We start from the raw sequence: 52,882 nt of genomic DNA on the forward strand, positions 1-52,882 counted from the left end.
TAAAAAACACCGCAGATATCTGGCACTTTAAAATTGTTTCCGAAGGAGCGGTTGCTGCTGGAATTCGAAGAATAGAGGCCATTACCTCCGATGCGGTAAAGGAATTCTACTTCAACAACAACCGCATGCTGTTTGAAATAAAGGATTTGTTGAACAACGCCCAGGATCCAGTTAAGGCGGTCGAAGGTCTTCGTGATGAGAACGCTGCCCTCCGCAAGCAGGTGGAACAGCTTTTGAAAGACAAGGCTAAGGGGCTAAAAAACGAATTGATGGGGGAGATGGAGGAGTTGAATGGCATTCAATTTCTTGCCAAAAAGGTTGATTTAGATGCAGCCGGAATCAAAGACCTTGCCTTTGAAATGGGGGGGCAAATATCCAATTTGTTCTTGCTGTTGGGCGCTGAAAAAGACGAAAAAGCCATCTTGTCCTGTTACATTTCAAAGGATTTGGTGTCCAATAAGGGATTGAATGCTGGCCAGATTGTGCGTGAGTTGGGCAAATTTATCCAAGGTGGAGGCGGTGGACAGCCGTTTTTTGCCACTGCCGGAGGTAAAAATCCGAAAGGGATAGAGGATGCCCTGAAACAAGCACGCGAAATCGTGGTTTCATAAACCTGAACTATGCGATTTTTCAAGAATAGAACCGTTAATTGGAAATATATTTTCGGAGAAGTTTTTTTGATTTTTATCGGTATTAATCTTGCCATTTGGTTCAATGATTGGAATACTTCAAAGACGGTTCAAAAAGACAAGGAAATTGCACTGGTCAAAATCAAGGAGGAAATCAATAACAATCTTCAGGAGCTTGAAAGAACACGAGCCCATAACCAAAAAGTTCCACTTTTTTATAAAGGTTTGGAGGGGATAAAAAATCAAAATGAAGAGGTTAGGGTATCCCCTGAGAAAATGAGAGCCTTTGTTACAGAATACTCGGAGTTCTTTATAAATGTGGATTCCATCCCTTTGGGCAATGGACTTTACGAATACGAAGGAGATACCTTTGTAAATATTGAAATAACAGATCTTAGCAGTATTGCTTGGGAAATTTCCAAGTCAACGGGGATTTTCCATGAGTTTGGATACGATTGTCTGTATGACCTTCAGGGGCTGTATAACCTACAAGATTTAGTTAAAAATGAATTGACCAAGGCAACCGAGGCCCTTAGAGATAATTCCATTGAAGATCTTGTCCGTGTAATGGGTTTTATGGACCAATTGGAAGAACAGCTTATTGCGCAATATACCCGTATGATCGATAACATCGATAATTGTAAGTGAAGGCTCATGGTATTATGAAACTACAGACCTCGGTTCCGATTTTTGAAGCAAACACTCCTATTGACTATAAAGGCCAGGTGATTTTGATAGGTTCATGTTTTGCTGAAAACATCGGGGAAAAGTTTCGGTATTATCAATTTCAATCGCTTCGCAACCCCTTCGGCATACTGTTTCAACCCTTGGCAATCCAAAACTTATTGGAAAGGTCCATTTCGGAAAAAGAATATTCTGGGGATGAGGTGTTTTATCATCAAGAAAGATGGCACTGCTTTGAAGCACATTCTTCTTTGAGTCAAAACACGAAACATGAGTTGATAGCCCAATTGAATTTGGGTTTAAAAGAAACCAAAGACAGCCTTCAAAGTGCTTCGCATGTCGTCATTACTTTGGGAACAGCATGGGTCTATCAGCATAAAGAATTCAACTTTCCTGTGGCAAACTGTCATAAAATTCCTCAACTTGAATTTGATAAAAGGCTGTTGGATGTTGGCACCATTGCAAATAGCCTAAAAAGGATTGTGGAACTGGTTCATACGGTTTCTAGTAAAGCGAAATGTATCTTAACGGTTTCCCCAGTTCGTCATTTAAAGGATGGATTTGTTGAAAATCAAAGAAGCAAAGCATATTTAATAGCTGCGGTACATCAAGTGTTGCATGAAAACCATGTTTCGTACTTTCCTTCCTATGAAATCATGATGGATGAACTGCGGGATTATCGCTATTATGAAAGGGATATGGTGCATCCAAACGCCTTGGCCGTTGATATCATCTGGAATGCCTTCAAAACATCATGGATTTCCAAAGAGGCGCAGTCTGTAATGGAAGAGGTTGAGGCGATTCGAAAAGGCCTGTCCCATCGACCTTTTAATCCTGATTCTGAGGCGAACAAAGCGTTTCAAAAGTCGGTAGATGCCAAAATTTCGTATATAAAAGAACGTTATCCTTTTATGAAATTCGAGTAGATGAAAAAGATAGTTTTCGGTGCTATTATAGCCTTGGCATCCATCTTGATTTATAGATCCTGCAGTGAGGATGTTCAAAATCGAGCGCAGCTCAAGGAAAATTCCATGTTGATTCAGCAAGAGCTAAAAAATGTATCGAAGCTTATTGTAACTGAAGGTCATTTCGCTGAAGTATATAATTACAAGGATTCCCAAGAACTTTTCGGGAATATATTCACGGCAAATAAAAAGGCATTGGTTGTGGTGAATGCAGAAGTCTCTGTCGTTTACGATTTAAGTGAAATCGATTATGTGATTGATGATAGCTCGAGAACAGTAACAATCATGGACATTCCCGAGCCAGAAATCAAGATCAATCCAGATTTTGAATACTACGATGTTACTTCAGATTATTTTAATCCTTTTGAAGCAAAAGATTATAACAACATCAAAAAAAGTGTAAATGCTTCTTTGTTGAAAAAGGTAGAAGCCTCTTCCTTAAAATCCAATGCACAAAACCGATTGGTGAGCGAGCTTTCCAAGATATTGGTATTGACGCACTCCATGGGATGGACCTTGGTCGCAGAAGGAAAAACTACAAATGATCTAAACGGGCTAAACCTTGACCGAGAAACTCTTCTCGACTAAATCGACACCATCATCAATTAAATGGCCCACAGCAGGATTGTTCTGTTTTACAATTTCTAAATGCTCTTGAATTTCCTTGGCAAAGGCAGTATCCCCATTTTTCTTGGCCAATTCAAACAGTTCAACGGAAAGCAGCCAATCGTCTGGATGTTTTTTCTGCAACTCATGAAAGACCTTGTTTCGGGAAATGGTCGTGTTTTTTCCTTCCCTGAAATCACGAATCAACTTGTAATATTCTTCCAATTCCAGGCGTTCAGGACTCTTTTCAACTTTAATGGTTGTCTCTGTGAGTTCATGGCTGATCAAATTGAAACTACCAAGGTCTGCTGGACCATTGTAGGCAGATACCACATTTTGACCTACCGCCATATGGAATAGACCCCAATCTGGCAAGAATAACAGGGTGCCATCATGGGTAACCTTACAGTCCTTAAACGTGATCAAAATAATTTTCCCTTGCAGATTTCGGGTGCCGGTCACAATGGTACCTTCCACGGTAACGCCACCTTCGAATTCAAGGTGCACCTGTTCGCCTTCAAAAATATTGTAAGCCCTAAGGTCTCGCGGCCCCATGTCCTCAATCGCTAAATTGATTCCTTTTAATTTTCCAATTGGAGACCCAAAGCCGTCAGAATGGTGCAGTGTACTATGGCCCACCAATTCCTTTTCGCGATAGGCCAAAGCTGTCGGCCCTACAGTACGAACATAAACGGGCATGCCTTCATGTTCGATGACACTATGAAATTGTCCTGAAATTTGCAGCCCCGTACTAAGTTCAATTGTGCCCAAAGCTTTCGATTCGATAAGTTTGTTTACACCCGACAAGCCTCCTGTTCGCAAGGCCATGGTATTGGCAAAATCTTCCAATACTTGACTTAAATGGGCAAAATTCGGAGTCACAAAAAGCTGTGGTTGGGGTTTTGTAATATCAAATGCCATTTGGGCGGCCTCAATGGTATAAGGTAGTTTCACCACATCTTCTTGAAGGCACCAAGTGCTCTCCCCAATGGATGATAGTAAGCCTGCACCATAAATCTTAGGTTTTTTTAAGGTGCCAATTAGTCCATATTCCACGGTCCACCAGTGCAAGTTTCTGATAAGGGCCATCTCACTGGGCCGACCCATGTTATCCTGTAAATGTTCTATGTGTTGCTCCGCCTCATCAATCTCCTTTTGGGGTGTGCCTGGAGCTTCTTTTATGATAGAAAGATGTCGAACCGCTTCGTAGAGTTCGTAATCCTTGGAACTGGATATTGCTTTGCTCCCTATTTCACCAAAACGTCTCAAGTACTCCGCATATTCGGGATTTGCTATGATGGGCGCATGACCTGCACCTTCGTGAATGATATCTGGAGCAGGGGTGTACTCTATATTCTCCAATTGACGTATATCTGATGCAATGACCAAGACATTATAAGCCTGAAATTCCATGAAAGCGGAAGGTGGAATGAATCCATCCACAGCCACGGCTGCCCATCCGATTTCTTTTAAAATTCGATTCATTCCATACATATTGGGAATGTCATCAATGGAAATCCCCGTTTTGGACAGTCCATCTACGTAAGACGAATGGGCCACTTTGCTGAGGTAATCTACATTTTTACGCATTACATAGCGCCACACCGCTTGATCAATGGCCGAATAATCCTCGTAATTCTGAGGTTTTATGAATTGCTTTAGATGTTCCGGTAACTTGTCCAATATAGGATTAGACTCATACTTCATGGGATGAATTTTAAAGAGGCTTAAAGGTACGAAATCCTGCTTTTTTCTCTGAAATGAAAAACCGCCCTCTAAAGGGCGGTTTCAGTAAATCTTTAATTTGCTGCTATCCTCGCGTCAGGTGGATAAGCCTGCAGGATTTCGGAAACGAACTCTTGAATGCGTTTTTCCTTTTTCTCAATATTCTTGATGTTGTTCAAAGTGCCAACACCTCTACCTTGCCAGACCAATTCCTTGTTTTTGGCATCGATAAAGTCAATGTAGAGTGAACCTTCTGTTCGGGTACTTACATTATTGCCTCCCCAGCCCCAACCGGGTCCCCAAAGCCATGGGTTGTAGAAGCCTCCCCAGCCCCAACCCCAGCCCCAGCCGAAGTTGTTATTGTAAACATCTACCTGTTCACGTTCTTTGGTAAAAATACTTACCAAAATATCAGGCTGTTGGGATTTTACGAAACCGCGGGTGCTCATTTCAGCATCAATGGCACGTAAGATTCGTTTTTTGTCCAAATCTGAAATCTGGGCCTTGTCTATGCCAGTTTTGTAGTAGGCATAGGTTTTATAGGTTTTAAAATCGGCGTCTTTATCGTAGTCGGCAATCACTCTGACCGAGCTACAGGAAACGAGTAAGCCTGCCGCCAAGGCTGCAAGGGTAAAAAGCTTTAATTTTTTCATAGTACAATTTTTTTTGAGTTCGTTGAAATCCTTGTCGAAACCATCACAAATATTATGCCGAACACACTGTTTTCAGCGTCTAGTGTTGGTTTTTTTATCATAGCCATAGGGGCAATGGCGGCATCCGCTCTCACAGCAATATCCGCGTTTTAAATGGTAGCGCTCAGTAAACACTTTGTAGCCTTCTTCAGATAGGTAATAGTCACCTTCCTCCAAGGGAATAAACTCTTTCATAGGCAATTTTGGACCAATCGTCACCTTAAAATTACGGCAATAGCCTGAATTCCCCTAATCTTTAAGACAATGGCCGAATTCAGGTTATACATCGAAATTGTTAATGTAATTCGTCGAGGCCATATACTTTCCTTCTCTTTTAACAGTTATCTTTGTAAGAAACCAACTATAGTTTTACTGTGATTGTAGTTTTTAAACACTTCTTTTACCGAAACTATGTGGGCCTTTCCCTTTGGCCGTTCATAATCCTTAAGGAGGATGGGCTAAAGAAGGATACGGTGCTGATAAACCACGAGCGAATTCACTTAAGACAACAGCGTGAGCTGCTCATTATACCCTTTTATCTGTGGTATATGGCCGAGTGGATTTTACGAACTTTGCTTTATCTTGACAGTTATAGGGCCTACCAGAACATTAGTTTTGAGCGCGAGGCCTATGCGAATGAAAAGGATTCTGAATACCTTTCTAAAAGAAAAACCTTTGGTTTTATGGATTATTTGTTCCGTTAAATCAGAGCGTTGCAGGTTCCCAATCAAGAAATAACGTTACCCCTACTTGCTGAAAATCAGGTCAAACTTTTTGTAAAAAGGGAAGATCTTATCCATCCGATTGTCTCTGGGAACAAGTACCGGAAACTCAAATACAACCTTTTGGAAGCTAAGAAGACAGCCCACTCGACCTTGTTTACCTTTGGAGGGGCCTATTCCAATCATATTGCGGCAGTGGCCTTTGCCGGGAAAAAATCCGGGTTTAAAACAATTGGGGTCATTCGGGGTGAAGAACTTGTGGAGGTATGGGAAGAAAATCCCACTCTTCGTTTTGCCCATGAACAAGGAATGCAGTTTCATTTTGTTTCGCGTGAGCAATATCGACAGAAAAATTCACCGAAATTCATTGAGGAACTTCAAAACCAAAATGGCTTGTTTTATCTACTTCCAGAAGGGGGCACCAACGCATTGGCCGTAAAAGGATGCGAGGAGATTTTAACACCGGAGGATGCTGAATTCGATTATGTGTGTTGCTGTGTAGGTACAGGCGGTACCCTTGCTGGATTGATTAATTCCTCCAACTCCAATCAAACCGTTCTTGGCTTCCCTGCGCTTAAAGGGGACTTCTTAAAAGAAGATATTTATAAATTTGTTACACGGGATAATTGGAATTTAATAACCAATTATCATTTTGGAGGGTATGCAAAAATGGATAGAGCACTAATTGAGTTCATAAACGATTTCAGATTGAAAACAGGAATTCAACTTGACCCCATTTATACCGGAAAGCTGTTTTTTGGAATTATGGATAGGGTTGAAAAAGGTTATTTTGAACGAAACACCCGAATTTTGGCCATTCATACCGGTGGATTACAGGGCATCCAAGGAATGAACATAGTATTGAAACAAAAAAACTTACCTACATTGAACGTATGATAAAGCGAGTTGGATATGTTGTGGTACTGTCTATTTTGATAGCCAGTTGTGGTTCAAAAAAGCGTACGGCTTACAAAAAGAAGGAAGACGTAGTTCAAAATCAGAGTAATCGAAATCCGAATGCCGATTTACCCAAAGATGGGCCCAAGGAAACTGAATTGTACCCCTTACCAGAAAATCCAGGGAAGTTTGTCAAATTTCCTATTGCCAATACCACAGAATACATTGAGACCTTCTCCGAAATTGCAAAGTACGAGATGAAGGCCTTCGGAATTCCAGCAAGTATTACTCTGGCTCAAGGCATATTGGAAAGTGGTTCGGGGAGGGGAGAACTCACCCGAAAAACCAACAATCATTTCGGAATAAAGTGCCATACCGGATGGAACGGAGAGTATGATTTTCATGACGACGATGCCAAGGGCGAGTGCTTCCGCAAGTATAACCATCCCATGTATTCCTTTAGAGATCACAGCATATTTTTATCCTCCCGCTCGAGATACAGTTTTCTCTTCAATTACCGTCGGGATGACTATAAAAAATGGGCTCACGGCCTACGTCAAGCGGGTTATGCCACAGACCGCAAGTATCCTCAAAAACTTATTGCACTTATTGAGAGATATAATTTGGACAAGTACGATGAGGAAGTGGTTCGAAATGGATTGGACCCGGTTCGCCAACCTAGGGAATATGAGGTTTTTACCCATGTCGTGGAAAAAGGGGACACGCTTTATGCCCTATCTAGAAAGTATACCGTTTCGGTGGATGAATTGATGCGAATCAACAATTTGAACTCTACCAACTTGTCCATAGGTCAGAAATTGAATATCCGAAGGGAAAAATCGAAATAGCATTTAGACCATCCTATTTACAAGAATTTTCTTTTGAACGAATGGATAGCTAATTTTGCATCCTAATTTCCACTCATGAGAAGTGGAAACTCATAAAAACCAAATGATTTACCAAAGAAGCAGTGCCTTGTTTGCTGAGGCGAAAAAATATATCCCCGGAGGGGTAAATTCACCCGTAAGAGCCTTTAAAGCTGTTGGGGGAGAACCCATTTTCGTAAAGGAGGCCAAAGGGGCCTATCTTTATGATGAGGATGGTAATCAATTGATTGATTTCATTGCTTCTTGGGGCCCTCTAATTCTTGGCCATGCTTATGAACCGGTAATCAATGCAGTGGTGGAAAAGGCAAAAAAGGGAACTTCTTTTGGAATGCCCACGGAAATTGAGACCGAGCTGGCGAAATTGGCAGTATCCATGGTGCCCAATATTGATAAAATTCGCTTTGTAAATAGTGGTACTGAGGCATGTATGAGTGCCGTACGATTGGCGAGAGGTTATACTGGAAAAGACAAAATCATAAAATTTGCGGGATGTTATCATGGCCACTCTGACGCTTTTTTGATCCAAGCGGGGAGCGGTGCAGTGACTTTTGGAAGCCCCAATAGCCCCGGGGTGACCCAAGGTACGGCTAAAGATACTTTGTTGGCCGACTATAACAATTTGGAAAGTGTAAAAGCCCTTATTGAAGCCAATCGCGGTGAGATTGCCGCCATTATTTTGGAACCTGTAGCAGGAAATATGGGTTGTATCATTCCTTCGGATGAATTTATTCATGGATTACGAACGCTTTGTAACGAAGAAGATATCTTATTGCTTTTTGATGAGGTGATGACCGGTTTCCGTTTGGGAAAAGGAGGAGCACAAGAAGTATTGGGTATCGATGCGGATATCGTCATGTTTGGAAAGGTAATTGGTGGTGGATTACCCGTAGGGGCTTTTGCTGCAAAAGCTGAGATTATGAAGCATTTGGCCCCAGAGGGGCCTGTGTACCAAGCTGGGACCCTCAGTGGGAATCCCTTAGCCATGAGTGCAGGTCTTGCAATGCTAACCGAATTGAATAAAAGGCCAGAGGTTTTTGACAGTCTTGCCCAAAAAACCGAATACTTGCATAGAGGAATTGCTGAGGTATTGACTGAAAAAGGTGTGGCGCATCAGATCAATCGTTATGGGAGCATGATTTCAGTACATTTTTGTGAGGACCCTGTTGTTGATTTTTCTTCTTCGGCCAAAGGCAATAACGATACCTTTAAAAAGTACTTTCACGGTATGTTGGAGCAGGGGGTGTATTTACCGCCTTCGGCTTTTGAGAGTTATTTTTTGAATGATGCCCTTAGTTATTCCGATTTGGACAGGACGGTTGAGGCGGTGAGGAAGGTGTTCTAATTTATTCAGAAGAGAAATTTAAACCTTTAATGAGGTTCGTTTTTTTCTAAATAAACCAATCAACCCCAAGGCTGGCCCGATTGTCAGTACGAGAAAAACAAATTGAGGAGGAATCACCGCAAATAAGGCATTGACGACCTGAAGACTTACTATGGTGATGGCAAAACCAATGCAATTCACGATGGTAAGTGCGGTACCTTTTACATTCGGCGGAGCACTATGCGCGACTAGCGTAGAAAACAAAGGAGAGTCGGCAACAACGACCATGCCCCAAAACAATAAAAACAGAATAAAAACAGGCAAGGGGGCGAAAAGGAGTACAAGGGGTGAAGCCAAACAACAGACTCCAGACAACAATAAAGCTGTACCTGCTGTGGGTTTAACGCCTTTGCGTTGCGAAATATACCCGCCCAGCACACAGGCCATGCCACCGATGGCGATAATCCAAAACGACCAAAACGAAATTCGAAATTCATTGACGCTGTGCCATTCCATGAAAATACCAAGCCAAACGGGAACAAAGGCCCAAAAAGCATATAGTTCCCACATATGCCCAAAATAACCAAAGGCAGCCGCTCTAAAATCTGATTTTGAAAAGACAGCGATACAGGCGGTAAAATCAAGTTTTTGACTTTTCTTTCTATAGGGTCCATCTGGTACCAGAGCAATCATCAACAGCCCTCCAAAAAGAGCCAAGAAGGAGGTGGCCAAAATCACATATTTCCATGGAAAGATATGCGTAAGGTCTTTTAAAAGATGGGGCAGTGCCGTACCTACGACCAAGGCTCCTACCAAATACCCTAAAGATTTTCCTAGACCCTTATCAAAATAATCGGCCGCAATCTTCATTCCCACAGGATAAATACCTGCAAGGAAAAAACCTGTGGCAAAACGAAATACAAGAATGCTGATCAACGTATTGTTATCCCAAAGCACCCCAAGATTTGCCAAGGCACCCAACAGTGCGCTCCAAAAAAACACTTTGGAAGGTGAAAACCGGTCTGCAAAAGTAAAAACGGCAAATAACAGGGTCCCTGCAATGAAACCAAGCTGTACAGCGGAGGTAATATGGCCAACACTGCTTTGGGTCAAGCCAAAACTTGAGATAAGGTCCGTGAGCACCCCATTTCCTGCAAACCACAGCGATGTGCAAAAAAATTGCGCAATTGCAATGATGGGAAGAATATGTTTGGGCGGTTTCACAGAGGTATTTGCATAAAACTGTCGTATGGTCTTGAACAGCTTTGCGAAAATAGCAGAATAATTGTGTCTATTATCCTTTAATCATGTACCTCAAAAAGGTAGCTATCCCCTCCGAACGGCCCAATGGTTCCAAAAAACAAGTATAGATATTCACACCTATGGCCAAATAAGTAGCCGGGTGCTTTAATTTTTGGTACTTCCAAGCCGCCAGTAGTATCAGTGCAATAATTAGGGCTTGGGTGAGATAGACCGGAGCCATGATATCTATATTGGGCCAGTTTTCGAGATGTACCAAAACAAAAATGTTCTGTATCCCGCGCCCCAATGCCGGCATCATAATGATGAACACAGTGGTAATCAACCACCAGGCGTGGTCTTCTAGACTTTTTCGTTTTATGATGCTCATAATGACAGCATAGCCAAAGGCGATGATCATCACAATTTCAACAGCTGCTACGCCCATAAAGAACCACGGTTCAAATGGCCCAAAGGCATCCCGGAGTTCTGCCGACCTGTCCGCGTTCACAATATCGCGATGCAGCATGCTGAAGGCGGTAATCGCTACACCTCCGGCCAAGAACATCCCAATAATGCCATTGGTACGGTGCTTTTCCAACTTTCCGTGGGTAGCATAATATGGTTGTAGAATCAGGTACAGATACCAGAGAGTTCCAGTCCAATAGTGCACATGCACGGACCACGCATTTTCTGTAAAATCGCCCCAATAATCCCTAAAAATCCCAAATTGCATCAACACCATGGGGATAAGCATCCACAGGTGGAGAGTTTTGTATTTGTTCATAATTGTTAGTATGTATTAGGGGGAGCTTTGGTAAAAGCGAGAGGGAATATGCTGAGAACAAGATAGATAAAAGAAGTTAAACTCAAAAAAGAAATGGACGGAGTGCCTATATCTTCTTTGGATTTCTCACTATGTTCGAAATGACGAGGTGTTCTAAAGTGTCATTTCGAAAGAGCTGCGCGACTGAGAAATCTCCACCAGGTTCGCGGAAGGAAAGAGGGTAATAATTCTGTTTTAAGCATTCCATGTTTTCTCTAGCTTTCCCAAGGCATCTAAAATGGCCAAAGGACTTTTACTGAAAATGGAAGCGCCCACTGTAACCACGGAAGCCGCTATATTGATGGCCTTTTGAACATTTTGAAGGCTTTTGTAGGTTTTGGTTATTTCTTCGGTAATCTTGGCTATTCGAGCTAAAGAATCCTCCACATCGTTCATGACCAAAGTGGCAGAGATGGTATAGAAATCATCCGAATAGTTAAGAATTCTTCGGTGCGATTCCCTTAACTTTCGATTTTGGGCCTTGGTCAAGGTATCGAAATTGTTCATGCGATAATCACCAATGGACTGTGCCAAAGTCAGGAATGTATTGGCGAGCTCGTTGATTTGTTTTGAGGTAAGTCTGGCCATTATTCGGTTTTTTTGAATTCGGTGATAATGATATCAATTTCGTTTGCATAGCTGAAAAGCAATTGTTTGATTTCTTCAGCTTTTAGAGTTTCAAGGTGATCAAACAATTCCTGATGACCTTCCGATATTTTTTGAAGCGTTTTTGAATAGATACCAAGTTTGTTTTGCTTCTTTTCGATGTCGCCCTGTCTTTTGTAGTATTCTTGGGTTGTCTGGCGCTTTTCAAACATTGAAAGGGAGTCGCTTTTGGTTAAGTCGAAGAAATAGGCTCGGTTTCTTTCTTTTTCAACTTCAAGTTTACCATACAAATTGGAGGAAAGGTTAAAATCCAAATAGGCCAGTAACTCTTTAATAGGGGCATTTGCCTCAGTGACGTAGGTCTTGATTTTGCTTTTTCTTTTAGAGTCGGCAAATACATTGATGAGAATTCGGGCAACCCGTGAATAGGATGCCACCTGTTCTTTTTCAATTTTAATGGAGCCAAAATCACCTTCGGTCAACGCATTTTCAAGTTCATCCGTTCTGTATGTGGCCAAACCGTTATCAGAAACGAGGCTTAGGCCCTCAAAGTACCCATAAATGGCATTATATATTTTCAAGTTGATACTGTCCGCTTTTTGCTCTGGGGAGCAATTACAAGTTTTGTCTTCAATAAGGAGCATATTGATTTTATCAAACATGCATCGGTCCATACAGCTTTGCGAAAAGCCATAGTGGATTTCTTCGAAAGCCTTGACTCCTTCTAAGGAGGACGTCGAATAATCGTTGACATGTTTTAGGTTGACACAACCTGTTAATACAATACACAGGATTGAAGCAATGGACATTCTGCGGAACGATTTCCTTGTTATGTATTTCAGATGGAATCTCATAACGGGTATTTGATAGCGTTTTTGTGTAAACAACTTAGATTACAAGTTCGGGTATTTTTGTCTTCAAGGCAATATTTCTATTTCTTTTTAAGTAAGAAAACACCTAAAAATTGCTAAAACATTGGAAAGGCCCATTGTGACTTGTGGTGAAGGAATCACTACAGGCTATAACGGTGTAAATTGGAAGTAGGCAATCACAAGAGAGTGTTAAAATTTTACCGAACGTTTGGTAAATTTGAAATTCTTGTTACATTTGTCCCATGAGAATGGCAAAAGTATCAGATCAGGAGATTTTAAACGGATTAATGTCGGTGTTCCGCTCTAAGGGCTATGACGGAGCCAGTCTTAATGAGTTGGCGGACGCTACAGGCCTTAAGAAAGCCAGTCTGTATCATCGCTTTCCTGGAGGGAAAAAGGAGATGACCTCCGCTGTACTCGACTTTATGGAATCGTGGATCAACAATAAGGTCTACAAGGTATTGTCGGATAGCCAAGTGGCTCCCGCGGAACGTTTACAGGAAGCTTTGGTCAATATTAATGCCGTATACAATGAAGGGCGGGAGGTATGTTTGTACCGTTCTCTCTCCATGGATACCGGAATGGCGCTTTTTGGCGAAAAAATAGAAAAGGGAATCAACCAATGGTTGGAATCGTTCAGCATTTTGGGGCGAGCTGTTGGACAGGATGAGGACGCGGCGATGCAAAAGGCGAAGCAAACCTTTATTGAAATACAGGGGAGCTTGGTACTTTCCAAAGCTATGAATAGCACCGAGCCTTTTCAAAAGGCTATCCAACAAACTACAATGCGATACAAAATCTAAAAAAATTTAAAAATATAAATTACCGAACGTTCGGTAACAATAATTAAATTCAAAACAATGAAAACTAGAAAAACGATTGTAACACTTTTTACTTTGGCGATTTTGGTCGCCGCGAACCTAAACGGACAGAACAAAAAAAGGTCCGTAACAAAGCAGCAGTATCCAACAACCTACCATACCGCAAAGGTGTCTGGATTGGATATTTTTTACCGTGAAGCGGGTCCAAAAGATGCACCTACCTTGCTTTTATTGCACGGCTACCCCACTTCTTCGCACATGTTCCGAAATTTGATCAAAGATCTGTCTGACGACTATCATCTTATTGCACCGGATTACCCTGGCTACGGCCGCAGCTCACAACCTCCAATGGCTGATTTTGAGTATTCCTTCGCCAATTTCGCAGAAATCGTTGACGAGCTATTGACACAACTCAAGGTGGATCGCTATAGCCTTTACCTGATGGATTACGGTGCACCTGTGGGATATCGCATCTTTGAAAAGCATCCGGAACGTGTGGAGGCATTTATCGTACAAAACGGGAATGCCTATGAAGAAGGTTTGGCAGATTTCTGGGACCCTTTACGTAAGCTTTGGACAGACAATTCACAAGCCAATAAGGAACCTTTGCAGGCTTTCCACCAAATTGAAGGATTGAAATGGCAATACCTCTATGGGGTTCAGGATAGCAGCAAGGTAAGTCCCGATAACTGGAATCACGATTTACAACACTTAACACGACCTGAAAACAACGAAATTCAGTTGGCCATGTTCTATGATTACCGAACCAATGTAGACCGTTACCCAGGATGGCAAAAGCTATTCCGAGAGTATCAAGTGCCTACATTAATTGTATGGGGAAAGAACGATTATATTTTTCCACCCTCTGGAGCGCATCCATACAAAAGGGATTTGAAAAATGTGGATTTCCATCTGTTGAATACCGGTCACTTTGCCTTGGAGGAAAAAGGCGATGAAATTGCGGGCTATATACTAAATTTTTTAAAGAAGAATAAAATCCAATAACCTATTCAGAGCATTGCCCGCGGTACTTTTTTCATGATACTGCGGGTAGTGTTTTTGGGTTTACTACGACAAAACAATTAGCAACAGTAAATAAGATGGCACAAGAAATAAAACTACCAGTCCCTCCATTTAGCTTGGAGACGGCCAAACAGAAAATACAAATGGCGGAAGACGCCTGGAATAGCCAAGACCCTGTGAAGGTGTCAAAAGCCTACACTGTGGATAGTGAATGGCGTAACCGTTCCCAGTTCATCAATGGGCGCGAAGAGATTCAGGCCTTTTTGACCGAGAAATGGGAAAATGAGCGGAATTACAAGCTCAAAAAGGAATACTGGGCGCACGGAGATAACCGGATAGCAGTACGTTTTGAGTATGAATTTCAAGACAAGCAAGGCAACTGGTTTAGGGCGTATGGCAATGAAAATTGGGAATTTGATGCCAATGGCTTAATGAAGAAACGCTATGCCAGCATCAATGATGTCCCGATTACTGAATCTGAACGTAGGTTAAAATAGAAAGCGGGGCAGACGCCCCGCTTTCACACAAACTAACCAACTTAAAACCCTTAGATGGGCTTTATCCATAGCAGATGCTTCCATTGGGAAGATTCCTTCAGAATCAAGGCGATATTGACCCCAAATAAGGCACAGGTTTGCAGTAGTTCTGAAATTTCATCAGATTCCAAAAAGATATGGAACAGGAAAATGTTCAAGGTGATGGGGAGCAAAAAGAGGGCTCCAACGAAACTGGTATACTGTATCACCAGTAGCAATCCAAAAAGGAGCTCGCAAATTCCCAGCAATTGCCAGAAATAACCGGTTTGTTTACTACCGCTGATGTATAGAATTTTTTGCAAGGTACTTTCCTTGGCAGGATCTTTGAATTTCTCCGCTTTTTCGACCACTTCAACCGGGGCAGGAATAGGCTTCTGAAACTTTTGGATACCTCCATAGATCATAAAGCCACCTAAAAACAATCGTAATGCGATAAATAAGATTTGTACTGCTTTCATATTAGTTGGCTGCCAATGTGGTTTCACCTTCGTTGGGATTATAGACAAAATTGAAGGTGTAATATCGAGAAGGAGTGGTGAAACCATCAGGATTCACCGGAGCATTCTCATAGTAGCTCAAAATTTCAACTTTGGCGTATCTTCCATCATGGGTACGAAAAACCAAAACTTTACCTGGAATTGGCGTCACTAAATTGGTCATAAAATTATAGTTGTACCAACCATTATCACTCCCAGAGGGAATGGCAAAAGCTGCACCGGCGTCTTGTGTAAACGTAAGCCCATCCACCGAGTTCACTTCCGAAAAAATACCATCTACTAAAGCGGCAGCCCCCTCACCATTTCGGATTGGTTCGTCATTGGTGCCCGTTTCAACACCTCCATTTACTGCGATGGTCGTTCCTCGGAATGCAATGTCCCAATCCGTTTCACTTGTGGTCTCAGCTCCTGTTTCAAAGCTAAACTTGGTGAACTCACCTGAGATTTCCCCTTGCCCTTGCCCACCCGTCTGGGGGGCAAAAAGGTTGGAAACAGAACGAGTAACCAACTCCGATAAGACCGTGAAATTTGCAGGAGTGTTCTTGGCAACACCATCAATACTTATGCTAACGGTACCAGATGCAGCTCCAACGGGTACCGAAGTCACAATTTCAGAACTGTTGACCGAACTAATGGTTGCAACTACTCCATTAAAAGTCAAATTGATTCCTGAAGCATCTGTTGGAAAATTGGTTCCGGTAATCGTAATTTCTGTGCCAACAGGACCTGATTCGGGCGAAATGGACGTTACGGTAAACTCGAGTGAATCTGAATCATTGTCATCGCTGCAGGCCACAAAGACAAACAGCGCAACTGATATGGTAAATAATTTTAAGGTAGTTTTCATAGGGATTTTCGTTAAGGGTTAAAATTGAATATTAAGTCGAGTAAAGAATTGTATTCCTGGATTCACAAGCACTTCGTTGTCTTGGGCGGCCAAGGGGTTGCTACCTCTAAAATCTAAAAGGTTGTTCGCGCCCACTCGAAGTTGATAGTGCTTTAAAAAGGTCTTGCCAAAGGAAAGGTTGACCAAAGCAAAGCCATCTACGAAAGAATTGTCGAATTCGTCCAACAAATCGTTTCCATTGCGATCGGTTAATCCAAATCTGCTGCGATAGACCACCCGAAGATTCGCGTTGGCATCCCATTTGGGCACCTCATAAAATGCTTTGAAGTTCCAGGTATGCCTTGAACGGTTTTCCAGTCCGAAGTAATCGTCTTCGGAAAGCCGAATAGTTTCCAAAGTTTCTGGGTCGCGGGCAAAAACACTTCCATTGGCCACAGCTTCCTCTTTGGCTTTGTCGAAAGCATAGAGCAATTGATATCCTGCAGAAAGATTCAAGTTTTCGAATAGCCTGTATTGTAGGTCAAGTTCCACCCCTTGCGTATAGACCTCCTCCCGATTGATGTATCCAAAAACGTTTTGTCCGTTGGTCTTGGAAGCCAAGATTCTAACATCGATTAGATTTTGAAAATCGTTTCTAAAAAAGTTAAGGTCGGCCTTGAGCTTTCCTTTTTTGTAACCTACACCCAAGTTGTATCCCACCGAACTTTCTGCATCGAGACGTTCACCTAAATCTGCTGGGTCGACGGCCAGGTTGGCAATTTGGTCGCTTTCTTGTAGCCTTTGAATACCTGATGCTTCCACTTCCTTGCCAAAAACAGAGTAGCCCCCGCCAGCTGCATTGGTAAAATCCAAGTACAATTGACGAAAATCCGGTGCCTTAAAACCACTCCCAATGGAACCCTTCAAAGCCCAATTTGCATTAAAATCATAGCGGTAGGAGAGTTTAGGGCTTAGCTGTGAGTTGTATTCGCTATGGTCGTCAAAACGGGCGCCAACGATCACGTTTAATCTTTCCAGAGGTTTAAAATCGTACTGCACGAACGCATATTGGGAGTCAAAAGTGACCTGTTCTGCAAAAAGGGAGCGATTTAAAGTTTCAAAATTATAACCACCTCCCAGCGTCAAAACGTTGTGGTGACTGAAAGAATGATGGAATCGGATTTCGGGCCGAAATAATTTTTGATCAAAATTATTGTCCAATAAAATTTCATCGTTGATAGGATCAATGGCCTGTTCATTGGTAACGTAATTGGTATAATAAAACTCGTATTCGAACTGTGACTTCTTTGATACTTTATGGTCAATGCGAAGATGGGCATTACCATCGCGCTCTTCACTGGTACCCGAGGGAACATCAAAATTTTGAAGAAAATAACGCCCCGAGGCAAAAAAGCGCAGTTTATCTGAAGCATCAAAAAATACACGTCCATTTAGGGTGTAGTTATAAAAGGGATTTATAGTTTGTCCTTCGTCTCCCAATGCAAGGTCATAGCCATCGGTGCTCAATCGGTCCACAAAAAGGGAATACCCTAACGTATTCTTACGTTGGCTAAGACTTACTGTGGTGTTCTGATTGTTGAATGTAGCCGAACGGTGCGATACCTGTCCACTTATTTTTTCTGATTTGGGCTTTTCGGTAATGATATTGATGACCCCGCCCAGAGCTTCTGAGCCAAATAGGCTTGAAGACGGACCCTTGACCACTTCTATTTGTTTGATATTGCCGATGGCGAATCGGCTGAGGTCTAAATTTCCGGAACTACGGCCTACAACGGGAACCCCATCAATTAAAACCAGCACATAGTCCGAAGCAATACCCTGAATCTGTACGCCTTCACCACCGCCTACGGTTGCATCAGGTGTCATAACGATGCCTGTTTGCTCATTCAAAATCTCGCTGAGCCGGGTTACTCCGGTACGCTCTAATTGCCTTTGGGGAATAAGGGTCACTGGAAGGGGCAAAGAAGACAATTGTCTAACAGTTCTTGTGGCGGTAACCACTACTTCATCAAGGTTTTCGGTAAGAATGGAATCCGTTGGTACTTCTTGACTTTTTCTCTGGGCATGTAGCAATAGGGTTGGGAAGAAGAAAAAATAAATGACAATATTATTTTTATTTAGACTCATTCTTATTTAGATTTGCGGACAAATATATATTTATTTTAAATCAATCTAAATAAGAATAGTAAATTTTTTAATCCAGAAAACTAAACAGAAACATGAAACGAAATCTTCTTTTTACCGCCCTAAGTTTTGCACTGGCCTTTTCCGTTAATGCCCAAAGCAAAAAAGAACAAGATGAAAAGACCATTAAAAAAATGTGTGGTTGCTATGAGGTCAGCTTTGATTTCACAGAAACTTTCGAATATTCCGACAGTCCTGACTATGTACCTTCCAAGGTAAAGCATGATAAGGGACTGGAATGGGTGCAATTGGTAGAGGACACCAATGACAAAATTGTGCTGCAACATTTATTGATTGTGGGACGACCCGATGCTCCCAAGGTAATCAAACACTGGAGACAGGATTGGTTGTTTGAGAATACCGATTTGTACACCTATCAGTGGGATAATACATGGAAATATGTTTCTCTTTCAAAAGATAAAGTTAGAGGCCAATGGACCCAAAAGGTCTTTCAGGTCGATGACAGCCCGCGTTACGAAGGTACCGCCACGTGGGTGCATGTTGATGGGCAAAGTTCATGGGAAAATGCAGCGGATGCTCCGCTACCGAGAAGAGAATACACGAAGCGAAGTGACTATAACGTAACCTTAAGAAATAACAGGCATGCCATTATCGAAGAGGGCTGGATTCATGATCAAGACAACAAGAAGATTATCCGAAAAAAGGGAGAAGAAGATGTGGTATTAGCAGAAGAAAAAGGATTAAATACATATAAAAGGGTTGATGATACCCAATGTGCAGCCGCTCAAAGCTGGTGGAAAGAAAACAAAGAAGATTGGGCTTTGGTACGTGCCAAATGGGATGAAGTTTTTTCGAGAAGGCAAGATTTAAGGCTTAATGCCAAAGTGGACGATAAGCCATTGTATGCTCATTTGTTTGCAGACGATTTTGAAAGAAGCGCGTCAAATATCGAAGGAATTATTGAAACATTTATCGCAAAGTAATTCCAGATTTGCGATTTTGATAAAACCACCTATAAGGTGGTTTTTTGTTGCCCCTTTTTGCCCAATTTTGGTTATTTTGAGGAGGAAATGACCCGTGATATCATCAACATCAACGATTTCATCATTTTGGTGGAAGAAGCCAACTCGGATAAGGTCATCACCGATTCATGTTGGTTTGACGAACCCGTTATTGCCGTAGCCTTTTATGGTTCGGGAAATGTGGAGTTGGCCATGAAATATGATGGAAAACAAAAAGACTACCTTCATACCAAGGGCTTGGCACTTTCGTTTTTTGCAGATGAAACAGTAGAAGCTGCCCATACGGTCTCTCCCGATAAGCCTTTAGAATGCATTGTAATTGCAACTTCACCGCGAAACCTTGAAAAATTGCCGAATGCCGAGGGGGAACTTTTCTCTGAACTATTGGAGCAACTGGTGAATCCTTCCGACCATTATGTTGAGGGGCCACGATTTTTCATGACGCCTGAAATGCAATCCATTGTTGACCAAATCTTTCACAATCAATATCAGGGGAAGACAAAAATGATGTTTTTCCGTAGTCAGATAACAGCCTTGCTCTCCCACTTTTTTGGTCAGTTGGCCATGATGCAGACGGATACGATGAAGACCTCCGAACGGGAGAAACTAGAGGCCGCTAAGGAAATTTTATCCAACAATCTAGATAATCCGCCGTCTTTATCCGAGCTTTCGCTTCAAATCGGGCTCAATAGTTTTAAGTTGAAAAAGAACTTTAAACAAGCGTTTGGAGTCCCGGTCTTTAAATATTTGCAGAACGAACGCCTTAAAAAAGCGCACGAGCTTCTACGAAGACAAGAGGCCACGGTACAAGAGGCGGCTTGGCATGTGGGTTATGATAGCTTGAGCTCTTTCTCGAATGCCTTTTCCAAGAAATTTGGCTTTCGTCCCAGTGAAATTAGGCAGTAGCTTTTTGAATCTCCAGCTCCAAAACGGAGTGCACCGTAACCTTGCCTTTTTTCCCTTTGAGGGCGACCGCACCCATTTCGGTAAAACCGTAGTTGTTGGACTGTAACTGATTTTTTAGGGATTCTGAAAGTAGAAGTTCGCTACCTAGGTCATTGCATTTTCCCTGTATTCGTGCTGCAGTATTTATAGTATCTCCGTGATAGGCAATTTCTTTCTTATACTTTCCCACTTCGGTAACGGTTACAATTCCACTATGTACACCTGCTTTAAAAAAAGGAACGCACCCGTAATTTGTAATGTAGAATTTTTCTTTTTCAGAAAGCAATTGTTTGAAACTAAAAAATGCTTTCAAACACTCCTGGTTTTTTATTCCTTCATTGAATTTCCAGGTAATTACAGCCTCATCGCCAACATATTGATAAATTTCAGCATTATCGGGAATAGCCACTCCCAAATCATTGAAACAATCTTGTACCAACATACTGTACTTTACATGGCCCAATCTTTCGGCCAACTCAGTGGAGGACTGTAAATCCAGAAACATGAAAATGCGTTTTTCTTCATTCGGGGTATAGAATTCCCCTCGAATTAATTTGTACAAGTTGCCTTCACCAAGCATAAGATTCACCTGCCTCAACACAGCCAGCATTAAATCCACAGAAACCACATAAAAATAAATAGCTCCACTTCCACGATCTACAGCAAACGAATAAATACTAAGGTAGGTGCCAAAGAAAAATTGATAAATGTTGTAGGCAAATACAATCAAAATCAACGTAAATAGTATGGTGAACAAGAAACGGACAAAAAGGAGTTTTCGAATAGAAATTCGCTTATAGATGCGTTCCTCTACCAAGATTTGGGCAAAACCTGAAACTAGTCCCATCAAAGGACCCAAAGTTATCGCAATGATCAGCCCTTTTTCAAAATCGAATTGTAGACTTCCCAATTCCTTTGTGCCGATACCTCTTACTATGTTTAAAAAGATAAAGGCTAAGGTCCATCCGATGCAGTAGAACCGAACTATACGCCACCTTCTCTTGTTGATAATGGAAATTCTCATAGCTTAAAGTTATCCTTTTCGAACAAATCTTCCTCCTTTTTGAACAAATCTTCCCCATGTAGTGCGTCTAGTTTTGTCCTGTAATTATTGAACAATCAAAAAAATCTAAAACAATGAAAAGAGCAAGAGTGATTTTAATCGGAGCAGTTATTTGGATACTCGGAGTAAGCTTTTACTCGCTGTCCTTTTTTGTCAACATTATGGAAGATGCACAGCAACAGGCCAACCTGGTATTGTTCGTCACAGTGATGCCACTAGTGTGGTTGGGGTCGAAATTATACTATAAAAAAGACCACAGCACCCATGGGTATAGGATCGGGCAGACTTTCTTCTTGGTTGCCGCAGCATTGGACGCTTTAATCACAGTACCCTTTATGATCATACCCAATGGGGGGAGTTATTACGAATTCTTTACAGATATCGGTTTTTGGATCATTGGGTTAGAGTTCATTACGACAGCCACACTGTATTGGTATGCTAGAGTTTATACAAGAACACAAAAAATTAGTTAATCAAACAAAATCACGAACTATGGAAATTTCAACAAGCAACATCACACTTTTTGCAGCCATACTTCTAATTGGTCTTGTGGCAGGACTATGTTTCACTTGGGGAAACGCTGTAACCCCTGGGGTTGGACAATTGGAAGACATGGGTTATCTACAGTCATTTCAAAAAATGAACCGTAGCATAGAAAACCCTCTATTCTTTGCGGTTTTCTTCGGTTCCTTCTTAGTGGGAATAGTGACCGTAATTACTAATAGGGCAATTTCACCCACACATTTTTGGCTGGTATTGGCAGCAATGGCCATCTACTTTTTCGGAGTTGTGTTGGTAACTATTATGGGCAACGTTCCCCTAAACCAAATATTGGACAAAACCGATTTGGTGAATAGTACCTCGGAACAATTGCGCACACTTCGAGAGACTTTTGAAAGACCATGGAATCAGTTCCATTCGATTCGGATGGTAGCGGCTACCATCTCATTTGCAATGTTGGTCATTGCAGCAATAGGAAAATAAAAATCTAAAAATCAGAAACATTAAAAATTAAGTATCATGAAAAACAACATTTTAGTATTGGGAGGAAAAGGAAAAACAGGCCGAAGAGTGGTCAGAATCTTAAAAGAAAAAGGACACAACGTACGGGTAGGTTCCCGAAGTGAAAACCCGGCTTTCGACTGGGAGAAACCAGAAACCTGGGGCCCAGCGCTTGAAGGAATGGATGGTGTATATATCACCTTTCAACCCGACCTTGCCGTACCGGGAGCCTTAGAAGCAATCGAAGCACTTGCCAAGGAGGCGGGCCGACAAGGGGTTAAAAAATTGGTTTTGCTTTCTGGGAAAGGGGAGCGCGAGGCAGAACTCTGTGAACAAGCGGTCATGAATTCTGGATTGGACTACACCATTGTTCGAGCCAGCTGGTTCAGCCAGAACTATAGCGAAAGCTTCTTTTTGGAACCCATTCAACATGGTTTTGTTGCTCTACCCATGGCAGATACCAAGGTACCTTACGTAGACGCCGAGGATATTGCTGCTGTGGCGGTTGAGGCCCTGTTGGACGCAAAACACAATGGAGAAATCTATGAGTTAACAGGTTCAAGATTCCTAACATTTAGGGAAGTGATTGCTGAAATATCCAAAACGGTCGAACGGAATATCGTTTTTACCCCCGTTTCTTTACCGGCTTATACCAAAATGCTACGGGAATATGGACTTGATGATGACTACGTATGGCTAATCAACTACTTGTTTTCTGAAGTTCTCGATAACCCTGACAATCAGGTAATCACTAAGGATGTTGAAAAGGTATTGGGCAGAAAACCAAAAGATTTCTCAGAATTTGTTAAGGAAACCGCAGCTACGGGTATTTGGAGCCAAACAGTGGCTTCTTAGAGTTTGCTATCAATCAATGAACAACAAAACGGACCCAATTTGGATCCGTTTTTTTATGGAATTGCTAAAGCTTGCAGGTAATTTTCCGCGGCATATTGCCCAATTTGTGTGCCAAGACGTTTTCCTTCTTCGGAATCATATCGAAAATGAATGCCTAAATACACACGGGAGAGCGAAGCTTCCCATCCCGCATCGGAGAAACTAGTAAAAGAACGTGTTGGAGGGTCCATTTTTAGTTTTTCTGAAAAAGGTCCTGCGCTATCGACTTCCTCGGTAGTCATTACAAAAAGGTAATCATCGCCCTTGCCCAAAGTGTGGGCCAAAGCGGTCATGGCTGCAGCACTTGCTGTTCCATGTGCGGAAGGATAAGAGGGAAATGCATAGGTGTGTTGGTGTAAGTTGTTCCATTCTACATCTGCCGCAGTATCTGGATTTTCATCATGTTCCGCCCAACGGATCGCGGTATAGGGGCGCCAATGATTGTAATGAAATTTATTATCGAACACATTAATGTAAGCATCGTAAACGGTCATATTCAAAAGTGCGAATAAACGGGAAGCCTCCCAGAGGTTCAATGCCTCTTTGGTCACTAACTCACGTGCCAAGCGGTTATGCGAATTTTCAACGAAATCTTTCCACCATAGGGCGAAATGCGTTTGGTCTGCAGTGCGGGTTTCGCTTTGCGTTTGGCCTACCTCCTTTACCTCGTTAAAGGCTATGGTATAGGCATCGCTCTTTATATCTGGAGGGGGAGGGGACCTAAAGAAATCTTGTCTTGGAAGCATAAAAGGTTGTGCTTTGGCCCAACCGGCACCAAAAATAAAACCTTCTGGAGTTCCGCTATGTTCATTGAATTCTGCATATACCCCTGGTGCCATGGGATGCCAAGTGTATTCTGCCTCACCATTCCAGGCGTCTCGGGTTCGTTTTTGCAGTATTGAGGTGGCCGAGGCTCTCCCTAGCTTCTTTACAACCGTGCTGTTTTGGGTTTCGTTTGTTAACCACTTGTCCAATTCCTGTTTTAGCTCCGATTGTTTATCTGGGTACTGATCCACTGTGACCAAATATGCTGTATAGGCCGCTGTGGCGATAGGGTCTGCCATGGTTGGCTCGGATTGATAGGCATAAGAAGTGTAGAGCGGAACGATGGTATTTAAGGCATCGTGTATGGCCACATGGACCATGGAAGCAGTTCGCAAACCCTTCAAAGTAAGCAATCCATCTTCTTCAATGGCAATTTCAAATATCTTTTGATTCCAAGAATTGATTACTTCTGGAGAATATTCTTCTACTTTGATTTCTTTGGTGGTACAACTTTGAACAGTAAGTAGGATGATAGGAAGGAAATAATTGGATAAAAATTGACGAATTGTTTTCATGTCTTCTTGAATTTTAGTACAAAACAGATACGTTCAAAACTTCTACATCCTTAAAGGATATTGACTGGAAAAAAGTTTGCACTGTGATTATAAACTAGGGGGAAGACTTATGGTAACCAAATTAAGTTAAATAATTAAAAATCAAGAAGCTAGAAAGGGTGTTTTAGATTAATGGCAATAAATAAAGATAAAGTACCCCGGAAAGAATGGCCAAACCAAAACTCAACAAGGTGCCAATAAGAACATACTCGGTAAGCTTACGGTTCTTTCCTTTGTTAAGGTCGCCGAAACGAAAAACGGACTTGGCCGTTATAAGCAAACCGATAGCCGCCCATTGATCCAGAAGGATGAAGCCAAAAACAAAAAGCCGCTCCAACATACCAATATAGCGCCCAGCATCTTTTAATGAACCCCCCTCGGCTTCATCGTCTTTTTGAACTTCTTGAATGTAAGGGGCCAATAGCATTCTCATCATAATGGCACTTACGAAGGTGACAAAAACCAAGAAGGTTATGAACAGCAAGGTCGGGGTATCAAAGAATTTTTGAAAATCGAATTCCAGTGTTTCATGCAAATGGATTACAAAAAATATCACACCTAAATGTAAAAGTTGATCCAGGGTAAACACCCAGCGGTAATTTTTGGCGTTGGTAGTATACAATTTACCCAAATCAATTAGGTAGTGGGATACGATGATTATGGGCACCGCCCATAGATTCTTAAACCCTAAAAGCAACAACAGTGCAATGATGTGCACTCCCATATGATAGTACAAGTATTTGGAACGAATTTTAGTTTGAAGTTTATGTTGTACCCAAGTATCAGGATGAAAGACAAAGTCACCAATTAAATGGGCGAGTATCAGTTGGATGGCAAAAGCGGAAATCATAGGTTTTGTATTTCGTTTTGGTACGTGGATATCATTTTTTGAACTTCTTCAAATCCGGCCCTATTGAGCTCTTCGCTGATGTTTCCCTGTGATTTGCCCAAAAGGGCTGCCAGTTCACTTTGCTTCAGGTCAGGGTTTTCCATAGCTGTTTTTACCGTTTTTGCTATGGCAGGGGACCAATGGTCCAGGGTCAATAGTGCAAGTTCAATGAGAAGGTTAATGCGTTGGTCAAATTCTGTGTTGGTTGATTTTAGGGCGAGATTCTTCTTTTTTAACCTTTCGAAGCATTCCCCGGAATGAATGAAGGCCGTACCATTGGATTCGGTAATTTTTTCTGAAGTATACGTCTTGTCACCTAATCCAATTGCAATTCGCACATCAATATTTTTGCTCTGTTTTATAGCCGCTTTGATGTGGATAGCTGCCTGTAGGGCTTTTGAGGGAGTGGTCTCCAATTGAAAGCTGTCCCCTCTGTAAATTTCCCAGTCTTGGGGTTCCTTTCCATATTGATTGAGCCCTTCCTTTAAGGCAATCAGCCAGTTAGGGGATTTATCTTCCCGGGAGTTTATGATATCTCCTGTTAGTACGGCAATCATAGAGTTCTATTAAAATCTGTATAAGAACAGATAGTAAGAATTATATGCTAATTAGCAGATAAATCAAAATATCTGTATAAAAACAGATAATCAAAAATATATGTAAAAACGCAGATAATCAAATAATATTTTGCCTTTTGGTTAACCAGAAGTAACAGGTACAACCGCAGATGTACCTGTTCTTAAGGTTTTAAGAAAGGTTTACAGGCTATTGGGAACTTTTTCCCGAAGGTCCGGAATTAAATTTCCATTGACCCAGCTCAACAAACGACTCTCGGTTGAGGTTTGCGTCCATTGCGAAGCCTCATCCAAATTTTGGGCCTGTTCTTTTTTGAAAAGTATTTTTTCGGGTACGCCATTTTCATCATCAGGGAAAACGAAAGTTTCTGCATAATAAAAGATCCCTGCCTCTGAAATTTGTGAAAGCTCACCAACTTTAATCAAGTGATTGCCATGGACGAAGAAATAGATACCTCCTCCTTCTTCACCACAGGCTTCGGCTTGATAATCAATAAGCAGAATACTATCTAAATGTGGAACGCCCTTGTTGTCCAACACTTTGATTTTAAAGTTGACATTGGACAAAGCTGTTTTCTGCTCGACGTAATCCCCTTCTTCCACATGCCTCATATTGAGAAAAGAACGTTCTCCCTCCTTCGATATCGCAAAATAATAATCGATACCGTTTAAGGATTTTTTTTCAAGGGACAGCAGACCTCCAAGAATATAGCCTACTTCCGTATCATACTTCACTTTGTAAAATGGGGAATCAAAACCCTTGTAAGGCCAAGAAAACTTGGTTTTTTCAATAATCTCTACCCACTCTCCAATTCTCAGCAGTTCGATAACCTCTGATTCTATTCTGGGATCGGATCGCAGTTTCACATTGTTGCCAAACAGAAAAACCTGTTCACCAGGTTTAAAGTCAGATGCTTCCCAAGAAGAATTTGGGTTCTCTTGGGCAAAGTTCAAATTAAATGTCAATAGGGTGGTTAGGGCCGCAATCAATAATCGTGTTTTCATTTTTATCGTATTAAGATTAAGACAGCCCAATATGGGTGTTAACTTATATACGGCATTAAATGTTAAAATGGTTGGTTTATCTTAAAATTTAGGGAGACTCCTTCAACCGCCAAGGGGGATTTAAACGGTTCTCACCGGCATAAAACAGGATTATTTGGTTCCCGTTCGGATCCTTTAACCTTGCCTCGCGCCAGAGCCAGGGGCGGTCTTCGGGCATTTCATCAAATGAAATTCCCTGAGTCACCAGCTCTTGCACTTTGTCATCAAGTTGTGTACATTCAAAGTATACCATGACGCCATTACCTTGCGGTAGGTCCTCGACCAAATGAATTGAAAAGGTACTACCCCCCTCAGGACAGGCAAAGCGAGCATAACGTGGGCTGGCCTTTACAATCAACTGCAATCCTAAAGTTTGATAGAACGTAATACTCTTCTCTAAGTCCAATGCAGGTACAGTAATTTGATTTAGATTCATTAGTCAATTTTTAGGTCAAGGAATTCAAGCTTGAATTAAAGGAATTTGCCAAGATTTATTTCTAAACGAAGTTATGCTTTTTCATAGCTTCCAATGAATTGGGTAGTTACGAATTAATACAAAAGAAAAAAGCCACACCCATGGCTGGTGTGGCTTTTAAAAAATCAACAAAAAACACTATCCTCTTCTACCTTCCTTCTGCATTCTCTTTTTGCCGTTCATAGCTCTTTTTAACCTTAATTTTTTCCAAGTTTGGTACTGATCTTCGTTCAATACCTCCTTCATTTTTTGTTGATGCGCAATTTGATGGTCCAAAAGATTATTTTCCATTTCAAATCGCTCATCCGAAGTGGGCTTTGTCCATTCTCCACTTTCTTTTTTTGCTTTCACCGCTTCGCGCTTTGATTTGCGAAGTTCGACTTCTTCCAAACTAATTTCCATGACCTTTTTTTGTTGGTCTTCTGTTAGGTCCAAGGCCAAGGTTAATTTCTTGGTGTGCAAGGTGGCCAATTGCTCGGCAGACATGTCTGCCTTTAAACTTCTGTGATGGTGGGGTCCTGGGTGTTGTGCAAACAACGTAAATGTGGACAATACCATAGCTAATACTACAAACTGTTTCATATGTTTAAACTTTTAATGATTTCCTCCTTTGACCATCGTAGAACCCGATTGGTTTAAAGGAAGACTACAGTTTGTGAAGTTTTTAACAGTGCAGGGGGATTCGGAGCTTATTCTGACAACTTGGCCAAGTCTTCCTTTGAAGTCTTGCCATAGTCAGAATCTTCAGCATAGGAAGTTTCAGCTAATTCTTGCGATGGAAATTGTTGTTTGTACGCTTCATACTGCTCTAATACGTGGTAAGCCGTGGCAGCAAAAACAAAACAGAAAAAATAAATGAGGCTCTTAGTTTTGTAGGTCATGATTTAGAATTTGGGAATACTAAAGTAGACAAACCAATGAGCAATTGCCATCATATGTTGTGAAACGACCTTTTTTAGATGTAAACCCGACGAAAAGCGAGGTATAATCGACAAAATGCATGGTTTGTCTAAAAAAGGCCGTACTTCACAAAAAATCTAAAAGAGATATCCCTATGATTTTGGATTTAATATCAAATCAATTCGTTCCAATACGTCTTGGAGGTGATAGCGACTCATTCGGTCTGATATACGACCCAGACCATTTTGGATATCACGTTTCAGATTATTCAGCTCGGCTCTTACCACGGATCTAATATCGGATTGACTCGTATTTACAGGAGTGGATTTTCTGTATCCCCCAAAGTCTGGAAGCTTCTTTTGATTATCTGCCGTCATCAAATACTCCAATCGGTCTACATACGCTTTCTGAAGATTTCTTCTATAGGTGTCAATGGTTCTCCCGCTTCTGGTTTCAGACCAGATTCCTCTCCTCAGATCGGTCATCATTTCCAATAGTCCGTATGCCTCATTTCCATTTATGGTCTCATTTTCTATGAGTCGGGCCATTTTGCCCAAATGCAATATGGTATTAAGGTATCTTTCTTGAACATTTCGAATGCGCTCTACGGAACCGGAATATTCTATTTTATTGAATATGTCCTGCTCAATCAACCATTCTGGAGTTTCGAAAAGCTGCTCGTTCATAAATCTCATGCAGTTCTTTTGATGTTCTTTAGCAACATGGGTGTATACTGCTCCATCTTGATCTGCAGTTTTATGATACTCATATACCCCACCAATATTGTTGGACACATGGCCCATATATCTTCTGAACTGATTGACCACCTGACCATATAGGATTTCAAGGTTATCGTAGTTCTTTCCTTCCTCAGTGGTCCATTCCATTAAGTTGGGAACAATACGTTTTAGATTTTCGATGCCATAAAGACTAGCCTTAATGGCATTATCCCCTAAATCCTCGGTTTGCGAACTTGGATCATGAATATCGCCTACTTGTTGGTGCCCGAAACGATACATAGGATCGTTTTCATGAGCGCGAATCCAACTGTTCAGAATTGGCTTTTCCTCTTCAGCCGTTTTATCCAAAATGGGCTTATAACCCCAACGGATGGCATGCTTGTCATAAATACCAATATCAGGCATAAGGGCGACACCGTCATCACCAGGTTGTGCTACATAATTAAATCGGGCGTAGTCCATAATTGCAGGAGCCGTCCCATACTTTTGTGTAAAGCTGGCCGAGCGCAACGAATCTACTGGATAAGCAACACTACTTCCCATGTTATGTGGAAGTCCGAGTGTGTGCCCCACCTCATGTGCTGAAACAAAACGTATCAGTCTTCCCATGGTTTTATCCTTGAATTCAACACCTCTGGCATCAGGATTTATAGCAGCAGTCTGTACAAAGAACCAATTACGGAGCAACGTCATAACGTTATGGTACCAGTTGATATCAGACTCCAAGATTTCACCGCTACGGGGATCGCTCACGTGTGGGCCATTTGCGTTGGGTATTGGGGACGCCAAGTAACGAACAACAGAATATCGAACATCTTCAGGTGACCATTCGGGATCTTCGTCCTTACTTGGGGGGTCTTTTGCGATAATGGCATTTTTGAAACCGGCTCCCTCAAACGCTACCTGCCAGTCTTCAATACCTTGCTTTATATAAGGTACCCATTTTTTGGGTGTGGCCCTATCAATGTAATACACAATGGGTTTTTTAGGTTCAACCAATTCTCCGGCCTTATACTTGGCAATATCTTCTTCCTTCACTTCCAACCGCCATCTATCTAGATAGCGAATGGTTCTACTTTCTTGTGCTTCCAATCCGTAATCGACCTGACCTCTTGCAAACCACCCGACCCTTTCGTCAAAGTATCTTCTTTTCATAGGTTCTGCCGGTAAAAGAATCATGGAGTTATTGATCTCCACAGAGATGGAGGCCATACTCTGATTACTGGGCGGTTCTTTGGCCAGATAGGTTTTTACACTTCGTGCTTCAATATTGAGAGGATAGCTTTTTAGGGATTCAATAAAACTACGGTCCGAATCCAAACGACTTACCTTATATCGTTTCCGAAAACGGTCTGGCATTCCAATCGCATTGACATCCTTGGTAAACATAGGACCTACTTCAATGACCGTTGCAGGGTTCAGGGAATCCTTTTTATTGAAGGCCTTGATGTCAAATGCAAAAAGAACCGGCTCAAAGTTAGAGTTTACCACTGCTTCATGAACGGGAAGGGAATCCGCAGCCACATTGCCATAGGAAACCACTCGAAGCAAAACTTTTTTCGGCTTTTTCTCCCATCGCAACACTTGGGTGTTAATTTTTCCTCCACCAAATCCTATTCCTGTAGCGGTTTTAGAGATTCGACTCACCATCAACATTTCACGGTTAAAAAGCGAATCGGGTATTTCGTAATAATGTTTGTCGTCAACTTTGTGCACATGAAAAAGGCCTTCATCGGTTTTGGCCTCCTTTGTAATCACCTTATCATAAGGTTTGATACCATTCTTTTTTGATTTGGCATCACTTTTTTGTTCGGTAGGTTTCTTTTTCTTTTTGAAAAGTTGCGCCTCGGCAGTTTGAAAAGAAATTAAGGCAAAGGCTAAAAAAAGAACTTTTGGAAGTAGTTTTTGGATCATTTTGATATCAGTTTGCTGTTTTGCGGTCGTTAAAGAACTTAAAAAACACGAAAACAGACTGTTAAATAATTATTAACTCTGATTTTTTTTGCAACCTATGCCAACCTTTGGGAGTATTGCATTTTACTGGTGGTTTCCGTTGAAACCCCACCTATAGTTGGGCTGAGAGAGGATGGGTTTTTTGTGAAAAATTCCAAAAAGCTGTAACAATTTAAAATTGTGGTAGTCTTATAAGCATACATCATCAATCAAAAAATTCAATCAAAAATGAACAAGTTATTATTAATTTACGGTTGCGCACTTTTAACAGGATCGGCCGTAGCAGAAGACCAACAAAGTACGGGATCAGCGACCGCTGATAAAAACCAAACGACAACCACCGGTACATTTGAGAACAACGTTACAGTATTGAACATCAATGCTGAGGTAGAAGGAATGGTAAACACGTATTTCGTGACCGCAGAATCCTTCGAATTAAATTTAAACGAAATAGAGTTCATCGAGGATGACACTGAAGTTGAATTGGGATTTGATACCTCTGAGTATCTTCCTGAAGGCTTCGACCCTTATGAGACTTATTTTGATTTGAATTCCATTATATACCTTGAAAGTGAAGTAGAATTTGACCTTGGCTTTGACTCCTCGGACTATTTGCCAACAAATTTTGATCCCTACAACGAGGTATTGGATGTACATTCAATCAACTATGTTGAAGAAGAGGACTTAGATCTAGGTTTTGACACCAAGAACTACTTGCCTGAAGGATTTTCTCCTTACGAAGCATATATCGATTTAAATAATATACCCTACATAGAAGAAACTGAAGTGGATTTGGGCATGGGTCTGGACAGCTGGTACAGCCTTCCCGAAGGATTTGATCCTTACACCGATGTGTTGGGAGTCGCTTCCATCAACTATGTAGAAAACGAGGACATGGAGTTGGGTTTTGATACCGCTTCATACCTCCCAGAAGATTTTGACCCTTACTTAGGGGCAAAGTAGTAGGATGTTTTAGATTTCATTTTACAATTTTTGAGTTAGTTAGTCATGAAAGGCCCTCCTCTGGAGGGCTTTTTAGTGCCGGTTATTTAGATTTTCATTACGCAGGATATCATGGGGGCTTATTAACAAAAAAATAACACTAAAATCGACGAAGTGTAGATGGCAAAAAAAACTCATTTTCCCTGTGAAAGTGGCAATTTAAATCAATCCGGGATATCACTTTGGCAATGGGGGATGTGAAATGTTAAAAAGTTCTCTGTGGCCCCTTTTTGGGCGATTCGTTAAGGAAAATCTAATTGTAATAATCCTTCAAAATAGTGGTTTTATCTTTGTACAAGAAATCAAAAAAACGACAAATAATGGTACGAAAAAATGTAATAATTACAGCACTTGCAATGACGTTGATGACGCCATTGGCATGGGCGCAAGGATTAAATAAACCCATAGAGGATTTTGATATCAACACGGTTGAGTTCGTAGAAGATAACCAAGACATTGAACTTGGTTTTGATACGGCCCAATATCTTCCAGAGAACTTTGATCCCTACAGTGGAATCGTCTCTGTAAAAGCTATCAATTTTATAGACCTATGTGATGAGGTTGAATTAAATATTGATACTGACGGATATCTACCAGCAGGGTTTGACCCGTATATACAGTAAAGTTAGTTTCTTACTTTTTTATTGAGTTAGTTAGTTAGTCAATGCCTCCTCATTCTTGAGGGGGCATTTTCGTTTTAGAAAAGCAAGGGTACCACTTAGAAAAGCAAGGGTACCACAAATTGAAACACTAAAACCAATAAACCCACGGCAATTAGGTTTAAGATAATGCCCACTCGTGCCATTTCGGGTACTTTTACATAGCCGCTGGCAAATACGATGGCATTAGGTGGTGTGGCCATCGGAAGCATAAAGGCACAACTGCTGGCAATGGTCACCGGTATGAGCAAGTACAAAATCGGGATGTCCAACCCGATGGCAATACCAGCCACAACTGGGGCCAGAACCGCTACCAAGGCCACGTTGCTCATCAGTTCAGTCATAAAAAGCATTAAAAGAATCAAAAGCGATGCTGTGAGCAGAATACTTATTTCACTACTGGCAATGGCACCAGCCACCAAATCCACAATTCCACTTACCGACATTCCTTTGGCCAAGGCCAAACCTCCTCCAAAAAGAATCAAAATGCCCCAGGCCAAATGTTGGGTGTCTTTCCATCGTATAATAAAATCGCCTCTTCTTATATTGTAGGGTATGGCAAACAGGGCAATGGCAGCAAATATGCTGATCATCGTATCAGATAGGCCTAAGCTTGGAAAGACTTTATTGATAAGCGTCCTGAAAATCCAAAGAAACACCGTTACACCAAAAATCGCTAGTACCATTTTCTCCTTACCCGAAGTTGGCCCCAATTTTCTCAGTTCTTCCTGTATTATATCTTTTGAAGCGTTAAACTTCAAATCTCTATTGGGAAACATCCATTTTACCAAAACCAGATAACTTATCGCGATCATTACCATTGAAAATGGCAGCCCCAAAGTCATCCATTTCAAAAAAGAGATTTCGGTATTGTATTCATTTTCAAGAAGACCGATCAATACGGAATTGGGCGGGGTACCAATGACTGTGGCAATTCCGCCGGCATTGGCAGAAAAGGCGATGCCCAACATCACACTTAAAGCGAAATTTTGGTCATTTTTGGTAAAACCATCTTCGTCATCAATCAGTAGTTTTATCACCGACAGCGCAATAGGCAACATGACGACCGTACTGGCCGTATTGCTTATCCACATGCTCAAAGAGGCCGTGGCGATCATAAATCCCAGAATGACCTTGTTTGGCGTTGTTCCCGTCAATCGAATGATATTCAGTGCAATGCGTTTATGAAGATTGACCTTTTCCAAGGCCAAGGCCATTACAAATCCTCCAAAGAATAAAAAAACGATGGGACTGCCATAATTTGCACCTACATCGGCAATGGGCAAAATTTTTAACAAGGGAAACAGCAATAACGGGAGCAAGGCAGTCACAGAAATGGAAACGGCTTCGGTAATCCACCAAATCAACATCCATGCGGCCACAGCGATTACTGCGTCTCCTTTTTCCGATACCAGTTCAAGAGGGAGATTGCTAAGAATCAAAAAAACGACCGGCCCCAAGACCAAACCCCACTTTTTGCTAAGCTCCATATGGGATTCGAAACTAGAGTATTTTATCAGAAATTAAAAATGGGAGCTTATTGTTTTACACGGGCAACAAGGGAATCCTCTGTTTTTTCCACTTCAAACAGTCCCAATTTAGCCAGATTTTTGGTGCTCTTGTCCCATTTTTTACCACTAAGGCTCGCCTTTTCTTTTAGCTCGGACAGTGCCATTTCACCCTTAGAATTTAAAATATCCATGATGACTTTCTCCTCGTCGGTCAGTTGGACCTGTTTTTTTTCGGGTCTCATTTGAGGGAAGAACAGCACTTCCTGAATGGAAGAGTTGTTCGTAAGCAACATCACTAATCGGTCGATTCCAATTCCAATGCCCGAGGTAGGGGGCATACCGTATTCCAAGGCACGTAAAAAGTCCTGATCGATGAACATGGCTTCGTCATCCCCTTTTTCAGACAATCGAAGTTGCTCCTCAAAACGCTCCCGTTGATCAATGGGATCGTTGAGCTCCGAATAAGCATTGGCCAATTCTTTTCCGTTTACCATAAGCTCAAAACGTTCGGTCAAGGCGGGATTATTGCGATGTTCCTTGGTCAAAGGACTCATTTCTTTGGGGTAATCAATGATAAACGTAGGCTGAACGTAATGGTGCTCACATGTTTCGCCGAAAATTTCATCGATAAGTTTACCAACGCCCATGGTTTCATCCACTTCAATGTGGAGCTTTTGGGCCACCTCGCGCAGCTGTTTCTCATTCATCCCAGCTACATCAAATCCGGTATGTGTTTTAATGGCTTCCAAAATGGGAACTCTTGGGTAAGGCGCCTTAAAGTCAATGCTATGGTCTCCAACTTGAACCTGGGTACTTCCTGTAGCATCGATGGCTACCTTTTCTAGAAGTTGTTCTGTGGTGTCCATCATCCAGTTATAATCCTTGTAGGACACATACAACTCCATTACAGTAAATTCAGGATTGTGGGTACGATCCATCCCCTCGTTCCTAAAGTCTTTTGAAAACTCATAAACTCCATCAAAACCTCCAACGATCAATCGCTTCAGATAAAGCTCATTGGCAATTCGCAAATACAAAGGAATGTTCAATGCATTGTGATGGGTCAAAAATGGACGCGCTGCCGCTCCCCCGGGAATAGGCTGAAGTATGGGTGTCTCCACCTCTAAATACCCTTTGGCATTATAAAACTCACGAATGCTATTGGTAATTTTGGTGCGTTTTATAAAGGTATCCTTCACAGAAGGATTAACAACCAAATCCACGTAGCGTTGACGATAACGTAGCTCTGGGTCATTGAATTCGTCATAAACATTGCCATCGGCATCCACTTTGGGTAAAGGCAAAGGGCGTAGGGCTTTGCTCAATACGGTGAAATTATTCACCATTACTGTTTTTTCACCAACTTGGGTAGTGAATAAGGTTCCTTCAACACCAATGATATCTCCAATATCAAGTAACTTTTTGTAGACTTCGTTATAGAGGGTTTTGTCCTCCGAGGGACAAATTTCATCTCTATTGAAATAGACCTGGATGCGTCCTTCCCCGTCTTGAAGTTCGGCAAAGGAGGCCTTTCCCTGAATTCGTCGAGACATGAGACGACCAGCAAGAACTACGTTTTTACCTTCCTCGAAGCTGTCCTTAATACTTTTTGAAGTTGCATTTATAGGATAAAGCGCTGCAGGATAGGGGTTTATTCCCATCTCTCTGAGCTTGGTCAATTTTTCTCTTCGAACGATTTCTTGTTCCGATAGTTGCATGTCCACAAAATTAAAGCGCAAAATTACACTTTTGCGCTTTAATTTTTAGTCTATCCTAATGCATTGAAGCATAATTGGGGGTATAAGGTTTTTCAAAGACAATTTGAGCGATATCTTCTTCCAAAGATTCGATGGGACTTTCCACAATTCTATTGGTTTCCTTTCCCTGTTTCATGAAGATAATCGTGGGAACTTTGATGATGTTCAAACCTCTTTCTTCCCCCGTAGGGCTTTTTTTATAGTGCTCCTTCCTTCGGTCCAGGGCCACGATGTCCAAATTTTCCATAGGAAAGTTGGCCGCTTTAAGAATCTTCACCAATCGGGGAACTTCCCTTTTGCTGTCACCACACCAAGTTCCCAAAAAAAGTTTGATGTGGTAGTCCGACAAGGGTTCTTCAAGTTTTTTTACTAGTGCTTCGTCAATGGCATAAGCCTTTTCGCCACTTTGGAACCAGATGTTGTAGGGTTCGGCAGATAATCCTTCTAAATTGATTTTTCCGATAAGGAATTTTTTTCCGTTTTCCAGTTCAATTTCTTGATTGAACTTTTGGGCGTTACCTAGGCAAAAGCTTAGTAGCAATGTAATAATCAAGAATGGTTTCATAGTTTCAAATTTTTGATTTGAACCGAAAATTCTTGAAAATGAGGCTTGTGAAAGAGGAAGTTGGGATGGAAATAGGGACTAGACCTGGGGTGGAAATTATTTTCTAAACAAACCTATAATCTCTTGACGCGATGAAACCTGTAGTTTTTTGTAGAGGTTGTTGATGTGGGTTTTTATGGTGCTGTGGCTTACAAATAGCGAAGCGGCAATCTCTTTGTTGCTTTTGTCAAGAAGGATGAACTCCACAATTTTTTGCTCTTGGGGAGTAAGTTTTTCCAGTCGCTGACTGACTCTAGATTTCTCCTTGCGCTTAAGCTTTGATAGAAGAACAAAGTTTGTACCCAAAGAGACCAATAGTAAAATTGCCAAAATCCATTTCCAATCAAAAGAATTTTCTACAGAAAACCGTGCCAACTGTGCGTCAGTCATAAATTCGGCCTCATATTGATTCGTAAAGGACGTATTCGGATAAACATCCTTCAGACGTAGCAGCAAGTCATTATAATACATGTTTTTTGCTACATCCTGAAGATAAAAACCATAGGTTTCGTTCCGCTTGTCCGAAAGAAAGTCGAAGGCATAAAGTTCGGCCAATGGCTCTTGCCAGCTTGCTCCCAATTCCTGAAATTTTGAGAACCATTTTTTGGAATTCAATTTTTGGCTGGCCGAACTTCTGAATTCTGCAAAATCGAAAATCATCTCTTCTTTTAGACCATCAATTTGCAGGAGTAGGTCAGATTTTGGATTTGTCGAGATGATATCGCAAAGCGCTTGTTCACCAAAGGAGGTGGGAAATTGGAGGGTATCGCCATTATTTGCAATAAATAGTACGTCTTCACTGTTGTTACATTGCCCTAAAAAATGAGGTTCTGCCGAATCTTCCTCACAAGTATCCAAATGAATTCTGTAAATTCTATTTTCGTCCAAAAGATTACTGCCTTCAAAAAGGAAATGGCCCAACGAGTCTACCTTTGTTTTTCTAATAATTTGGTCCAGATACACCCGTGAAGATTTTCTATAATCCTCCACCAAGGAAAGGTATATAGGTTTGTCCGCATGCTCTTCGCCCATCATTCCGGAAAACCTGTACTGCGACTTTGCGGAAATAACAGCCAACAAGAAGAAGAGGATGGTATAATGCTTCATTTGCTTCGCGTAGATGGTTTAAAAATAAAGCTTTTGACTGTAACAAAACTTGAAAATCATCGACTTATAAGTATCATCAATCAAAATCAAATCAATGAGTTTTTGGAGAGTTTTACTTGCCATTATTTTTCCACCCTTGTCAGTCATCGGAAAAGGTTGTGGTTCTTTTCTTATTGTGTTACTTTTAACCCTATGTGGATGGGTTCCGGGGATAATCGGGGCTTTGGTCATCCTAAATAACACGAACTGAAGATACATACCATGCGAAAAACCAACCTATTTTTTGTGACCCTTCTAGGGGTCATCGCCCTTTCTTGCAATTTTACGGAGGAAATCACTTTACAGGAGGACGGATCAGGAAAATTATCCATCAATTTTGATGGTTCTGAGCTTATGGAAATGGCTGGTGAGGAAATGATGAAAGACAATGAAAAACCTGTTGATTCCCTAATTTCATTTAAGGATATTTTGGAGGAGAAAAAGGATAGCATCGCCCAACTTTCCCCCGAGGAACAGGAAAAATTAAAGCGATTGGAACCCTTTAATATGCACATGGTGATGAATCCTGAGGAGAAATTAATGAAGTTTGACCTTTTCAGTGAATTCACCAACGTGAGTGAGGTCAACGATGCCTTCAATGCCTTTCAAGGAGCCAGCGCATTGGGGCCCAATGGGGGTCAAGAACAGCCGTCACCCATGGGAGGGCAGGATCCAACCACAGAGGTTTCATATTCTTTCGAGGGCAATAAATTTTCCAGACAGGCCAAAATAATTGACGAAGAACTCTTCAAACAAAGCATTGACAGTCTGCAAGGTGCTGAAATGTTCTTATCAGGATCCACATATACACTTAAATATCACTTTCCGAAAAGAGTGAAATCCACTTCTGCAGAAGCCGCTACTTTTAGCGCCGATGGAAAAACCTTGATCTATCAAGTCAAGTTTTTGGATTTGATGAAGGATCCTTCCATATTAGATCTTGAGGTAGAGCTAGAAGACTAAAATAGGGTTTGCCTTTTGGTCTTTGTATCTTTGTGGAATGAACAAAAAGGTGCTTTTTGAGGATTTAGGCCATAAAGATTACAAGGAGACTTGGGATTACCAGGAACTCCTTTTCCAAAACATCGTAGATGCCAAAATAAGGAATCGAAGAACGGAAAGTAACGAAGACACTTCCAATCATTTTCTTTTTGTGGAGCACCCCCATGTGTTCACCCTGGGAAAAAGTGGGGATATGGAAAACCTGTTGGTAGACGAGAATTTTCTTAAAGAAAAAGGAGCCACATTTTACAAGATCAATAGAGGAGGGGATATCACCTATCACGGACCAGGTCAGGTGGTAGGTTATCCAATTTTGGATTTGGATAATTTCTTTACTGATATTCATAAATACCTTCGTTTTTTAGAGGAAATGGTCATTCTTACCTTGGCTGAGTATGGCCTAAAGGGACAGCGTTCCGATGGGGAAACAGGGGTTTGGCTTGACGTTGGCACTCCTTTTGCCCGAAAAATATGCGCCATGGGCGTTCGTGCCAGTCGATGGGTGACCATGCATGGCTTTGCCTTTAATGTAAACGCAGACTTGGGCTATTTTGATTTAATGATACCCTGTGGAATTAAGGATAAGGCGGTAACCTCACTTAACGTCGAACTCGGAAAAAAGAGCGTGGACATGGAAGAGGTCAAACAAAAACTTCTACGACATTTTGAATCGCTTTTTGAGGCAAAGCTGGTCAAGCAAAAAGCAAATGTCTAATTTTGTTGTAAGACTTAATTAACGTTATAGTCTGTCAAGAGCATAGAGCCTCGCAGCGTAGTTTTGTCTTCTGCATAATCAAGCATCTTAACTACTCCTACACCTTCGGCCAACCATTGTTTGGTATGGGAAGCAATTGTGGTTCCCATGTTCATGATCATATCATAACTCACAATATGGCAATCGAATTCTTCCCCGTTGGGTCCATTGAGTGTTTCAGTTCCTTCAATGGTTCGATTGGTCATCTTCATGGATATTCTTTGAGTTCCAGCTGGAGTTGTCACGACAAGTTCCATTGAGCTTTCCGGCAGTAGTGGCCCAGAAGTGGCCAAGTAATCTGCCAAGTCATTAGGTAAGTAAATGTTGGAGCCTTGGATATCGGCCTCCATGTCAGAATACCTTGCCAACATTCCCCCAGCCATTGATTTGAAATCTATCTCCACACCATCGTCGGTACACTCAACATTGTATTGTGAGCTGCTTAGGACCATACCTCTGCTTTCCATCGTATAGGTGTATTCGCCGGTATCCCCTACTACTTTGTCTACTTTATAGGTCACTTTTCCTTGTGAAACATCGTCCACGTCATACATTGTTAATGTAACAAAAGAACCCTCTGTCATGGGGTAGTATTTGCTGCATTTTCCCTGGGCATTGGTATGCTGCCCAGTAAATGGAAGTATAATCAATAAAAGAACTATTAAATATTTCATGACTAGATTCTTATGAATTCAACCCTTCTATTTTGTGCTTTTCCTTCCACCGTGGTGTTGTCACCGACGGGTTCAGATTCTCCCTTACCTTCACTTACCAATCGGCTTCCATCGATATTGTATACTGAAGTTAGCGCATTTTTAACCGCTTCTGCCCGTTTTTGAGAGAGGGCCAAATTCGTATCATCACCACCATCAGAATCTGTGTGTCCGACAATTTTCAAATTCATACCAGTTTCTTGTTGTAGTACTTGCGAGATTTGACGAATAATCCCCATGGACTGCGGTTGAATGTTGGCCGAACCTGATTCAAATAAAATACCATTAGTGGAGACCTTTCCTTGGGAAATAAGGGTTCTTCTCAAATCCAATCCCCCTTCCGCTACTTTTAAGTTGGAGATAAAAACCTTCTCTTTACCATCTTTGAAACCATTGGAATGAAATTTAACGGTGTTCAACACAGCACCGGGTGCCACTAATCTTGGCACATCCAAATATTTTACTTCATTCACCCAAAGTCTATATCGCAGTTTGTTCACGGCTATGGATACATGGGGATAGTCTAAAATCTCATCACGTAAATCGGCCTTGACCGTACTGCGTATTTCACGCTTGCCATTTATTCTATTTTCAACCGTAACACCAATGGCGGCATATTGGCAGAAAGGAATTTCAGCAAATGCAAAATTGGAGCCCGCTGCAAATTTTTCATCATTACTTAACAAAACCTGTAGTTGTGCTGTGGAAGAAGTTTGCCGATCTAGGCCCACTGCGGCTATATCAAATTCAATGGTATATTCCTCCGGCAGCTGTGGCACATCGGGTATATAATAAATATTGTAGCCAGATTTAAGTTCTAGCCACTTTTGCGGAGAGTCTCCGAGTGTAACCAGTTCACCACCCGCGTTGGTATTCCATTTGGATGGAAAATCTCCTACGAAATCAAACCCAAAATCATCGAAGAACAATTGCTTATCACCAGGGACATAATCAAATTTGCTATAAACTTGAATGGTCTTTGGTCCCGTGTTTCCTTCAGGGCCCGAAGTTGATGAATTATCATTGCCAGTGGAGGAAGGATTGTTGTCTTCAGAAGGCGTTTTCTGGGTGTTTGGCGTTTTTTTCTTTTTCTCTCCCGTTCCGAGTATACTGTCCAAGGCTTGATCCGTCTTTTTGGTCGTCTCTCGCTCAACACGGCGTTCCACCGTGCGTTCTGCAGCTTTCTCGGCTCGTTTCCCCAGTTTCTTGAGAAGCTGGGCGTTTCCTGAGAGGCAAAATCCGAAAACAAATAATAAGGTAGTTGCTAGTTTAATGGAGGTTTTCATTAGTGCAGTGTTTTGAATATGTACGTACTTCATTAAGTGCTACATAAGGTACGAAAAACGGTGCATTCCATACGCCAAGATGTATGTTTTGTCCGAAGTAATGTATAAGCAGTAAAAAATGTGTGAATCAATACATTTTATAGACAATCAAGGAGTTTTCTTGGTCCTTGGCCACAAGTTCAAGATTTCGGTCGTTGTCCATATCTATTAGGTCAATAAGCGAATTTCCAAACACAGGAAAATTCGAAATAGGTTTTGCCTGACTGTCGAAAAGGTATATTTTTTGGTTTTGGATATCGGTTACACTCACATAAATTTTATCATAGATATAAAAAATCTTTGGCGCAGAGTAAACGCCCAAATCGAGTTCAACTTTCTTTCCTTTGATGCTGAGTACATTGTCATCCATAAAGACCAAGGTCTTGCTTGTGGCATACATTCCATGGTCACCACCCAGATTGAAGTTTGTTGTGGTGAGCTTGCCCTGGGTGTCCACTTGAATCAACCGACCTTTCTTGTCAGTAGTTGAAAACTTGTTTTTATAAAGAAAAACACTGTTTTCGGTAAAATCAATTTTGTCCTTGATTTTCACCCTATCACGGCCAACTCTGTGCAATATTTTCAGGTCTTTGTTTTCAAGCATAAAAACCAAGTAGTCCTTATTGTTGATTCTAAAGTGTTTCGGAGCTTCCAAAATGTCGCTTTCTGCTTGGGTATAAATAAAGCCATCCACAATGGCTGCTTTGTTATTGTACATAAAAACATTTCTGCCCTGGGTGACCACAAAGCGATAGTCTTTTTTGCCTTCGTAATTAAAAACTGCCAAAGAATTTAAATTGCCACCTTCGTATTTTTTGTTGAAGGGTTCAACGATTTTCCCATTTCGATCAAGTATCAAAAATTGATTGTTCGTGCAAAAGGCTAGTTGAAGCCGACCGTTTTTGTAAATATCTACTTGAAGTATTTCTCCCTGTATTCGGCCTTCCAACTGTTTTTTCCAAAGTACCTTTCCTTCGGAGGAAATGAGGTATAAGAAATTGTCGTTATCCTGGACCACAACTTCCTGCTTGTTGGTACGATGGTTCTTTACAAATTGGGGGTCGATGGCAATATCTGAATCCAATTCCAATGTAAAAAGCGGTGCCACTGAATTTTTTTTCGATGGCTTTTCGGTTTTGGAAATTAAAAAATTGGCATGGGCAAATCCATCATCCGCAACAAACTGAGCCGCATAACAATAGCCTTTAAGCTCACTTTTTTCTAAGTCCTTCAACATGGGTAAATGAGGTTCTTTTTCTGCTAAAATTTCCAATCCCTCTTGATTGCCCACAAAGTAAATGTTGGATTCATTGGCAAATGCTTCCAAAGCAGTTTTATGTAATTGAGAATTAACAAATGTGGAGCCGCTCTTAAAGGAGCTTATTAAAGTTTGAAGTGGTTCCTTGGATTCTGTAAAAACAAAGGCATTTTCAATGGTAGTGCAATAGTTGGACTCAAAATCTTTAATCAGAGGGTTAAAGGATTCAGCAATAAAGTCTTTGTTTCTGAATTGTCTTATCTCACTGCCCTGATAGGTACTGGCCGAACTTGTGTTTTGATTGATATAATCGGAAAGACTCTCCGAGCCATACGAATTCAACACCACTAATTTTTCTCCTTTTACGTAAATGACCCCGACCTCCTCTATGGTATTGAACAGTGAATCCACATCTTTTACTCTGTCCAAATAAGAGTTCTGCCGCTTGGCAAATTGGGAGTACTGGTCAAAAGTATATGATATAACGGCTTGAGACGAAAGTGGTGCATAATCCGCTGTTTTTTGGGGAAGTGCATTGCTTCCATCAAATAATCCAACGTAGTTTTTAGTGGAGTCCGAAACAACGGCCAAACCATTGAAGGTAGAGCTGTTTTGATTGGAAGAAAAGTCCAAACTCATCCACTCGGCAAAACTTCCTCGGTTTTTACCGTTGATGGAACTTTGGTTCAACAGGGGATTTTCCGTTTTTAGATTAAAGAAAAAACTGGCCGACTTATCATTTGAAGCCGTATCATAAAGTTTCTGTAAATCTTTTTCGACCTCTAAGCTACCTTCCAGGCGAATAAGATTCTCCACTAGCATTTGTGAAGAGCTAAAAAAACTATGCCCATTTCTTTCGGTACCAAAAACCTCATAATCCCCAATTTGGTACTTGGTAAGTGATTTATTATCGTATGTGAGCGTTTCAATCTTTTTTTCTGTGTTCTCATCAATTTTGATTGAACTAGAATCCTCGCGAACGACCCACATAATTTCGAAATTCTCCTTGCCCAACTCGTATATCCCAAGTAGCGATTTGGAATCAGTCTCAATATGATTTAGAATATCGGCCTTTTCCGAGATACTTTTCAGCATGGCAAGACTTTTACTCTTGTCCAAGAAAGTGTTGTTTCGAAGTTCACTCAAGAAACCGGCGAGATTGTTGATTTTCACCAGGGCGATTGCGTCTTTTGGGAGATGTCGAATCAGCGAATCTTGCGTTTGGGTTTGTTTTTGGCAAGAAAAGCACCAAAGAAATATAAGTATAAGGAGTGCCCGAATGTTCATTTGAAGTTTTGTGTCAAATTTAGAACTTTTAGATATCCAATGTCAATTGCTCAGGCAGCTGTTTGAATGTTTTTCTATGATAGGGGGTAAGTCCGTGCTTCCTTATGGCTTCCCTGTGCTCTTTGGTTGGGTATCCCTTGTTTTTGCTCCAATGGTACATAGGATACTCTTTATGAAGGGACATCATGTACTCATCCCTATAGGTTTTGGCAAGGATGGATGCCGCTGCAATGCTCAAGTATTTTCCGTCGCCCTTGATAATGCATTTATGCTTTAAAGTTTTGTAGGGTTTAAAACGATTTCCATCAACCAGAATGATTTCTGGAGATAGGGTAAGGTCATCCAAGGCTTTGTGCATGGCCAATATGGAAGCATTTAGAATGTTAATTTGGTCAATTTGATCCTGAAAAACATGTTTTACGGAAAACGAAAGTGCTGCTTTTTCCAAAATTGGTCTGAGCATGGCCCTTTTTTGTTTTGAAAGTTGTTTAGAATCGGTCAGTACCTCATTTTCAAAATCTTTTGGCAGGATTATGGATGCAGCCGTCACGGGACCTGCCAAACACCCTCTTCCAGCTTCATCGGTTCCTGCTATGGGGCCATTTAGACCAAAACGTTCCAACATAATTTGAGAAAAAATTGATTCAGGTACAAAAAATTAAAAAAGATAAATAGAATCGTTAAAGAAATTACTTTTCTTCAAAGCCTAGGCTAATTGGGTTCAAATATGATAATTATACCATCATTTTTAACATTTTACTATGGGTATGCCTTGTATTTTTTGGAATATTAAGTTTTTATTAAGATTTTAGCCGCTGACTAATTCAAAAATTCAATTAAATGAGATCAAAGATTACTTTGATGCTCGCATCTTTGATGATGCTTTGCGTCAATTTCTCTTTTGGACAGGAGAAAACGATTTCGGGTAATGTGACCGACCAAAACGGTCTTCCTTTACCTGGAGTGGCCGTTGTCATAGTTGGAACGACAACGGGAACACAAACCGATTTTGATGGCAATTATACTATTTCTGCCAGCGAAGGCCAGGTTTTGCGCTTTAGCTACCTAGGTCAAAGAACGGTCGATAGAACAGTTGGAGCTTCCGATGTTCTAAATGTGCAAATGCAGGAGGATGCCGAAGCCTTGGAAGAGGTGGTCGTCGTCGGTTACGGTAACCAAGAGGAGAAAAAAATAATCCAGAACGTGGGTATCGTAAAGCAGGAGGCCATTGAGAACCTTCAGGTGGTTTCTGCCGATCAGTTGCTCCAAGGACAGTCCGCGGGTACACAGATCGTTAACTCTTCTGGTGTACTTGGTGCTGCAGCGGTGATTCGGGTAAGGGGTGTGAACTCCATCAACTCCGGTAGCCAGCCGCTTATCGTTATTGACGGGGTGCCTATTACGGATACAGCAGGAAATACCTTGAACCAAGGTGGTAATACAGGTATCAACCCGCTATCCTATGTGAACCCGAACGATATCGAGTCGCTTACCGTACTTAAGGATGCAGGTGCGACCTCCATCTACGGAGCAAGGGGTGCAAACGGGGTAATCCTTATTACTACTAAAAGAGGTAGAAAAGGGGAAAAGACCACTGTGACCCTTGATGTAAACACGCAATTCACACAATCAACTGATGTGCCGGACATTTTGACTGCGGACGAGTTCCGTCAGTTCAAGTCGGAGGTGGCCACCATTCAGAATGGTGCTACAGTAACTCCTGAAGACCTTGGCCTAGGTGCCATTGGTTCCGGAGGTACAGATTGGTTGTCTGGTGTACAACGAACCGGGGTGTCCCAAAACTACAACCTCGGGGTTCGTGGGGGTAGCGAAAAAACCTCTTTCTTCTTCGGTCTTGATTATCAAGATAGAGAAGGCTTTATTATCGGTAACGACCAACAGAGAGCTGGTGCACGTATCAACATCGATACACAGGTAACTGACTGGTTGAAGGCCGGTATGAACTTGGGTATAACCAATAACAGATTGAACAGAATTGGTGTTGAGAACAACATCAACGCACCTTTCACCACAGCTTTCTTGCAGAGTCCCGTTGTACCAGCATTTGATGACGATGGCAACTTTGTACAGTCGGGATCCTTTATCCCGAACATCTTTGCCAGAGTTGCATTGGATACTAGAGAATTGAAGACTTTCCGTGTCATCGGAAATGCCTTTACAGAGGTGACTCCTTTCCCAGGATTCACATGGAGGTCTGAATTCGGTATGGACAAGTTGACCTTGGAGGAGTTTGTTAGGAATGCGGATTTCAACTCCCCTGGTGGTGCTGCTCAGCAGATCTTCGTGAACGAGGACCGTTGGTTGACCAACCAGACCTTGAACTATGCCAATACCTTTAACGATGACCATAACTTGACAGTTCTTGTCGGTCTCAACTACGAGGAGACCTTGCGTACAAGATCTAATGTGGCATCAACAGGCTTCTTGACCGATGATTTGAGAAACCTTGGTTCCGGTTCAACACCTACCGTATTGAACGGTGACCGTTTCCCATCAAGATACTACGGTCTGTTCTCAAGGGTATCCTACGATTACAAAGGAAAATACCTTGTGGAAGGGTCGGTAAGACGTGACGGTTCATCACGATTTGGTGCGAACAACCGTTTCGGATATTTCTGGTCTGCAGCTGCAGGTTGGATCATCTCTGAGGAGTCTTTCCTAGAGGACGTGAGCTTCTTGGATTATTTGTCCTTGAGAGCAAGTATCGGAACCGTGGGTAACGACCGTTTGGGAACCTTCCCATCCTTGGGTCTGTTCAATGCTGGTCCCATTGGGGATTACAACGGACAGTCTGGGGTTGTTCCAGATCAACCAGAAAATCCAGATTTGAAATGGGAAGAGAGTGAGACCTTGGATATCGGTATCAAATCCACTTGGTTGAACGGAAGGATCAACTTCAACGCTTCCTACTTCAAGAAGACGACAAGCGATCTTCTTTTGAACCAAACACTTCCTCCTCTTACCGGATTTGTTTCCATCAGTAGAAACATCGGTGAGTTGGAGAACACAGGTCTTGAGTTCGAGTTGAGCACCATCAACGTGAGCTCAGAGAACTTCGAGTGGAGAACAAGCTTCAACTTGACCACCATCGATAATAAGGTGACAAGATTGAACGAGGATGCCGCCACCGATGCACAGGGAAGAAGAATCATCGACGGTCCAATCCAAAGGGCCATCGAGGGCGAACCGCTCAACAACTTCTTCTTGATCCGTTATGTTGGTGTGAACCCGCAGACCGGTGATGCCGAGTGGTTGGATGTTGATGGAAACATCACAACAAACCCAGGTTCTGCCGATCGCGTTGTGACAGGTAGCCCGATTCCAGATTTCTCTGGGGGTATGACCAACACCTTTAAGATTTTTGATTTTGACCTTTCCGTATTGATGAACTATTCTTACGGGAACGATGTTGTGATCGATGGTCTACGATTTGCGGATGGTAACGACGCCATCGGTGGTATCGTGAACATCAGGAGACAGAACTTGAACTTCTGGAGGCAGCCAGGTGACAATGCGTTCCTGCCAAGTCCTACAAGTTCTACGTTCAACCTGTTCAACCAGCGTTCTACACAACAGCAATTGGACGCTTCATACTTGAGGGTGAAGAACGTTACTTTAGGCTACAGCCTACCGGAGAAAGCTTTGGAGCGTTTGGGCAACATCTTCAGTGGTGTTAGGTTCTATGCCACTGCGACCAACTTGTTCACCATCAAGGCAGACGAGATGGATGGAATTGACCCAGAGGTGACCGATGACATCGACCCATTGTTCCAAGGGGAATCTTTCTTTACTGCTCCTCAGGCGCAGACATATTCATTCGGAGCAAGGTTAACATTTTAATAAAAGATAGCATGAAAACGATAAAAGTATTAGCATTGATTCTAGGTCTGGGCGTGTTTATATCATGTGAGGACCAGTTGAACGTGGTACCGGAGGACAATGTGGCCTCGAACACGGTATTCGGTAGTCTTGCCACTATCAATGGTGCTGCTGTGGGTGTCTACAGTTTGAACCAGAGTGGTGACTTGAACGGTAACCCACAGTTGATGGGTGATTTTATGGCGGACGATGTGAACTTCGTTGGAAGTTTCCCGTCCCTACAGGAAATTGATCAATTTGAGACCTTGGCAACCAATGCCTCAATTGACAATATTTGGTTTGATGGTTATCAGCTTATCGGAGCGGCCAACAACGTTATCGTGAACTTGCCGGAGGTAAGTGTGGATGATGTTACCGGTCTGACCGAGGCGACCAAGGCACAATTGGTGGCGGAATGCAAATTCCTTAGAGCTTTGACCTATTTTACTATGGTAAATGTATTCGCTCAGCCCTTCCAATTTTCTGGGGGAAGCAACTTAGGCGTGCCTATTGTGACCCAGCCATTTGCGGGGGGTGACATCACTGAGTTCCAATTGGAGCGATCCACCGTGAACGAGGTACATGCCTTCATCGAGCAGGATCTTTTGGATGCCATTGCAGTATTGCCGGAAGACAATGGCGTTCGCGCCGAGGCAGGATCTGCAAGGGCCCTTTTGGCGAGATTGTATCTTTATAGGGAGCAATTCAATGATGCGGCTAATTTTGCCAATCAGGTGATTACTTCAGGAGAGTACTCATTGGTTGATAATTATAATTCTTTCTATAACGATGGGGAAACATCTGCAGAGAACATCTTCGTAGCGGTCAACACGCCCAGTGACGGACCTCAAGAGGAAACGGGTTCCGATGAGGTTTATGTAACATTCTACAACCCTGCACCAGGGGGAAGGGGAGATGCACCTTTCAGTGCTGATCTTTTGGCCGATTTTGGTTTTGCCGTGGGTGATACAATTACTGATGATAGAAGATTTGATGATTTATCCCAACCTGCTACTGATGCAGGGGGTAACGCAACTTTCTTTACGCTTAAATATCCCGATGTTGTAAACAATGCATCCAATGGTCCTATTCTTAGGATTACAGAGATGTATTTGATTCGTGCTGAGGCAAACCTTAGAGGGGGCTTGAGCGTAGGTCCAAATACACCATTGGCCGATATCAATCTCTTGAGAACCCGTGCGGGTCTTCCAGATTTATTATCTGTTGATTTGGACGGTATATTGACCGAGAGAAGAAAGGAGCTTTGTTTTGAAGGACACCGAAGAATGGACCTTTTGAGAAACAACAGGAACCTAAGGCCTGGAGGTGGAGCTGTATCCGCTCCCGGGGCAAACAAGGTGATTTTCCCGATTGTTGACAACGAGATTGTGAACAACCCGAACATCACACAGAACCCTGGAAACTTCTAGGAGTTTGAAATAAATCTTTTAAAAACTGCCAAAACATATGTTTTGGCAGTTTTTTTTGTTTTTATACCTTTCGAAACCTTAACTTTAATGGTATGAGAAGAATAGTTTTAGTTGCAGCGTTTTTATTTTCACTGGTTGGTTTTGCGCAGATTGCTAACCCAAACCAAGATAGTTTTAATGAGTTGGCGTTTTTTGTTGGTATCAACAATTCCATATACGACGATGCGAAGGGGTCTAGATATTTAAATGATGAGTTTCTTCCGGCTAAGATCAATAATCTTGACAAGGTCTATCCGGTACGTTTTAATGTTGTGGAAAATACCATCGAAGTAAAAAATGATGATGGTACCGTTATGTCTTTGGACAAGTCCATGAACTACATAGTACGCTTAATGGATGGGTCCTACAAATTTTATGAAGACAACACCTATATCACTGAAAATGGAAGAAAGGAAAAGTCCTTTTTTGAAAAAATTCACAGATCGGAAAATTATGAGCTTTTCTTAAAGGAAAGAATAAAGTTTATTCCAAAAAAACCTTCTAAAAGTAGTTACGAGCCCGAAGTGCCAGCTAAGTTTCAGAAACAGGAGGACAAATATTATGTCAAGCAGTTAGACACTGAATCAGGAGACCTCATTGAAATACCCCAAAAGAAAAAGGCATTTTTGAAAAAATTCAAAGAAGGCGATGGTGCTTTTGACAGTTTTGTCAAAAAAGCAAAGTCCAAATTCAATAACAAGGAAGATTTAGTAAAAGTATTGGATGCCTACTATGGCACTACTCCACAGTAGTCTTAATACCGGCTTAAATTTTGGGGGATTACGTTAAATGTCCATTCTGCTTTGCCCAAAAGCTATACCTTTATTTCTTTATTCCCGAAGAATGCGATTTTTATTTCTAATTTTTCTTCTTTTTTCATTCTTACCGAGCCATGCACAGGAAGATTCTATAGCAAAACCTAAGCAGGGAGATAGCATACGCCAGATTCCACCTCAATTTAGAGAGCAGAACAATAAAGACGAAAACGAGGATCAGATTACTATTCGAGATTATAAGATAATATCTTATGCCCGAGACACTACCTTTCTTGATACAACACTTACTATTCAGAAGGAGTACAAATACAATTTTCTTAGGAAGGACGATTTTGAGCAGATGCCATTTTCAAATGTTGGGAGGCCCTATAACTCTCTGGGAGTGTACTTTTCCAACAGGAAATTCTATCCAAGACTAGGTGCTTTGGCTCGCAACTCCAATTATTTTGAGATAGAGGATATATACTATTATAATGTGGCCACCCCAATGTCAGATTTAATGTTCAAGACCACATTGGAACAGGGTCAGTTGTTAGATGCGCTTGTGGCCTTCAACATTACGCCGAGATTGAATATCGCCTTGGCGTTTAAAGGATTTAGGTCTTTGGGTAAGTATCGTTTTGATCAAGTAAGTTCAGGCAATTTCCGGGCAAGCTTTAACTATCAAACTAAGAATGATCTATATGCCGTCAGGGGACATTTTGCTGGTCAGGACTTAGAATCTGAGGAAAACGGAGGGTTATTGAATAGAGAACAATTTGAAGGAGGCACTGAGGATTTTACAGATAGATTCCGAATTGATGTGCGATATACCAATGCCAACAATAGAATTCAGGGGAAACGCTACTACTTTGATCAACAGTTAAAACTATTAGGGCGAAAGCGAGATTCCATTGCCAAACTTACTTCTCTGGCATTAAATCATGAATTCGCCTATGAAACAAAATTCTATCAATTCATACAAACCAATGCCGAACCCGCTTTCGGGCAAAATCCATTGGAAACTCCAATTGATGACCGCGCTCGATTAAAAACGATGTTCAACAGGGTTTCTTTGGACTTTTCGAACCCTACTTTGGGAAAGGTAAATTTTGGAGCAAGTCACTACAGATATGACTATTTCTTCAACAGCATCTTGCAAACAGATGAGGGTACGATCTCAAATCAATTGGATGGGGATGAAATTTCTGTTGGAGGTTCTTATCACAAGAAGTTTGGTCGATTGACCTTGGACGCTGATATTAACTATAACCTATCAGGAGACCTTACCGGAAATATGTTGAATGCGTCGGCACGCTACCAGTTAAACAATCATATTGCTATATTCGGAGGAGTTCATGTTTCTTCAAGGGCGCCAAACTTTAACTACTTGCTTTATCAAAGTGGGTATCGAAATTTTAACTGGCAGAATGATCAGATATTCCAAAAAGAACAGATCCAAACCATCAAGTTTGGGATTGATTCCAAGTATTTGGGGCGTCTAGAAGCAGAATACAGTGCATTGGACAACTATACCTACTTCGCTTCTACCATAACCCAAGATCAAATTGATGCCGGGGAATTGGAGACGGCTTTTGTCAGACCATTTCAAGAAGGAGGCACAATCAATCATTTGAGGGTAAAATATTTCAAGGAGTTTAAATGGAGAAAATGGGCTTTGGCCAATACGCTATTGTATCAAGATGTCACGCAGGATAATCAGGTATTGAATGTACCTCAATTTGTGACCAGAAATACATTTTACTTTTCTTCTGATGTGTTTAAGAAAGCTATGTTTATACAAACCGGAGTTACTTTCAAATACTTCACCTCCTATAATATGAATGCATATCATCCTTTGTTGGGGGAATTCTATTTGCAGAATGGGGAAGAATTTGGCGCATTTCCTATGTTGGATTTCTTTATTAATGCAAAGGTTAGACAGACAAGGATTTATTTAAAAGCGGAACATTTTAATTCTTCGTTTTCTGAGCCTGTGTTTTACTCCGCTCCAAACTATCCCTATCGGGATTTTGTGATTCGTTTCGGCTTAGTTTGGAATTTCTTTTCTTAAAAAAATACTAAGGGTAGCTGGCGATTGGCTGAAAAACAAATGTTTACGGACTTGTTGTTTGGGGAGTCAAAAAAATAGTCTGAAACGATTTGCTGAGTTAAAATATCGTATGTATATTTGCACCCGCTTTGCCGGTGAAAGCTGGATGATTGCGGGATAAAAAGGGGCCCTATAGGGGTTTCTTTTTTGAGAGAAGTTCATTGAACATATTGGTATAGACAGCGTAAACAAAGAGAAAGAAAGACCATTTTGGTGCCGGGCAGATC

52 protein-coding genes (1 of these 52 only partly in view) are annotated in these 52,882 nt (G+C 41.6%); 25 read left to right on the forward strand and 27 right to left on the reverse strand.

Features of this window, described 5'->3' with window-relative positions:
- The 4 genes in view from alaS to EW142_RS15835 are tightly spaced (at most 14 nt apart) and all read left to right on the forward strand, a layout consistent with a single transcriptional unit that may run on beyond the window.
- Positions 1-611: the 3' end of an alanine--tRNA ligase gene (gene alaS / locus EW142_RS15820; protein ID WP_130615535.1), read on the forward strand. Its footprint begins 2,008 nt before the window's first position; 611 of the gene's 2,619 nt are visible here — the last part of the coding sequence; its start codon lies beyond the left edge, outside the window; its stop codon occupies positions 609-611.
- Between the two features lie 9 nt (positions 612-620).
- Positions 621-1,277: a hypothetical protein gene (locus EW142_RS15825; RefSeq protein WP_130615537.1), complete on the forward strand. Its 657-nt coding sequence runs from the start codon at positions 621-623 to the stop codon at positions 1,275-1,277.
- A 14-nt stretch (positions 1,278-1,291) separates the two neighbouring features.
- A complete protein-coding gene (locus EW142_RS15830) occupies positions 1,292-2,239 on the forward strand; it encodes a GSCFA domain-containing protein (protein WP_130615538.1) in 948 nt (315 codons plus the stop codon).
- Positions 2,240-2,866, forward strand: coding sequence for a DUF4230 domain-containing protein (locus EW142_RS15835; protein WP_130615540.1), 627 nt, complete (start codon positions 2,240-2,242; stop codon positions 2,864-2,866).
- On the opposite strand, the gene EW142_RS15840 is transcribed toward EW142_RS15835, so the two are convergent.
- The 3 genes from EW142_RS15840 to EW142_RS16755 all read right to left on the reverse strand — a co-directional run bounded on the left by EW142_RS15840 (position 2,834) and on the right by EW142_RS16755 (position 5,496).
- Positions 2,834-4,591 carry an aromatic amino acid hydroxylase gene (locus EW142_RS15840; RefSeq protein ID WP_130615542.1) on the reverse strand — a complete coding sequence of 586 codons (1,758 nt, stop codon included), beginning with the start codon at positions 4,589-4,591 and terminating at the stop codon, positions 2,834-2,836. The two genes, EW142_RS15835 and EW142_RS15840, sit on opposite strands and share 33 nt — an antisense overlap.
- A gap of 92 nt (positions 4,592-4,683) precedes the next feature.
- The gene (locus EW142_RS15845; RefSeq protein WP_130615544.1) at positions 4,684-5,262 is read right to left on the reverse strand and encodes a DUF4136 domain-containing protein; all 579 of its coding nucleotides are present in this window, start codon (positions 5,260-5,262) and stop codon (positions 4,684-4,686) included.
- Positions 5,263-5,334: 72 nt separating this feature from the next.
- On the reverse strand, positions 5,335-5,496 hold the full coding sequence (locus EW142_RS16755) for a DUF5522 domain-containing protein (protein ID WP_165395294.1): 162 nt from the start codon (positions 5,494-5,496) through the stop codon (positions 5,335-5,337).
- A gap of 179 nt (positions 5,497-5,675) precedes the next feature.
- Between EW142_RS16755 and EW142_RS15850 the strand changes: the two genes are divergently transcribed.
- From EW142_RS15850 to hemL, 4 genes are all read left to right on the forward strand, one after another.
- Positions 5,676-6,005 (forward strand): hypothetical protein, encoded by a 330-nt coding sequence (locus EW142_RS15850; protein WP_130615546.1) that lies wholly within the window; start codon positions 5,676-5,678, stop codon positions 6,003-6,005.
- A gap of 9 nt (positions 6,006-6,014) precedes the next feature.
- On the forward strand, positions 6,015-6,920 hold the full coding sequence (locus EW142_RS15855; RefSeq protein ID WP_130615548.1) for a 1-aminocyclopropane-1-carboxylate deaminase/D-cysteine desulfhydrase: 906 nt from the start codon (positions 6,015-6,017) through the stop codon (positions 6,918-6,920).
- Positions 6,917-7,768 carry a glucosaminidase domain-containing protein gene (locus tag EW142_RS15860; protein WP_130615550.1) on the forward strand — a complete coding sequence of 284 codons (852 nt, stop codon included), beginning with the start codon at positions 6,917-6,919 and terminating at the stop codon, positions 7,766-7,768. Before EW142_RS15855 ends, EW142_RS15860 begins: the two co-directional genes overlap by 4 nt.
- A gap of 103 nt (positions 7,769-7,871) precedes the next feature.
- Positions 7,872-9,149: a glutamate-1-semialdehyde 2,1-aminomutase gene (hemL, locus tag EW142_RS15865; RefSeq protein ID WP_130615551.1), complete on the forward strand. Its 1,278-nt coding sequence runs from the start codon at positions 7,872-7,874 to the stop codon at positions 9,147-9,149.
- Between the two features lie 18 nt (positions 9,150-9,167).
- On the opposite strand, the gene EW142_RS15870 is transcribed toward hemL, so the two are convergent.
- From EW142_RS15870 to EW142_RS15885, 4 genes are all read right to left on the reverse strand, one after another.
- On the reverse strand, positions 9,168-10,352 hold the full coding sequence (locus EW142_RS15870; RefSeq protein ID WP_130615553.1) for an MFS transporter: 1,185 nt from the start codon (positions 10,350-10,352) through the stop codon (positions 9,168-9,170).
- A 70-nt stretch (positions 10,353-10,422) separates the two neighbouring features.
- The gene (locus EW142_RS15875) at positions 10,423-11,154 is read right to left on the reverse strand and encodes a hypothetical protein (RefSeq protein ID WP_130615555.1); all 732 of its coding nucleotides are present in this window, start codon (positions 11,152-11,154) and stop codon (positions 10,423-10,425) included.
- A 234-nt stretch (positions 11,155-11,388) separates the two neighbouring features.
- Positions 11,389-11,781, reverse strand: coding sequence for a hypothetical protein (locus tag EW142_RS15880; protein ID WP_130615557.1), 393 nt, complete (start codon positions 11,779-11,781; stop codon positions 11,389-11,391).
- Entirely contained in the window at positions 11,781-12,608 is an 828-nt protein-coding gene (locus EW142_RS15885) for a hypothetical protein (RefSeq protein ID WP_130615559.1), read from the reverse strand. The genes EW142_RS15880 and EW142_RS15885 overlap by 1 nt, the downstream gene beginning before the upstream one ends.
- Positions 12,609-12,919: 311 nt before the next feature.
- Here EW142_RS15885 and EW142_RS15890 point away from each other — a divergent pair, with 311 nt between their 5' ends.
- From EW142_RS15890 to EW142_RS15900, 3 genes are all read left to right on the forward strand, one after another.
- Positions 12,920-13,474 (forward strand): TetR/AcrR family transcriptional regulator, encoded by a 555-nt coding sequence (locus tag EW142_RS15890; protein ID WP_165395295.1) that lies wholly within the window; start codon positions 12,920-12,922, stop codon positions 13,472-13,474.
- Between the two features lie 57 nt (positions 13,475-13,531).
- Entirely contained in the window at positions 13,532-14,497 is a 966-nt protein-coding gene (locus EW142_RS15895; protein ID WP_130615563.1) for an alpha/beta fold hydrolase, read from the forward strand.
- 95 nt (positions 14,498-14,592) lie between these two features.
- Positions 14,593-15,012, forward strand: coding sequence for a nuclear transport factor 2 family protein (locus EW142_RS15900; protein WP_130615565.1), 420 nt, complete (start codon positions 14,593-14,595; stop codon positions 15,010-15,012).
- 50 nt (positions 15,013-15,062) lie between these two features.
- Here the strand turns inward: EW142_RS15900 and EW142_RS15905 are convergent, their stop codons facing one another.
- The 3 genes from EW142_RS15905 to EW142_RS15915 are packed head-to-tail and all read right to left on the reverse strand — an operon-like array spanning position 15,063 to position 18,522.
- Positions 15,063-15,509 (reverse strand): DoxX family membrane protein, encoded by a 447-nt coding sequence (locus EW142_RS15905; protein ID WP_130615567.1) that lies wholly within the window; start codon positions 15,507-15,509, stop codon positions 15,063-15,065.
- Position 15,510: 1 nt separating this feature from the next.
- Positions 15,511-16,395, reverse strand: coding sequence for an IPT/TIG domain-containing protein (locus tag EW142_RS15910; protein ID WP_205783294.1), 885 nt, complete (start codon positions 16,393-16,395; stop codon positions 15,511-15,513).
- A gap of 18 nt (positions 16,396-16,413) precedes the next feature.
- On the reverse strand, positions 16,414-18,522 hold the full coding sequence (locus EW142_RS15915; RefSeq protein ID WP_130615569.1) for a TonB-dependent receptor plug domain-containing protein: 2,109 nt from the start codon (positions 18,520-18,522) through the stop codon (positions 16,414-16,416).
- A gap of 92 nt (positions 18,523-18,614) precedes the next feature.
- Between EW142_RS15915 and EW142_RS15920 the strand changes: the two genes are divergently transcribed.
- Both EW142_RS15920 and EW142_RS15925 read left to right on the forward strand, forming a co-directional pair.
- Complete coding sequence (locus tag EW142_RS15920; protein ID WP_130615571.1) at positions 18,615-19,523, forward strand: DUF6607 family protein; 909 nt, start codon at positions 18,615-18,617, stop codon at positions 19,521-19,523.
- A gap of 36 nt (positions 19,524-19,559) precedes the next feature.
- Positions 19,560-20,468 (forward strand): helix-turn-helix domain-containing protein, encoded by a 909-nt coding sequence (locus EW142_RS15925; protein ID WP_240740233.1) that lies wholly within the window; start codon positions 19,560-19,562, stop codon positions 20,466-20,468.
- Here EW142_RS15925 and EW142_RS15930 read toward each other — a convergent pair.
- Entirely contained in the window at positions 20,458-21,531 is a 1,074-nt protein-coding gene (locus EW142_RS15930; RefSeq protein ID WP_130615573.1) for an adenylate/guanylate cyclase domain-containing protein, read from the reverse strand. The two genes, EW142_RS15925 and EW142_RS15930, sit on opposite strands and share 11 nt — an antisense overlap.
- A 113-nt stretch (positions 21,532-21,644) precedes the next feature.
- Between EW142_RS15930 and EW142_RS15935 the strand changes: the two genes are divergently transcribed.
- From EW142_RS15935 to EW142_RS15945, 3 genes are read left to right on the forward strand one after another with little or no spacing between them, the layout of a single operon-like run.
- On the forward strand, positions 21,645-22,043 hold the full coding sequence (locus tag EW142_RS15935; RefSeq protein WP_130615575.1) for a DUF5367 family protein: 399 nt from the start codon (positions 21,645-21,647) through the stop codon (positions 22,041-22,043).
- Positions 22,044-22,062: 19 nt separating this feature from the next.
- Complete coding sequence (locus tag EW142_RS15940; protein WP_130615577.1) at positions 22,063-22,554, forward strand: anthrone oxygenase family protein; 492 nt, start codon at positions 22,063-22,065, stop codon at positions 22,552-22,554.
- A gap of 36 nt (positions 22,555-22,590) precedes the next feature.
- Positions 22,591-23,427 carry an SDR family oxidoreductase gene (locus tag EW142_RS15945; protein ID WP_130615578.1) on the forward strand — a complete coding sequence of 279 codons (837 nt, stop codon included), beginning with the start codon at positions 22,591-22,593 and terminating at the stop codon, positions 23,425-23,427.
- 53 nt (positions 23,428-23,480) lie between these two features.
- Here EW142_RS15945 and EW142_RS15950 read toward each other — a convergent pair whose 3' ends face one another.
- From EW142_RS15950 to EW142_RS15985, 8 genes are all read right to left on the reverse strand, one after another.
- On the reverse strand, positions 23,481-24,806 hold the full coding sequence (locus EW142_RS15950) for a vanadium-dependent haloperoxidase (RefSeq protein WP_130615580.1): 1,326 nt from the start codon (positions 24,804-24,806) through the stop codon (positions 23,481-23,483).
- Positions 24,807-24,969: 163 nt separating this feature from the next.
- On the reverse strand, positions 24,970-25,695 hold the full coding sequence (locus EW142_RS15955) for a DUF3307 domain-containing protein (protein ID WP_240740234.1): 726 nt from the start codon (positions 25,693-25,695) through the stop codon (positions 24,970-24,972).
- Positions 25,692-26,291, reverse strand: coding sequence for a transcriptional regulator (locus EW142_RS15960; RefSeq protein ID WP_130615582.1), 600 nt, complete (start codon positions 26,289-26,291; stop codon positions 25,692-25,694). The genes EW142_RS15955 and EW142_RS15960 overlap by 4 nt, the downstream gene beginning before the upstream one ends.
- A gap of 201 nt (positions 26,292-26,492) precedes the next feature.
- Positions 26,493-27,314 carry an SH3 domain-containing protein gene (locus EW142_RS15965; RefSeq protein ID WP_130615584.1) on the reverse strand — a complete coding sequence of 274 codons (822 nt, stop codon included), beginning with the start codon at positions 27,312-27,314 and terminating at the stop codon, positions 26,493-26,495.
- 88 nt (positions 27,315-27,402) lie between these two features.
- Complete coding sequence (locus EW142_RS15970; RefSeq protein ID WP_130615586.1) at positions 27,403-27,789, reverse strand: VOC family protein; 387 nt, start codon at positions 27,787-27,789, stop codon at positions 27,403-27,405.
- A 177-nt stretch (positions 27,790-27,966) separates the two neighbouring features.
- The gene (locus EW142_RS15975; RefSeq protein ID WP_130615588.1) at positions 27,967-28,410 is read right to left on the reverse strand and encodes a hypothetical protein; all 444 of its coding nucleotides are present in this window, start codon (positions 28,408-28,410) and stop codon (positions 27,967-27,969) included.
- A 107-nt stretch (positions 28,411-28,517) separates the two neighbouring features.
- Positions 28,518-28,709, reverse strand: a complete 192-nt coding sequence (locus tag EW142_RS15980; protein ID WP_130615590.1) for a hypothetical protein — start codon at positions 28,707-28,709, stop codon at positions 28,518-28,520.
- 171 nt (positions 28,710-28,880) lie between these two features.
- The gene (locus EW142_RS15985; RefSeq protein ID WP_130615592.1) at positions 28,881-31,382 is read right to left on the reverse strand and encodes a zinc-dependent metalloprotease; all 2,502 of its coding nucleotides are present in this window, start codon (positions 31,380-31,382) and stop codon (positions 28,881-28,883) included.
- Positions 31,383-31,649: 267 nt separating this feature from the next.
- Here EW142_RS15985 and EW142_RS15990 point away from each other — a divergent pair, with 267 nt between their 5' ends.
- Both EW142_RS15990 and EW142_RS15995 read left to right on the forward strand, forming a co-directional pair.
- On the forward strand, positions 31,650-32,384 hold the full coding sequence (locus tag EW142_RS15990; RefSeq protein ID WP_130615594.1) for a hypothetical protein: 735 nt from the start codon (positions 31,650-31,652) through the stop codon (positions 32,382-32,384).
- Between the two features lie 359 nt (positions 32,385-32,743).
- On the forward strand, positions 32,744-33,046 hold the full coding sequence (locus EW142_RS15995; protein WP_130615596.1) for a hypothetical protein: 303 nt from the start codon (positions 32,744-32,746) through the stop codon (positions 33,044-33,046).
- A 95-nt stretch (positions 33,047-33,141) separates the two neighbouring features.
- Here the strand turns inward: EW142_RS15995 and EW142_RS16000 are convergent, their stop codons facing one another.
- The 4 genes from EW142_RS16000 to EW142_RS16920 all read right to left on the reverse strand — a co-directional run bounded on the left by EW142_RS16000 (position 33,142) and on the right by EW142_RS16920 (position 38,061).
- The gene (locus EW142_RS16000) at positions 33,142-34,572 is read right to left on the reverse strand and encodes an SLC13 family permease (protein ID WP_130615598.1); all 1,431 of its coding nucleotides are present in this window, start codon (positions 34,570-34,572) and stop codon (positions 33,142-33,144) included.
- Positions 34,573-34,619: 47 nt separating this feature from the next.
- Positions 34,620-36,311, reverse strand: a complete 1,692-nt coding sequence (lysS, locus tag EW142_RS16005) for a lysine--tRNA ligase (RefSeq protein WP_130615782.1) — start codon at positions 36,309-36,311, stop codon at positions 34,620-34,622.
- Between the two features lie 55 nt (positions 36,312-36,366).
- Complete coding sequence (locus tag EW142_RS16010) at positions 36,367-36,915, reverse strand: thioredoxin family protein (RefSeq protein ID WP_130615600.1); 549 nt, start codon at positions 36,913-36,915, stop codon at positions 36,367-36,369.
- A 96-nt stretch (positions 36,916-37,011) separates the two neighbouring features.
- Complete coding sequence (locus EW142_RS16920) at positions 37,012-38,061, reverse strand: response regulator transcription factor (RefSeq protein ID WP_130615602.1); 1,050 nt, start codon at positions 38,059-38,061, stop codon at positions 37,012-37,014.
- A 94-nt stretch (positions 38,062-38,155) separates the two neighbouring features.
- Here EW142_RS16920 and EW142_RS16020 point away from each other — a divergent pair, with 94 nt between their 5' ends.
- The 3 genes from EW142_RS16020 to lipB are packed head-to-tail and all read left to right on the forward strand — an operon-like array spanning position 38,156 to position 39,817.
- Entirely contained in the window at positions 38,156-38,311 is a 156-nt protein-coding gene (locus EW142_RS16020; protein WP_130615604.1) for a YqaE/Pmp3 family membrane protein, read from the forward strand.
- A gap of 11 nt (positions 38,312-38,322) precedes the next feature.
- Positions 38,323-39,063, forward strand: coding sequence for a hypothetical protein (locus EW142_RS16025; protein ID WP_130615606.1), 741 nt, complete (start codon positions 38,323-38,325; stop codon positions 39,061-39,063).
- A gap of 37 nt (positions 39,064-39,100) precedes the next feature.
- A complete protein-coding gene (gene lipB / locus EW142_RS16030; protein WP_130615608.1) occupies positions 39,101-39,817 on the forward strand; it encodes a lipoyl(octanoyl) transferase LipB in 717 nt (238 codons plus the stop codon).
- A 14-nt stretch (positions 39,818-39,831) separates the two neighbouring features.
- Here lipB and EW142_RS16035 read toward each other — a convergent pair whose 3' ends face one another.
- From EW142_RS16035 to EW142_RS16050, 4 genes are all read right to left on the reverse strand, one after another.
- The gene (locus EW142_RS16035) at positions 39,832-40,530 is read right to left on the reverse strand and encodes a TapB family protein (RefSeq protein WP_130615610.1); all 699 of its coding nucleotides are present in this window, start codon (positions 40,528-40,530) and stop codon (positions 39,832-39,834) included.
- 2 nt (positions 40,531-40,532) lie between these two features.
- Entirely contained in the window at positions 40,533-41,855 is a 1,323-nt protein-coding gene (locus tag EW142_RS16040) for an OmpA family protein (protein ID WP_130615612.1), read from the reverse strand.
- A 127-nt stretch (positions 41,856-41,982) separates the two neighbouring features.
- Positions 41,983-44,325 (reverse strand): ribonuclease HII, encoded by a 2,343-nt coding sequence (locus EW142_RS16045; RefSeq protein WP_240740235.1) that lies wholly within the window; start codon positions 44,323-44,325, stop codon positions 41,983-41,985.
- Positions 44,326-44,467: 142 nt separating this feature from the next.
- The gene (locus EW142_RS16050) at positions 44,468-45,064 is read right to left on the reverse strand and encodes a ribonuclease HII (protein WP_130615616.1); all 597 of its coding nucleotides are present in this window, start codon (positions 45,062-45,064) and stop codon (positions 44,468-44,470) included.
- 215 nt (positions 45,065-45,279) lie between these two features.
- Here EW142_RS16050 and EW142_RS16055 point away from each other — a divergent pair, with 215 nt between their 5' ends.
- The 4 genes from EW142_RS16055 to EW142_RS16070 all read left to right on the forward strand — a co-directional run bounded on the left by EW142_RS16055 (position 45,280) and on the right by EW142_RS16070 (position 52,616).
- Positions 45,280-48,300, forward strand: coding sequence for a SusC/RagA family TonB-linked outer membrane protein (locus EW142_RS16055; RefSeq protein ID WP_130615618.1), 3,021 nt, complete (start codon positions 45,280-45,282; stop codon positions 48,298-48,300).
- 11 nt (positions 48,301-48,311) lie between these two features.
- On the forward strand, positions 48,312-49,748 hold the full coding sequence (locus tag EW142_RS16060) for a RagB/SusD family nutrient uptake outer membrane protein (RefSeq protein WP_130615620.1): 1,437 nt from the start codon (positions 48,312-48,314) through the stop codon (positions 49,746-49,748).
- 92 nt (positions 49,749-49,840) lie between these two features.
- A complete protein-coding gene (locus EW142_RS16065) occupies positions 49,841-50,539 on the forward strand; it encodes a hypothetical protein (RefSeq protein ID WP_130615622.1) in 699 nt (232 codons plus the stop codon).
- Positions 50,540-50,630: 91 nt separating this feature from the next.
- Complete coding sequence (locus tag EW142_RS16070; RefSeq protein ID WP_130615624.1) at positions 50,631-52,616, forward strand: putative porin; 1,986 nt, start codon at positions 50,631-50,633, stop codon at positions 52,614-52,616.
- The last annotated feature ends 266 nt before the right edge of the window (positions 52,617-52,882 follow it).

Source organism: Flagellimonas allohymeniacidonis, assembly GCF_004296335.1.
Taxonomy (GTDB): Bacteria; Bacteroidota; Bacteroidia; order Flavobacteriales; family Flavobacteriaceae; genus Flagellimonas; species Flagellimonas allohymeniacidonis.

Bases quoted from the DNA above. Each gene is read 5' to 3' on its own strand.
- EW142_RS15825 (WP_130615537.1), top strand. From the start codon at position 621: ATGCGATTTTTCAAGAATAGAACCGTTAATTGGAAATATATTTTCGGA.
- EW142_RS15830 (WP_130615538.1), top strand. From the start codon at position 1,292: ATGAAACTACAGACCTCGGTTCCGATTTTTGAAGCAAACACTCCTATT.
- EW142_RS15835 (WP_130615540.1), top strand. From the start codon at position 2,240: ATGAAAAAGATAGTTTTCGGTGCTATTATAGCCTTGGCATCCATCTTG.
- EW142_RS15840 (WP_130615542.1), bottom strand. From the start codon at position 4,591: ATGAAGTATGAGTCTAATCCTATATTGGACAAGTTACCGGAACATCTA.
- EW142_RS15845 (WP_130615544.1), bottom strand. From the start codon at position 5,262: ATGAAAAAATTAAAGCTTTTTACCCTTGCAGCCTTGGCGGCAGGCTTA.
- EW142_RS16755 (WP_165395294.1), bottom strand. From the start codon at position 5,496: ATGAAAGAGTTTATTCCCTTGGAGGAAGGTGACTATTACCTATCTGAA.
- EW142_RS15860 (WP_130615550.1), top strand. From the start codon at position 6,917: ATGATAAAGCGAGTTGGATATGTTGTGGTACTGTCTATTTTGATAGCC.
- hemL (WP_130615551.1), top strand. From the start codon at position 7,872: ATGATTTACCAAAGAAGCAGTGCCTTGTTTGCTGAGGCGAAAAAATAT.
- EW142_RS15875 (WP_130615555.1), bottom strand. From the start codon at position 11,154: ATGAACAAATACAAAACTCTCCACCTGTGGATGCTTATCCCCATGGTG.
- EW142_RS15880 (WP_130615557.1), bottom strand. From the start codon at position 11,781: ATGGCCAGACTTACCTCAAAACAAATCAACGAGCTCGCCAATACATTC.
- EW142_RS15885 (WP_130615559.1), bottom strand. From the start codon at position 12,608: ATGTCCATTGCTTCAATCCTGTGTATTGTATTAACAGGTTGTGTCAAC.
- EW142_RS15890 (WP_165395295.1), top strand. From the start codon at position 12,920: ATGGCAAAAGTATCAGATCAGGAGATTTTAAACGGATTAATGTCGGTG.
- EW142_RS15895 (WP_130615563.1), top strand. From the start codon at position 13,532: ATGAAAACTAGAAAAACGATTGTAACACTTTTTACTTTGGCGATTTTG.
- EW142_RS15900 (WP_130615565.1), top strand. From the start codon at position 14,593: ATGGCACAAGAAATAAAACTACCAGTCCCTCCATTTAGCTTGGAGACG.
- EW142_RS15905 (WP_130615567.1), bottom strand. From the start codon at position 15,509: ATGAAAGCAGTACAAATCTTATTTATCGCATTACGATTGTTTTTAGGT.
- EW142_RS15910 (WP_205783294.1), bottom strand. From the start codon at position 16,395: ATGAAAACTACCTTAAAATTATTTACCATATCAGTTGCGCTGTTTGTC.
- EW142_RS15915 (WP_130615569.1), bottom strand. From the start codon at position 18,522: ATGAGTCTAAATAAAAATAATATTGTCATTTATTTTTTCTTCTTCCCA.
- EW142_RS15920 (WP_130615571.1), top strand. From the start codon at position 18,615: ATGAAACGAAATCTTCTTTTTACCGCCCTAAGTTTTGCACTGGCCTTT.
- EW142_RS15930 (WP_130615573.1), bottom strand. From the start codon at position 21,531: ATGAGAATTTCCATTATCAACAAGAGAAGGTGGCGTATAGTTCGGTTC.
- EW142_RS15935 (WP_130615575.1), top strand. From the start codon at position 21,645: ATGAAAAGAGCAAGAGTGATTTTAATCGGAGCAGTTATTTGGATACTC.
- EW142_RS15940 (WP_130615577.1), top strand. From the start codon at position 22,063: ATGGAAATTTCAACAAGCAACATCACACTTTTTGCAGCCATACTTCTA.
- EW142_RS15945 (WP_130615578.1), top strand. From the start codon at position 22,591: ATGAAAAACAACATTTTAGTATTGGGAGGAAAAGGAAAAACAGGCCGA.
- EW142_RS15950 (WP_130615580.1), bottom strand. From the start codon at position 24,806: ATGAAAACAATTCGTCAATTTTTATCCAATTATTTCCTTCCTATCATC.
- EW142_RS15955 (WP_240740234.1), bottom strand. From the start codon at position 25,695: ATGATTTCCGCTTTTGCCATCCAACTGATACTCGCCCATTTAATTGGT.
- EW142_RS15960 (WP_130615582.1), bottom strand. From the start codon at position 26,291: ATGATTGCCGTACTAACAGGAGATATCATAAACTCCCGGGAAGATAAA.
- EW142_RS15965 (WP_130615584.1), bottom strand. From the start codon at position 27,314: ATGAAAACACGATTATTGATTGCGGCCCTAACCACCCTATTGACATTT.
- EW142_RS15970 (WP_130615586.1), bottom strand. From the start codon at position 27,789: ATGAATCTAAATCAAATTACTGTACCTGCATTGGACTTAGAGAAGAGT.
- EW142_RS15975 (WP_130615588.1), bottom strand. From the start codon at position 28,410: ATGAAACAGTTTGTAGTATTAGCTATGGTATTGTCCACATTTACGTTG.
- EW142_RS15980 (WP_130615590.1), bottom strand. From the start codon at position 28,709: ATGACCTACAAAACTAAGAGCCTCATTTATTTTTTCTGTTTTGTTTTT.
- EW142_RS15985 (WP_130615592.1), bottom strand. From the start codon at position 31,382: ATGATCCAAAAACTACTTCCAAAAGTTCTTTTTTTAGCCTTTGCCTTA.
- EW142_RS15990 (WP_130615594.1), top strand. From the start codon at position 31,650: ATGAACAAGTTATTATTAATTTACGGTTGCGCACTTTTAACAGGATCG.
- EW142_RS15995 (WP_130615596.1), top strand. From the start codon at position 32,744: ATGGTACGAAAAAATGTAATAATTACAGCACTTGCAATGACGTTGATG.
- EW142_RS16000 (WP_130615598.1), bottom strand. From the start codon at position 34,572: ATGGAGCTTAGCAAAAAGTGGGGTTTGGTCTTGGGGCCGGTCGTTTTT.
- lysS (WP_130615782.1), bottom strand. From the start codon at position 36,311: ATGCAACTATCGGAACAAGAAATCGTTCGAAGAGAAAAATTGACCAAG.
- EW142_RS16010 (WP_130615600.1), bottom strand. From the start codon at position 36,915: ATGAAACCATTCTTGATTATTACATTGCTACTAAGCTTTTGCCTAGGT.
- EW142_RS16920 (WP_130615602.1), bottom strand. From the start codon at position 38,061: ATGAAGCATTATACCATCCTCTTCTTCTTGTTGGCTGTTATTTCCGCA.
- EW142_RS16020 (WP_130615604.1), top strand. From the start codon at position 38,156: ATGAGTTTTTGGAGAGTTTTACTTGCCATTATTTTTCCACCCTTGTCA.
- EW142_RS16025 (WP_130615606.1), top strand. From the start codon at position 38,323: ATGCGAAAAACCAACCTATTTTTTGTGACCCTTCTAGGGGTCATCGCC.
- lipB (WP_130615608.1), top strand. From the start codon at position 39,101: ATGAACAAAAAGGTGCTTTTTGAGGATTTAGGCCATAAAGATTACAAG.
- EW142_RS16035 (WP_130615610.1), bottom strand. From the start codon at position 40,530: ATGAAATATTTAATAGTTCTTTTATTGATTATACTTCCATTTACTGGG.
- EW142_RS16040 (WP_130615612.1), bottom strand. From the start codon at position 41,855: ATGAAAACCTCCATTAAACTAGCAACTACCTTATTATTTGTTTTCGGA.
- EW142_RS16050 (WP_130615616.1), bottom strand. From the start codon at position 45,064: ATGTTGGAACGTTTTGGTCTAAATGGCCCCATAGCAGGAACCGATGAA.
- EW142_RS16055 (WP_130615618.1), top strand. From the start codon at position 45,280: ATGAGATCAAAGATTACTTTGATGCTCGCATCTTTGATGATGCTTTGC.
- EW142_RS16060 (WP_130615620.1), top strand. From the start codon at position 48,312: ATGAAAACGATAAAAGTATTAGCATTGATTCTAGGTCTGGGCGTGTTT.
- EW142_RS16065 (WP_130615622.1), top strand. From the start codon at position 49,841: ATGAGAAGAATAGTTTTAGTTGCAGCGTTTTTATTTTCACTGGTTGGT.
- EW142_RS16070 (WP_130615624.1), top strand. From the start codon at position 50,631: ATGCGATTTTTATTTCTAATTTTTCTTCTTTTTTCATTCTTACCGAGC.